Source organism: Catenulispora pinisilvae (assembly GCF_015356865.1).
In the GTDB taxonomy this organism is placed as follows: domain Bacteria; phylum Actinomycetota; class Actinomycetes; order Streptomycetales; family Catenulisporaceae; genus Catenulispora; species Catenulispora pinisilvae.
Genome location: NZ_JAAFZA010000037.1, coordinates 1 through 57,202 on the forward strand (window position 1 = coordinate 1; position 57,202 = coordinate 57,202).

A 57,202-nucleotide genomic window follows, 5' to 3' on the forward strand; every position below is an offset into this window, starting at 1 on the left:
CACCCACCCACATTGTGATCGCCTCGACTACCTCAGACGACCCGCCCCCCTCCTGACCCACACAACAGCGCCAGGCCCCGAAGACGCTGAACACCCACACCCGTATGCGACCTGAACCTAGGAAACACACCACATGGTCACCGAAAAATCCGAAACTCACGAACTCTGGCTCATCGGATACCCCTCCGCCACCCTGGAACCCGACAGCCTCGCCGTGGTGGAAAGCCAGGTACCGAGCCTCGGACCCGGAATGGCCCTGATCCAGAACACATTCCTCACACCCGATCCCGACCTCACCCTCCGCCGTATCCACACCTGGCCCCTACGCACCGCCCTCAAAGCCGGACCAGCCGTCGGCCTGGTCGCCGCCACACGAGACGCCACCCTGCCCAAAGGCGCACTCGTCCGACACGAAGGCGGCTGGGGCACCTACACAGCCCTGGGCCACGGCCAATACGACCTGTGCGCCACCAACGAACACATCCCACCCCAGGCCTACCTCGGCGTCCTCGGCCAGCCCGGACTCCTGGCATGCGCCGGCGTCTGGGAACTCGCCGACGTCAGAGCCGGAGAAACCGTACTCATCGCACCCGCCGCCGGCTCATTCGGCGCCGCCGCATCAGCACTGGCAAAACTACGCGGAGCCGCCAAAATCATCGGCTGCCACGACACCGGCGACCCCCGCCAACCCATCGGAAACTTCGACACCGTCATCGACCACCGATCCACGGACCTCACCGAACAACTACTCGCCGCCGCACCACGCGGCATACACGCCGCAATCCTCGGCGCCGCACCAGACCTATTCGTCGACATCCTCGGCGCCATGGCCGAACGCGGCCGAGTCGCCTGGACCGCAGACACCGGAGTACCCGCCCACGCCACAACCGACGGCCACATACCCACCGCCGGCCTCACAGCAGTCCTCCGACGCGGCATCCGCGTCATCGGCTACCGAGCCTCCCACTTCCAACACCTACGAGACCAAGTAGAAGCACTACTGACACCCGAACTCACAGCAGAACGACTCGCCGTAGAGCCCGCAGCCCCTCGCCGCTTCACCGACCTCCCCAAAGAACTAGCCGACACCGCCAACGGCTCACCCCACACAACCGACGCCTACCAGATCACCGACCCATGACGCGCACTCGGCAAGCTGTCGCTGTCATCGTGCGTCTCGCACGGCCGCCGAAACGCGGTACCGTTCGAAGATCGCGTCCGCGGCGGCGCGGTACGTTCGCTCCAAGCCGTGCTCGTCGCAGCATTCTGCCAGGCCGATCAGCGCCGCGGCCTCACCAAGCGCGTATCTGCTGTTATGGGCGAGGTTTCGTGCCGTGGTGTGACATTCGACAGCCGTGCGCGTCTCGCCCAGATGGCGGTAAACCCGGCCCAGCGTGTTGAGCGCATCGGTCCGTAGCGCCGGAGCAGACTTACCCTCGGCTACCGCGGTGCCGGCCTGTTCCGCGTACAGTGCGGCAGTCGCGGCCTGCCCGATCTCCATGTACGCCTCCGCGAGATTCGCCAGGACAAGAGCGGTTCGAGGCGTCACCTCGCGTTGCGTTCCTGTGAGGCCGCGGGCCTTGGCGAGTACGGACACGGCCTCTTTGGCACGACCGCAGCGCACGAGCGCTTTGCCGAGGTTCGCCAGCGCCATGATCTGAGGTTCGCTCTGCCGGTCGGCGACGCACAGTTCGGCGGCGCGCGTCGCCTGCGATATCGCCCCTTCGAAGGAGGCGAGAGCCAGGAGCGTGCTGCTCAGGCTGATGCGCGCCGCGATCTCTTCTCGAACCCGGCCGAGTTCGGCCGACAGAGCGATCGCACGGTGCAGATGAGCGGCCGCGGACTCGTTGTCGCCGAGGGTGTGCTGGAAGGCTCCGAGCCTGCCGAGGCATACCGCCTGGCCGAGCCGGTCGTCGCATTGCTCCGCGAGCGTGAGTGCCTCGGCCAGCAACACCGTTCCCTCCTCCGCCTGGCCGTTGTTCCACAGCGCTATGGCCAGGTTGACCAGTGCATTGCTCAACAGCGGCAGGCTTCCCAGCGCCCGGCAGGCTTCCTCGGCGAGCTTGGCCGATCTCAGGAGCAGGGTTCCATGGTCTCGAATGTGCAGGTAGTGCGCGAGGTTGCGGGAGATGTGCGCGACGTGCGCGTGCAGTCCACGTTCCGACGCGGTCCGCATAAGGGGGTGCGCATTTCTGTATTCGGTATCGAACCAGGCGATGGCCGCGGCTTGGTCGGCCGGAGCCGGCGCGGGACCGGTGTATACCGGGGCTCGTTCCTGGTAGCGGTTCCTGCCGGGAAAAGCGATATCGGACGCCTGGCCCGAGGCCACCGAGAAGTAGGACAGCAGCGACTCCGTGGCTTGGTCTATCTGTTCAGTGTCCGAGACTCCGTCCACGTCCATGTATTGGATGGCGTATGCGCGCACGAGGTCGTGGATGCCGAAGCGGCCGCCGGGAAGCACTTCGAGCAGATGGCGGTCGAGCAGGAGCTCCAGGACCGCCTCGGTCTCGACCTCGCTACGGCCGAGCAGTGCGCAGGCCGCGGGCACCCCGAGGCTTCCTCCGGGGTACAGACTGAGCAGACGCAGAGCCCTGCGATACTCGGGCTTCAGGGCTTGGTCGGAGCTGCGGATGCTCGCGGTGACGCTGCGCTCGCCGGTGCTCAGCGTGTCGAGCCTGCGGGTCTCGTCCGCGAGTCGCTGGGTCAGCCACGCGATCGAGCGGTGCTCCCGGTTCACCAGCCGGGCCGCGCTTATGCGCAGAGCCAGGGGCAGATTCCCGCATAATCGGGCGAGCTCCGCGGCCGCTGCCGGCTCCGCGGCGACCCGGTCGCGCCCGAGGACCCGTTCGAGCAACTCGATGCTCTCGGTGGGCTCGAACACGTCGAGCCGGATGCTGGAGGCGCCATCAAGTCCGGAGATCCGATCGCGGCTGGTGACGAGCACCAGGCTGCCCGGACAGTTGGGGATGAGAGCCGCCACGTCCTGGCTCAGAGCGGCGTTGTCGATCAGCACCAGCAACGGGGCGGACGAGGTGGCCGTGCGCCAGGCGGCCGTACGCGCGGCCTGACTGTCCGGAATGTTCTTCTCCGGGATTCCCAGGGCGCTCAGAGCCAGGCCCAGCGCGGTGTGCGCGTCGAGGGGATCGGCACCCGGGGTGTAGCTCTTGAAATCGATGTAGATCTCACCGCCCTGATAATTTCCACGGAGGCGGTGTGCGGCGTGAATCGCCAACGTGGACTTACCGCTGCCTCCCATTCCCTCGATCACCAACACCTGGACCAGGGGCTGAACCGTGTCGCCGGCGCCGGACATGGAATATATCTTCTGAAGAGCCTCGGTGCGTCCAGCGAAATCCGGTAACACGTAAGGCATTGTGTTGGGCGCCTGTGCGGCGAGCGCGGGCTGCATCGACGGCGGGACGGCGGAGTCGTGTCCGCCCGCGGACATCGTCGGTGTCTGGGCGGCCTGAGGATCATCGAGCAGGATGCGTTGGTAGAGAGAGGCGAGGCTGGGTCCCGGATCGACCCCGTAGGTTTCGCCGAGCAGTCGACGGATGCTGTGGTACTCGTCGAGTGCTTCAGCGCGGCTGCCGCTGAAGTAGAGGGCGAGCATCAACTGTTCTCGGAGCCGCTCACGCAGGGGGTAGTCCGCCACGCTGTTGCGCAGTTCACCGACCAGACTGTTCAGCCGCCCGAACCCGGCCCCGAGTTGCAGCTCGTAGTACTTTTCGAGGGCTGAGACCCGGAGTTCCTCAAGGGCCGTGCTCGCCGCCGCGATGACCAGCCCGCCGTCGCCGGCGAGCAGTGGCCCGCGCCACAGCCGGAGCGCCCGGTCGAGATGAAACAGGGCCGGGTCGCTCGAAGCGGGCTCGTCCGGCCGGCCGGCCGGCTCCCGGGCCTGCTGCAACTCCGCGTGGAACTCGACCAGGTCCAGCCGGGTAGAGCCGAGCGTCAGCCGGTAGCCGGGGCCGGCGGTGGTCAGCTTCGCGGCCAGCGCGGGGACGCGTCCGCGCAGGTCGGAGACCATCTTGCGGACTTGATGGTGCGCCGTGTCCGGGCCGCCGTCGTCCCAGATCGTCTCGACCAGCCGGGAGACCGGTACGACCCGCTCGTGGTTGAGCAGAAGGTATACGGCAAGCCGCTCCTGAAGCGGCCCCCGCAACGGTATGTCCGCCCCGCGGAACAGACACTCGAACGAGCCGAGAATGTTGAAGGCCAACTCTCCGGGGCCGTCACCTGCCGTCATCCTGCCCCTCGAGTTCAGCTGGCCTCGCCTCAGGGTGAGGCGGCATCGATTGTTTTCGGGAGTCAAATAAGCATGGGGAACGGGACATTGCTTGGAGAGGACTCTGAGTCGCCGTCTGCCGACGGCGAACAGCTGCGAAGCCGGACACGGCGAAAGGGGCCGTGACGACGGGCGTCGACTCACTTCACCGTCGAATCCCGCGGCCACGGCCCAAGGCGTCAGGTCCCTGAGTTACAACTGCCAGACCATGGGATCCCCACGGATCACGTTCGACTGGCGCAACTCATAACAAGGGGAGAACATCGACAGCGGAGTTCTTCGTCGGCTGCCAGGGGGCGCCAAGACGTGGCCTCGTTGGTGCCAATGACATCAGAAGCGGCGCAACCGAGGTAAACCGACCGGGGATCATGGCAAGACTATCGGTGTTTCTCCGGCGTGGCGACATCCCTAAAGGTAGGAATATTCGCTGCGAACTATGGTCGGTGCTGCTCAACCGCCTTGCGATGGCTCATCGTTGTTGAGCCCCGGCTCAGGAAACCGCAGCCGATCGATTGCCGTGGCCGAGGAGTCGGGCCGCGGAGCCTTCGTCAGCCCTCGAACACCGGCCGCCCGGTGATGCACAGGCGGGCCACCGGCAAGCGCTCTTCCCGTTGCATTCCCACCGGGCAACGAAGCGCGGGACCGGTACGGAGTCGGAATAGTAACCACCGTCGCCAAGCTGACCCTCATGATCTCGAAAACACACGTTCCGGAGCGGATCGAGCAGGTGACCCCGGCGGCGCCGATCAAGCTGGCGAACCCCGCTCCGTCGACACAACGCCGTGAAACGGATCCGGCCCAGCGCTACCTCGCGATTCTGAACGACCCGCTGTATTCCTGTCTGGTCGGCCTGCAGGATCTGGTGAGTTACGAGACGGCGCTGTTCTGGCGCGCGCGACAGGTCCGGACGCTGCATCTGCCCATCACCACCGGCTCGATCTCCTCTCCGATGGGGCTCGGTAGCGACTCGTTGCCCGTGAAGATCGACATGTTCGGGGTGCCCACCTATCTCGCCGACTCCATGCAGTTCATGCTGGAGTACGGATGCCGCTTGACCGGCGACGGTTGCTATTACGTCATGCCCAGCTTCCGGGGTGAGCAGGCTGACGCCACCCACCTGAGCCAGTTCTTCCACAGCGAGGCCGAGATCCCCGGCGGCCTCGACGAGGTGATCGCGGTGGCCGACGAATACATCCGCCACCTGGCCGCCGCCGTGCTGGAGCACCTGTCCGCCGAGGTCGCCGAGTCGGCCGGCGGCACGGATCACATCGAGCAGTTCCTCGCCTCCACCACCACGCGCATGACCTTCGCAGAGGCCTTGCACGCTCTCGACGGTGACCCGACGTGCTTCCAGACCCACGAGGGCTGGCGCACGATCACGCGGGCCGGCGAGCGACGCCTCATCGAGCTGTACGGTCCCGGCGTTTGGCTGACCCACCACGACCAGCTTTCGGTGCCCTTCTACCAGGGCCTGGACGCCACCGGCGAGCAGGCGCTCAATGCCGACCTGCTGCTCGGGCCCGGGGAGGTGATCGGTTGCGGCGAGCGGCACACGCTGGCCTCGGACGTGCGCACGGCGCTGCGCGCTCATTCGGTGCCCGAGTCCGACTACCAGTGGTACGTCGACATGAAGGACCACCGCCCGTTGCACACCAGCGGCTTCGGCATGGGCGTCGAGCGCTTCCTCATGTGGGTGTTGCGCCGCTCGGACATCAGGGACCTGCAACTGGTCGAGCGCTACAACGGCCAGATCACCGTCCCCTAAGCCGGAGCGGAGAGAAGAACCCGTGATCTACATGTCCGATCACTCACCTGTGTGCTCTCCACAGGTGCGCCACATCGAGAAGCCCTACAACGGGGATGACGAGGTGAAACCGGTGCCGGCGCACAGCGATGCCGCGCGCGCGGTGCTGTCAGGGCTCGATGACCTGGGACTCGAGCGGCTGCTCGCCCTGCCCGCGGTCCCGGTGCCCAACGCCAGGCGGATGCGCTACCCGGTGACCGTGCGGACCAGCGTGGACGACGGGAAATGGTACCTGCGCGCCTTCGGGACCGAATTCGACCTGGTCGACCCGTCCCGGCGAGCGTCGACGGGCGGCTGGTACTCGTTCGGGTGGGGGCTGTACAACGGCCGGGAGATCGCCGAACTGCTGCTCGTGCAGGTCCTGCGGGACGACGCCGACCTGATCGGGCTGCGTTCGGCCATCACCGGACTACTGCCTGCCGCGCCGACGGACAGCACCATCGCTTCGGGCCGGTACCGGCGGGAGTTGCGATTGTGCGCGGCCATCGACCCAGCGCCCGCGGGGGTGTGAGCGGTGACGACACTTCCTTACGTGCTGGACCTGCAGGCGGCCGGGTTCATCGCCCGTTCGCCGGAGATCAAGGGCATTCCGCTGTGGCGCAATGCGGGCATCCGCGCCGTGGATCTGCTGGTGGAAGAGTTCATGACCGCGGTCGCCGGTCACGGCAGGCCGGCGGTGTGGCAGCACGGCTTCCTGGCCGACGCCAAGGCCGCCGACCGGGTCTTCGGCAGCTACGACAACGTCTACAACGTGCTCGACCTGCCCGGTCATCCTGATGGCCAGTTCCGGTCGGACAACATCGTCACGACCGTTGCCCGCCTGCGTCGGGAGGGCCGGCGCGGCCCGGTGGTCTCGGTAGGCACGGTGATCAGGGACGCCCCCGGCAAGACGCCTCCGCTGTTCCGCGACCGCAGCATCTGGCCCGTCGTCGAGCTGAACCGCATCGTGGCGCCCGCTGACGCGTCGGCGCTCCTGGCGTCCTACGCGGCAGCGTGCGAACGGTTCCTGGCCGCCATCGGGATTCCGTCGCTCACCGTCCAGACCCCGGTGCTGTCCGACTACGGCAAGCTGACGTACCTGGTGGTGGCGGTGCTGCCGAACAAACGGCCGACCGTCCTGGCCACTGTCTACGTGCTCAGCGACAAGCTGCGGACCGCGCTGGGCAGCGACGGCGACGTGCTCGACGTCGGCTTCACCGGCAAGGTCCTGGCCACCGCCGCGATGCTGCACGCTGATGCGCGCGGACTGGCGCTGCCCAGCACGGTGGCGCCGATCCAGGTCGGTATCACCGCGGCCGCGGCCGACGACGTGACCGAGTGGGTGGCGCGGCTGCGGGCCGGCGGTCTGCGCTGCGATCTCGCGATCGCCGGCCGCCCGGCCCGCCGGATCAGCGCGGAGCGGACCTGGCATCGGCGCGGTGTGCCGCTCGTCATCGGCGTCGGGCCCGGCCGCGGCTCGGTGTCGGCCGGCACCCGCCTGCCGTTGCGGCGCGACGCCCGTCGTGAACTGCCCGAACCGGATGAGGTCCGCGCGCTGCTCGCACAGTCCGACGCCCGGCTGTTCGCCCGTGCCCGGCGGGTATTCGACGCGGGGATGGCTCAGGGCGCCCACCTGCGGTCCATGTGCGGCGACTGTGCCCGCGGCGAGGGTCTGGCCGTGTTCGGCGTGCTGGTGCCCAAGGCGGCTGTCACCTGTGAGTCCTGTGGCAGCACCGCCGGGGAGCGACTGTTCATCAGCGACGAGGGGCGGTTCTACTGAGATGGCCACATTCCTGTCGACGACTATTCCCTACGCCAACGCCGGACCGCATCTGGGACACGCCTTCGAGTTCGTGCAGGCGGACGCGTTCGCCCGCCACCTGTCCCGGCACGACGCCGTCTTCGTCTCCAGCGGTACCGACGAGAACGGGCTGAAGATCGTCCAGTCCGCCGCCGCCTCCGGGCAGACCTCGGCGGCGATGGCGCAGCGGAATTCGGCTGAGTTCGCCCGGCTGGCCCGGACGTTGCCCCTGACCGTGGACCGGTTCGTGCGGACCAGTACCGACCCGCGGCACCGGGCCGGTGCGCAGGAACTGTGGCGGCGGATGGCGGACCAGGGCGACATATATTCGCGCGACTACACGGGCGACTACTGCGTCGGCTGTGAGGCCTTCCTCGCGCCCGACGACCTGGTCCGCGGCCGCTGCCCCGTCCACAAGGTCAGGCCGACCGCGACCCGGGAGCGCAACTGGTTCTTTCGGCTCAGCAGATACGCCACGGATCTCGGGGCCGCGGTGGCCGACGACCGGATCCGGATCTGGCCGCCGTCGCGGCGCAACGAGATGCTCGGCCTGATCCGCGGCGGCCTGTCTGACATCAGCATCTCCAGGTCGACCGACCGGGTCCACGGCTGGGGCATTCCCGTACCCGGCGACGACAGTCAGGTCATGTACGTCTGGATCGACGCGCTGACCAACTACGTCAACGCGCTCGGCTGGGCCGATGGCGACCCGGAGTACGAGCGCTACTGGGTCCGCGCCCGCCGCCGCATCCATGTGCTCGGCAAGGACGTCAGCCGCTTCCACGCGGTGTACTGGCCGGCGATGCTGATGTCGGCCGGGCTGCCGCTGCCGACCGACCTCGTGGTGCACGGCCACGTGCTGCTGTCGGGGCAGAAACTCAGCAAAACGCTGGGCAACGTGATCGACCCGTTCGACCTGATCGGCCGCTACGGGGCCGAGGCCCTGCGCTACCTGATGCTGGCCGAGTTCTCCCCATGGGCGGACGCCGACTTCACCGAGCAGCGGCTCGTCGCCCGCTACAACACCGACCTGGCGGGCGGGCTCGGCAACCTGGTGGAACGGGTGACCGCGATGGTCCACCGCTACCGCGGCGGCGTGGTGCCCGGCCCCACCGCTGCGGCCGGCCCGCTGGAACACGCCCTGCTCGCGGACGCCAAGCGGTTGTCGGCCGCGTGCGAGCAGGCCCTTGACCGCTTCGACCACCGGGCCGCCGTCCGCCGGCTGCGAGAACTCGTGCGCGCCGTCAGCGCCTACCTCAGCCGGCGAGCCCCCTGGGCCGAGGCCGAGCCCGGCGCGCTCGACACCGCGCTGCACACGCTCATCGACGTGCTCCGCACGATCGGCGGGCAACTGGCGCCGATCCTGCCCGGCGCGTCCGACCGGATGACCGACGCGCTCGGACTGCGCGACCGCACGGATATCGCCGGCGCCCGCGTTCAGGCCCGACCGCATCTGTTCCCGAGGCTGGAGCTCACCTGGTGACCAGACAACTGCCATGCGCGCTCGAACCCGATGCCGCGATCGGCCTCTGGACGCCCGCGTCCCCCGGGCCCGCCCTGTTCCCCCGTCGCCACCGGCGCGCGCTGGCCGCCTTCGACCGGCCGGTGGTGACCACGGAGTCGACGGCGACGAACGACGGCATGGGCGCCGCCGACCCCGCCAAGGTCGCGGACGACCTGCACAAACTGCTCGTGGACGAGCGGGTCGGCGCCGTGCTCTGCACCACCGGCGGCTACACCTGCTCGGCTGTCCTGCGGCACATCGACTGGAACCTCGTCCGGGAGGCCGCCCGGCCGATCATCGGCTACAGCGACGCCACCTCGATGCTCTGGTCCACCCTCGCCCGCGCTGAGCTGGTGTCCTTCCACGGGCCGATGCTGATCTCCGAGTGGGGGGAGTGGGGCGGCCCCTGGCCGTACACCTTGGCGGGCCTGTCGCGGGCGCTGAGTCCGGCTCCGGGACCGCGGCCGCTTCCGGAGCCGGAAGCCTGGACGGACGAGACCCTGTGGTGGGACCGCGAGGACACCCGCCGACGTGTCACTCAGGACGGCGCCTGGCGCTGTCTGCGACCGGGCACCGCCGAAGGCTGGCTGTTGCCGGGCTGTGCCAACACCGCGGCCCACCTCTTCGGTACCCCCTACCTGCCCGAGGTCGACGGGGCGCTGCTCTGCCTGGAATTCAGCGGCACGGGACCGGACCAGGTGTGGGCGTACCTGACCCAGTGGGCTGACAGCGGTCTGCTGGACCGGATCGCCGGGCTCGTGATCGGCCGCTTCAGCGGGCCGCGGGCGGCCGCGGGCGGGTCGGCCGACTACGACCGGGTCCTGCAAACCGTGCTCGGCGACCGCGACCTTCCCGTGCTCGTCGACGTCGACTTCGGCCACACCGAGCCCATGCTCACACTTCCGGTCGGCACCCGTGCCCGGCTGGACGCCACCGACCGTCTTCTCACCCTGCTGGAACCGGCCACCATCCCTACCGCGAGGAATATTTCATGAGTGGTGCACAATTCGCCGACGACGACGGCACCATCGTCGTGCACACCGACCATCGCCTCTGCCGGCGCTGCGTTCTCCCGGAGAACTTTCCCGATGCCGACTTCGACGGCGCCGGTGTCTGCGCGTACTGCCGGGCCGAGACCGATCGGGTCGATCATTCCCGGGCGGAGGTCGAGGCCGTTCTCACCGGCAGCCGACCGCACGCCGCACCCGGCGACTACGACGTCGTGTTGCTCTACAGCGGGGGCAAGGACAGCTCCCTCGCCCTGATCCAACTGGTCAAGGAGCACGGCCTGCGGGTGCTCGCGCTCACTCTCGACAACGGGTTCCTGGCCCAGGTGACCGCGGCCAACATGCGCTCGGTGCTGGACAGCGTCGGCGCCGACCACATCATCGTGCGGCCGCGGCGGCGCGTCATGCACGGCGTCTACCGCTCGGCCCTGACCAGCGCGTTCGGGCCGGAGACCGTGAAGTATTCGACAGCGGCGTGTGGATCGTGCATCGGCATGGTGTTCGCCGCCGGCATGCGCACCGCCGCCTCCTACGGGGTCCCGCTGCTGGCCGGCGGGTGGACTCCGGGTCAGCTCACCAACGCCGCGTTCGTCTCCGCCGGGTTCCTGCGCGAGGTCATCGAGCGCAACATCGACCCGGTCCGGTCCACGGCGCCGGAATTGTCCGCCGACCTCGACACCTGGACCAGGGACTCCGGCGAGTTGCCGCGCGGCCTGGTCAACCCGCTCTACGCCATCGACTACACCGAGGCCGGAGCCCTCGCGGTACTGGAGAGCCACGGCTGGGTGGCTCCCAAGGACACCGACTCCTGCTCGACCAACTGCCGGCTCAACGGCCTGCTGATCATCGATCACATCCGCAAGTACGGCTACCACCCCTACGTCTACGAGATGGCCCACCACGTCCGCATCGGCGCCATGGCCCGCGACGAGGCCCTGCACAAGCTGAGCAACGTCAACCTCCGCAGCTCAGCGGTGGGCGCGGTCGCCGTCGAACTCGGCATCCGGTCCCCGCTCTCCGTTTCCTGACTCCGCCCCGACTCCTAGGAGCGTTTCATGCATGACGTCCTGTCGGCCCCGGCCGACGCGATCAGCCGGCTTTCCGCGGCCGAGATACAGACCTTGGACTTCTCCCGTGTCGTGGCTCTGACCAACGAGCCGAACATGCCCTCCGGCGGCGGCGCCACCGTCCGCCGCGTCCTCGAACTCGCCCCCGTCCGCCCGGGGCGTCCGGTGCTCGAGGTGGGCAGCAACACCGGATTCACCACCATCGAGATGGCGAGCTGGCTCGACGCCCCGGTGACCGGACTGGACGTCAACCCGGTGTCCAACGTCTTCGCCACGGCCAAGGCCGCCGCCTACGGAATCGACAACGCGACATTCGTGCTCGGCGACGGTCAGGGCATGCCCTTCCCGGACGACCACTTCGACCTGGTGTTCTGTAGCAATGTCACGTCGTTCATGGACGACCACGCCAAGGCGATCAACGAGTACTACCGGGTCCTGGCCCCGCTCGGAGTCCTGGCCTCGGTGCCGATCTACTACCTCCGTACGCCGCCGGAGTCGCTGCGCGTCCGGGTCGAGGAGGCCATCGGCGTCCCGCTCCCGGTGACGAGCCGGGACTACTGGGCGGACATGTTCTCCCGGCCCGGGGTGAGCCTGATCGCCGACGAGTCCTACGAGTACGTCAGGCAGAGCCCTGAGCGCATCGCCGACTACACGGCCGCCGTGATGAGCGGGCCGCACCTGCGCGACCTGCCCGCCGACAAGCTGGCGGCGCTGCGTAACCGGCTGGCCCACTTCTACGAGCTGTTCGACGAGAACCTGTCCTACTGCGGCTACTCGATCCTGCTGTTCCGTTCCGGCCACCCGAATCCGGAACCGGTGCTGCACACCACCCGCCCGGCCGCCCGGGGCGCCGCGTGACCACCCGGTTGATCTCGCCGCTGGAGCGGCTCGTCGACGACACCGTCACGCCCAACCGGCTGCGCGACATGACGTGGCTGGCTAGGTACCTGGACTCGGGGTCCTCCGCGGGCGAGCCGATCATGCTGAGCCTGGGGGAATCCTGGGGCCAGACGCCCACCGGGCTGCTCGCGGCCCTGCGCGAGGTGCCCGACTGGTCGCACGGCTATCAGATCTCGATGTACGGCCTGCCGGAGCTGCGCCAGACCCTGCGGGACTACGTGGCCGACACCCAGCGCCTTCCCCCCGACCAGTCCTGGGAACTGGCCGTGAGCTGGACCGGCACCCGCAGCGCGATGCGCGACTTCGGGGTCGGGCTGCGCCGCGGGACGATGCTGGCGGTCGCCCCCGCCTGGGACTACGCGGGCGTCTTCGAGCCGATGGGGTTCAGCCCGGCCTACGTCCCGTTCGACCCGGCCGAGCCCGCGGGGCCGAGCGTGGCCGAGGTCGAGGCGGCCGCGGCCGCGGTCGACGACCTCGCCCTCGTCGTGATCAACGCGCAGCACAACCCGACCGGCGCCAACTGGGCGCCGAGCCTGGTCACCGCGCTGATCGACGTCGCGATCGAGCGCGGTGCCGCGATCCTCGTCGACGATGCCTACTTCGGGATGTGCGCCCAGCCGGCGACGTCGGCACTGGAGATCCTGCTCCGCCGGCTCGGCGGCCGGCCGTCCCCGGTGCCATGGCTGGGCGTGCGGTCGTTCGGCAAACAGTTCCGCTGCAACGGCTGGGGGCTCGGCGCGGTGATAGCCGAACCGGACCCGCTGGACGATCTGGTCAACGAGGTGCGGCCGCAGCACACGTTCAACTACGCCATTCACCTTCAGTGGGCATTGGCGCGATGGCTGGCCGATCGCGCGGAAGTGGCCGCCTACCTCACCGAACAGCAGGCTGCGACGACGTTGAAGCGGTCGGCCGTCCTGAGCTGGCTGCCACCGTCGGTACGCCGGCGGACGATCGCCGGCCCGGCGGCACCGTACCTGCTCTGCCCGGCGCCGCCGGGCCTCACGGTCGAGGAGTACCTGCGGCGCGCGGCGGTCGAGTGCGGTGTCCTGCTGTCCGATGCGTGGCCGCTCGCCCGGGTCGGTGACGCCGGGTCCACCGGCTACGTCCGGCTCTACCTGGGGCCCGCGCTCGCCACGCTCGAGGACGCCAGAGATCGCCTGTCCGCAGCGGGGCTGTGGCCGGCATGAGCGTCGAGGCAAACATGAGCGTCGAGGCAAAGGGGCGGTCGGCCGGGTCGGGCCGGGGCGCCGGGCCGCCGGCGGTCTTTCCGGCTCGGCTGGGTGCCGCGGTCCTGGCCGACGGCATCGGGACCGGCATGTTCATGCCCTTCAGCGTCCTGTACTTCGTGCACGTCGTCGGCCTGCCGCTGTCCGACGTCGGAGGGTGCCTGACAGCGGCCAGCCTGCTGGCGCTGCCCGCGTCGATGCTGACCGGTTCGCTGGTCGACCGCAGAGGCTCCCTGCCGTTCGTGGTGGGGGGCGACCTGCTCGGCGCGGCCGCGTTCATCGCCTACCTGTGGGTCGGATCCGCCTGGGAACTGGTACTGGTCGCCTTCGTCGCCGCCCTCGGCCAGGCCACGGTGCGGACCGCCGGCACCGCGCTCATCGCCACCATGGCCGAGCCCGGGCAGCGGGCCGTTTGGCTCGCACGGCAATCGGCCGCCCGCAACGCGGGCTACGGCGTGGGGGTGCTCGCCGGGACCTCGCTTGTAGTCCTCGGCAGTCACACCGCCTACCTGCTGCTCGCGGGCGTCAACGCTGCCAGCTACCTGGCGGCGGCGGCGCTCCTGGGCCGGCTGCCCGGCGCCGGGACATCGGCGGGACCGCCGCCGGGCACCCCGTCGGCGGCGCAGGAGGAGCCCGGCTACGGCTCGGTGTTGCGCGACCGCCGCCTGCGGCTTCTGAGCCTGGCCGGACTCGGCCTGGTCGTGTGCATGAACGTGCTCCCGGTCCTGCTGACCACCTACCTGACCGCTGTCCTCGGACACTGGGTCTTTCTCGGCGGCGTGGCGATCGCGGGCAACACCGTGATCGTGGTCGCGGCCCAGGCCGCACTGACTCGCCGGGTCCAGAGGTTCCCCGAGGTACGCGTGGTCCAGGCGGCCGCGGCGGCCTGGAGCCTGGGCTTCCTGTGCCTGTGGATACTCAGCGTGGTGCCCTGGTGGGGAGCCGCCTTCGGTCTGCTTGGAGCGGTCGCCTCGCTGACGCTCGCGGAAATGCTGTACGGCCCGACCGTGGGCGCCCTGGCCGCACAGCTCGCCCCGGTCGGGGCGCGGGGCCGCCACCTCGGCGTGTTCTACCTCTCCTGGAGCCTGGGCAGCGCCATCGCCCCCGCGGTGCTGACCTGGCTGCTGTCCGAGGGCCGCCAGTGGCCGTGGATCGTCCTCATCGCCGCGTGTGCGGCCTCTGCGACGGCACTCGGCCGGATCCAGGAGCGGACCGCGCCCTTGACGACCTAGAAGTTCCCTCGGCTTACGACCGAGACCTGTAACCCCATCGGAAAGGCTGAAATTCATGACCATCGCATGGTTCGACTTCGAGAACCACGATCAGCTCACGCTGCTCGACTCGCGGGACGCACTGTCATCGGAATGCCGGGACGACGGCATCCCGGAGGCGATCACCGACATCCTGGCCGGAGCTGAGCAGGGCAGGACCGATGCGACCGAGGCGCTCAAGCAGCTCCAGGAACTGCTTGAGCAGATCCGGCACACGCCGGAGGGCGCGGCCCGGGTAGAGCGCATGAACGCCTTCGTCCGCACGCTGGGCCAGGCCGACAGACTCGCAGCCTTCCTGGAGCTGATGCGGGCCTCGCTCCGGTCTGCGCGGCCGTCGGATCACGAGATCACGGAGCGGTCCCGGGCCAGCCGCGCACACTGCATCTATGGCTGGTCCGGCCAGTCGCTGCTGCTGGCCTCGGAGATGGACCCGCTCCCGAGCACGTCGCCCGCGGGCGACGGCGTCGAGGAGATGATGGGCTCCGCGCTCGCGGAGTGGGTTGCCAGCATTCACGTCTGGCAGCCGAACCCGGAGGCGCGGGGTTTCGAGTCGGTCAAGCGGTTCGAGCCGAACGCGATCGTCGAACCGCCGCATTCGCACCCGTTCTCGTTCGTCTCCTACGTTTCCGTCGGGGAGATGCGGCAGTCGATCTACGAGGAAGCCGTGGCGCCGGCTCCGGCCGGGTCCGCCGATCGCTATCAGGACGTCGAACTTGAGCGCGTCGACGGAGTCTGGCCGCCTCATCAGGAGTATGTGCGCAGCCGCCTGCGGACGACCGAGGATCGCCTCTTGTTGAAGCAGGGGCAGAGCTACTTCATGCCGCCGGACATGATCCACGACGTCGAGGTGGACCGGGCCGCCGCCGTCGACCGTCCGGCGATCACCTTCTTCCTGCGCGCCGAGACGGTCCAGGTCCCGAAGTCCTACATGGTGCCGTCGATGGCGGATTTTCATCGCGGCAATCCCGAGCTCACCAGCCGGGCGAAGTCCCTGACCCTGCAGGAATGGGACGCCATGCTCGAAGCCATGGCCCGCTACCTGCGAGGAGACGCCGACCACCTGCGGCTGGGCGAGATCTTCGAGTGCGGCAGTTCCTACGCCTTCATGAACGTATAGCGGCCCCGGCAGGCCGGACGCCGGCATCCGCCCGGAATTCCACGAATGGAGCGACAAGTGACCGCAGTCAAAAACGAAGGGTCGGTCGTATTGTGCAAGTGGCAGCCAGAACTCGGCCGGGAGCTCCTTGAGCGGACCCGGGTGCATGTCGTCCTCGACGACTACGACATCGCGCATGCCGCGATCGACGATGTCCTGCTGGCCAAGGCCGCCACGGTGCAACGGGTGAGCACGTTCAACGCCCTCGAAGAGCTGGCAACCGTGGCGGTGTCGATTCTGATGCAGGACCCTGAGGTGTCCCGGGTCGTGAGCTTCGCCGAGTTCTCACAACTGGGCGCCGGCTATCTCGCGGACCTGCTCGGCGTCGGGCCACCGGTCCTCGCCTCGGTCGCCGGCCGTGACAAGAGGCTGATGAAGCGGCTGGTGGCCGCGGCCGGCGTGCCGACAGCGGACTTCTATTCGCTGCCGGATCCGAAGGACGAGATCGCTGTGGCGGCGCTGGCCGGCCGGCTCGACTTCCCCGTCGTGGTGAAGCCCGCCGCCGGATTCGGGACGATGAGCACGCTCCGGGTAGACGGCGCGGCGGAGTTCCGCGAACTGTGCCGGTCCTTCCCCTACGAACCCGTGCTGGCCTCGCGGCAGCTCACCGTCGAGTCCTTCGTGGACGGCGAGGAGCTGCACGTCGACGCCTACTGGGGTGCGGACGGGCCCCACTTCCTGTTCGTCTCCCGCTACTTCGCACCCCGCCTGGCGGTCCAGCGCGGTGAGTGCCCCCTGGACGGGGGAGAGCTGCTCTCCTCCACAGACCACGCCGAGTTGTACGCCGAGTTGGAGGCGCTCACCGCCCGGGTCATGGGCGCGCTCGGGGTGACCGGGACAATGATCCACCTGGAGGTGTTCCGGCAGGCGGACGGGCGGATCGTCTTCTCTGAGATCGCCACGCGGGTCGGCGGCGGCTGGGTTTCCGGCCTCATCAGCCAGGGACTGGGCAGAAGTATCTGGACGGTGCTCGCCGATCTGGCGATCGAGGGCAGAACCGGGCCGCCGCGACCGGTGGCGCCCTACATCGGCGTGGTCCATCTGCGGCCGGAAGTCCCCGGCCGCGTCGTTCGGATCCCCACCGTCGCGGACGTCATGGCCATTCCCGGGGTGTTCCAGGCCCAGGTCTGGCCCGCGCTCGGCGATGTCCTCGCCATGCGTCACCCGTCGGAGTGGGTGGTGTTCGCCTACATCGGTGCCGACAGCCCGACAGCGCTCGACGCCCTGGTCCGGGAGGTCGCACAGCGCCTCAGTGTGCGCACCGTCCCCGTGGAGTCGTGATGGGTCCTCCCACTCAGACAATGTGCTCCCACCCGCGTACGGCGTTGCTGCTCTCCGCCGAACTCGCCGGGGGCGTCGCCCGCCTCAGCGCGGCGCTGCGGCGGCGGGGTTGGCGGGTCGTCCTGGTCTCCGAGATGGATGACGACCCCAATGCCGTGCGGTGCGACGACCACGTCGTCGTCGACTGGAACGCCTCCGACGAGGACGTCACCGCGACAGTGGCGCAGGCCGGCATTCGGCCGGCCGCGATAGTCAACATGGTGGAGTCGCTGATCCTTCGTCGCGCCGCGCTCCTGGACCACTTCGGCCTGGCAGATCCCAGCAGCGGTCTGGCCTGGCTCATGGACAAGGCCGCCGTCCGCCGAGCCGCCGATGCCGCCCGCGTCTTCCCGCTGCGTTGGACCGACGGCTCGATCGCGGAACTCAGGGCTGCGCCCCCGTCGCGGTATCCGGTCGTGGTCAAGCCGGCTGTGGGCGGCGGCGCTTCGCGCGACGTCCACCTCGTGCGCTCCCGAGACGAGTTCGACCAGGTCATGGCGCGGTTGCGGGATGTGCGCGGCTCGGATCGGTTCCTCGTCGAGGAGTATCTGACAGGACGGGAGTTCTCCGTCGACGGATATGTGCGCGACGGCGAATTCGTCAGTGTCTTCGTCGCGGACAAGCCCGATCACGACTCGGACCGGTTGCACGACCGGGGGCTGCGGATATCCCCGCCGGCCGGTGTGCCGGCCGATTCCATCGCCCGATTCGTGGGGGAACTCCAGATCCTGGTGTCTCAGCTGAGCCTGGACGGGGTGTGGCTGCACATCGAAGGGCGGATGGCCGATCGGGAGCGGGCCGGGCTCATCGAGATCAATCCACGGCCCGGGGGCGGTCTCTACCCCGCCGCGATCCGGCACCGCACCGGCGTCGATCCGGTCGAGGCCGCTCTGGACCTGGCCATCGGGTCCGCGCCGGACACCGGGCATAGCCGGCTCGGTGCCCCCGTCGCCATCGTTCCCGTCGAGGCTGACGCGCCAGGCATCGTCCGCTGCCGGACGACCGTCGCAGACCTGCTGGCGGTCGACGGTGTTGTAGATGCCTACATCATCGACGGCTACCGCGTCACATCTGTCGCCAAGGAGAACTTCTTCGCCGCGGTCATGGTGACCGGACATGACGAGGAGGAGCTGCGAAAGCACGCCTCCGCCGCCCTTTCGGTGATGGACTACCAGATCCTGTGAGGTGACCAGCGGTTTCGTGCGGCCCTGACTCCGGCGGCGGATACATGAACAACACTCGAAGGAGGTCTGCTCATAATGAGTGCCAACCTAATGATGCGGTCGCAGGTGACTGCCGATACCGTCTCGCCTATGACCTGGCTGCGGGTCTTCGAACTCCCCTCTGAAGTAGTGAGCTGTCGGGAGGCCGCAGACGCCAAAGGATTCCCTCTTCGGCATGAGCTGAAATCACTCATTCTGAAGGTAGACGAAAGCTTTGCGATAGTTCACCTCTCGGGTAGCGAATTCCTTTCCCTACGCCGGGTGAAGCGTTTCCTGAAATCCGAACAGGCGCGACTCGCCACTCCCGGCGAGACTGCCTCCCTCGGGGCGCGGCCCGGCGCCGTCTCACCCTTCTTGCCGAACCTGTGGAGGCTTCCCCATCTCATAGACGCCGACCTGCTCACCCTGACCTGGGTGTCAACCAACAATGGCACGCTGAGCAGCTACATCGTGTTCGATCCCATTCTTCTGTGCCGAGCTGAAACGTCGTCCACCGGGCAATTTCGAAGAATCGAATGAGGCGCGGCGCGTTCCGGCGAAACCGCCGACGACGTCGACGAGGCGATCCGGGACACCGGTGGCGGCGGGACTCGGTGCGAGCGCAAGATTCTGCGGATCGTGCCCGCGCCGACCCGGTGTCCCAGTCGGCGTAACTGGGAACAGCCGCGGCTACCAGGCGAGCCCCAGTGCATTGATACACGACGAGCAGGGCTCGCGGGATGCCGCCCACATCGCAGGATGCTGCTAACCTCGATGAGGCGACCCACCCTGGCGCCGGTTGCCTTTCAGTCATTTTTTCAGTGATGTGAATCCAATCTGTGTTCGGCCAGAACGGAACTTGTCGGGCCGCACCGCCGCTGGATGATTGATTCCTGGGGGTACCGGCGAGAAACATCTGATCAGCGGCGCCTGGCCGCCCCGGCCGGCCACCCGAAGCCAACCAGGGCTGAGGGCGGCCGTCCGTGACGCGCGGTGTTTCGCTGCCGCGGCCAGCAGGGCCTTGTCCTAAGCCGTTTCGCAAGTTCACATGTCAGCTGCGGTCCCGTATTCCGGAACCCCCAGGAATCAATCATCTAGGAGTTCGCCAGCAGATACTCCTTCGAGGCCTCGCCTGCCCGCGCGAGACTTTCGTAGTCCAGCCCCACGAGATCGCCGCCCCATTTGGCGACCGCCCCGTTGACGAACACCGCGTCGACATTTGCGATTCCGGCAAAGTTCACCACCGAGCCGACCGCGGAGCCGGAGATGCGGGTGTTCACCCGGTCGAGCGAGAGGACAACGAGGTCGGCTTTCTTGCCGGCCGCCAGCGTGCCGATTTGATCGGAGAGCGCCGCGTTCAGCGCGCCGCCGACTGTCGCCGCCCTGAGCGCGTCCAAGGCCTCGTAGGGGGCTGGGGAGTCCGCCGCGCCGGAGTACATTTCGCCAAAGCTCAGACCCCGCTGCACCGTCTGCAACACGCGCATCTCGGTGAAAAGGTCGTGCGCGTAGCACATTTCGTTGTCCGAGCTGATGCCCTCTTGGACGCCCCGCCGATTCACTGCGAGGATCGGGATGAAGGCGCCGAGCCCGAGGTTCGAATCGGACCGGGGGACGACGTTCACCGCGGCGCCGCTGTCCGCGATCGCGGCCCAAGACTTGTCGGACAGCCCCGAGCAGTGGTTGAGGGTGTGTCCCGGGCGCAATAGGCCCGAGGTGAGGAGGGCTTCCGAATCGGTGATCCACCCGCCGATTTCCGACGACACGTCGATGTCGTGCTCGGCCGCGAATGCCCAACTCTCGAGCGTCGGCCAGCTGTCCATCAGCCGGATGGTGATGAGTCCGTCGGCGCAGGAATAGGTGTCGCGCAGCCTCAGGACATCGGCGGGGAGCTGATGCTGATGATCACCCTCCTGCGCCGGCCCCGCCGCGTACACGGCACGTATGCCGGATCCACGCAACGCCTCGATCGCCGCGTCGGAGTGTTCCGCACTGCGCGAGTTGTGGCTGTTGTCGACGATCGTCGTGGTCCCGGCGTTGAGGGCCTGTGCCGCGGTCAGGCGCTCGGCGATGGCCATGTCCTGTGGCCGGTAGGCCTTCCCGACCTTGCCGTGGGTCAGGGCCATGTAGTCCGCGAACGTCGCATCAGGGGCCATGCCGCGTAGCTGGCCCTGCCAAGCGTGAATATGGGAGTCCACGAGTCCGGGGATGACGACCGATCCGGCGACGTCGACAACGATGGCATTGCCGTCCACCCGCGCCGCGAGACCTGGACCGAGCGCCTCGATTCGGTCTCCGGCGATGAGGACGTCTCCAACGAACTCGCCCTGCGCGTCCATCGTGATGACGTGTGCCCCGGATAGCAGGATCCTGCGGTTATTGTCGCCGGTCGTGGCGTTGATCTTGTCTAGTTGTTCCTGTTGGCGCGACGTTGGCACGTGTGCGGTTCCTATCTGCTGGGGATTACCGGTAGGTGTAGTACTCGTTGCCTATCGACCGGCCCGTCGTGGAACATGGACTGCAACGGGAACGGCACCCGCTCGCCGTCACGATCGAACTTCTCCACCGCCACGAACAGATCGGCCTCGTCCGTCTCGCTGTCCACCCAGAGCCGCAAGGACATGTTGCCGGTGAGTTCGGTGTCCTCGTCGAACGTGACCGCGAACTCGGCGAAATCCTGGGTGTCCTCGGAGTCGTAGGTGACGCTGGCCGCCGCCGGAACGTGCTGGAGAAGCGCGCCGGATGCCGCGTCGAGGAACAGGGGCGTGAACACGGTGCCGTCGAGCGGCCAGGTGATCTCATCCCGTACCTGGCCCACGAAGTGGGACTCGCGCACCTCGATGTTCAGCCGCGGCCTGTCGAGAGTGGCGCCGGGGGCCTCCTTCAGGAACGTGGTGAAGAACTCCAGCTGGCGGTCCAGGCTTCCTCGGGTGTGGATGCCGTGGTCTCCCCAGTCCACGACGGCGTACACCGGTACCTCGCGCAGAACGACGCCGGCTCGCATCGGGACGGGCACATCGCGTTCCACGGCGCTCATCGTTGGGCATGAATGGCCTCTCACCTCGCAGTTCCTCCGATCACGGTACGGTCGAGGTTTTCGGTCGTCACCCACACTTCTCACCCATCGATAATCGGCTCGCCGCCGAGGACGACTGCGGGGCCGGGTGATCCGGGCTAGGCTCCCGATGTGACTGATGAAGGCCGCGCCGGTGAAGGCCACACCGACGGACGCGAGTCTGTACTGGACCGAGCAGTACAGATACTGGGTGCCTTCGGGGCGGCGTCGCCGGTGCTCTCCGCGGCGCAGATCGCTCGCCGGACAGGGATGCCCGCGCCGACGGTGTACCGGATGGTTGGAGAGTTGTTGCGGCTCGGCATCCTGGAACGCGAGGCCGACAAGCGGCTCAGAATCGGGATCCGGCTCTGGGAGCTCGCCTCCCGATCGTCGCCGGCGATGGGCCTGCGGACCGCGGCTCTCCCCTTCATGGAGGACCTCCAAGCCGTGGTCCGTCAGCACACCATCCTTGGGATCATCCTCGACCGCGAGGTCATCTATCTGGAGACCCTGTCAGCGCCGGGGGCGGCGTCGAGCCCCGCCAAGATCGCGGGCCGACTCCCGTTGCACGCCGGTTCCAACGGTTTGGTGCTTCTCGCGTTCGCGGCGCCGGAGCTTCAAGAGCAGGTGCTGGCCGAACCGCTGGTCGCGGTGACACCTCGCACCGTGACCGATCCGAAGCAATTGCGGCGCATCCTGTCGCGCATCCGGCGTGACGGCCACTTCGTCGCCGAGCGCATGATCCGCGAGGACGGTGCCGGGGTCGCCGTCCCGATACGCGGCGCCGACGGCTCCGTCGTGGCGGCGCTCTCGGTCGCGGTGGCCAACAACAAGCAGGTGACCGCGCGGATGATACCCGCGCTGAAGGCGGCCTCGAACGGCATTACCCGTACGCTGGTCGTCGCACAATCGGCCCCGGCCGGGCAGTGGCCGATGCGCCCCGGCGGGGTCTGGAGCGGTCGATCGCCGGTTCTCGCTCAGTGATAACCGGGGGACGTTTCGAGGCGGCGTTCCTCTAGCCTCAGTAGGTCGCATTCCGCAGGCGCGAGTGGCGCGCAGCGGCGGGACGGCGGCAGCATCAAGGAGGAAGAACCATGTCGACGAGCGTCAGCAGCATCAGCGTGCCGCAGCAGGAGCTTTTCATCGGAGGCAGTTGGACGGCCGCTGACGACGGTGCGGTCTATGAGTCGTTGGATCCGTTCACGGGTGAGCCCGCATGCCGGGCGGCCGCCGCCTCGGCGGCGGACGTCGATCGGGCCGTGAATTCCGCGAAGAAGGCCTTCCCCGAGTGGGCGAGCCGTTCGCCCGCGGAGCGGTCTCGGATCCTGCTCACGTGCGCCGACGCGCTCGAAGCGCGCTCGGCGGAGATCTCCGAGGCCGTGACCGCGGAGATGGGCGGACCTTCGGGGTGGGGTCACTTCAACATCAAGATCTTGGTCGACAAGGTTCGTTACGCCGCGATGTCCGCTTACGAGGGTCTTACCGGCGAGGTCATTCCGTCGGACAACCCGCGGCGGACGGCGCTGGCCATTCGCAAGCCGGTCGGTGTCGTGGCGAGCATCGTGCCCTGGAACGCTCCGGTCCTGCTCGTGGGGGCGTCCGTTCCGGCGGCTCTCGTGCTCGGCAACACCGTTGTGATGAAGGCGTCGGAACAGACGCCTCGCACCCACGGATTGGTCGTGCGTTGCTTCGCCGAAGCAGGCCTGCCCGACGGCGTGCTCAACCTGATCACCAACGCGCCCCGGGACGCCGCCGAGGTCGTCGACGCGCTCGTCTCCCACGAGGACGTGCGGCGTGTGCACTTCACCGGGTCGACGCGCATCGGGCGCATCATCGCTGAGAAGGCCGCCAAGACGCTCACCCCGGTCGTGCTGGAGTTGGGCGGCAACGCGCCCTTCATCGTGCTGGCGGACGCCGACTTGGACGTCGCGGTCAGCGCCGCGGCCTTCGGCTCGTTCGCCAACACCGGACAGGGGTGCCTGTCCACCGGCCGTATCGTCGTGGATCGCGTCATCGCCGAGGAGTTCAGCCGGCGTCTGGCCGCCGTGGCGGGCACGATCGTCTACGGCGATCCGCGGCGCGCGCAGACGATGCTCGGCCCGCTGATCAACCCGAATTCCGTGAATCACGTCCAAGAACTCGTCGAAGACGCGGTCAAGGGCGGCGCCGACCTGCTCGCCGGCGGCCGCGCGGACGGGCCGTGCTACGCGCCGACCGTACTCGCGGGAGTCACCCCGGCCATGCGCGCCTATCGCGAGGAGTCCTTCGGCCCGATGGTCACCATCATCCCCGTGGACGGTCCCGAGGAAGCCCTCGCGGTGGCGAACGACAACGAATACGGCCTCACCTCGGCGATCTTCAGCCGGAACGTGACCCTGGCACTGGACCTGGCCAAGCGCCTGGAGGTCGGCATGTGCCACATCAACGGCGCGACCCTGGACGACGAGGCGCAGATGCCCTTCGGCGGCGTGAAGAACAGCGGCTACGGAAAGTCCGGTGGCCGCGCCGGTCTCGCCGAGTTCACCGAGGTTGAGTGGATCACCATCGAGGGGCCCGGCACGCCGCACTACCCGATCTCGGAGTGAGCGGAGTAATCGGAGTAGCGGGGCGGGGCGCGGCGAAGCGCCGAAGTCATGACCTCGCCTGGAGGCGCTGGACCGCACCACTGTGGCAGTCCAGCGCCAGGCATCCGGGCGGATCGACGAGAGCGTGGCTGTGGGGCCCGTGAGTACGGCGCGAGCCCGACGGCCATCAATGAGTTTGCCGGTGTGGACTACTTGAGCCGCAGGATGCGCTCGGCGTTCTCGTGCGCGACTTTGGCCTTGTCCGCCGGGGCGAGGGGCGCTGTGCGCAGGAACTCGACCGCCGCCTCGGTGCGCTCGAAGGGGTAGTCGATGGAGAACATCACATTGTCGATGCCGATCGCGTGGATCGCGGCGACCAGCGCTTCGTGCGAGAACACGCCGCTCGTGGTGATCGCGATGTTCGCGCCGAAGTACTCCGAGGGCAGCTTCTTGAGCTGCGACTGCTTAAGTGGCAAGTGGCAGGTGGCGAGTGGCGGTTGACGGTCTCAGGGTGAGGCCGCTGCTCGGGCGTCGTCGTCGGCGTCGTAGCTTGCGCGCGCCTTGTTCACATCCTCGAGATGGTCGCTCGCCCATTGGGCCAGGGCCTGCCGCGGTGCTTCGAAGCTCCGGCCGAGTGCGGTCATCCGGTATTCGACCGCGAAGTGGCGGGTGTCCAGCACGATGCGTTCGACGATCCCGTTGCGCTCAAGGCGCTTGAGCGTCTGGGCCAGCGATTTCTGGGTGATCTCCGGGACTTCGCGGCGCAGCTCGTTGAACCGGTGCGGGCCGCGGAGCAGCACGGCCAGTATGGAGAGCGACCATTTGTCGAGGACCTGGTCGATGAGGTCTCGCTGGTCCCCGAGCAGGCATGCGTCCGGCATCGCGGTCACCTCCATGACACCTGGTTCCGTTGAAGTATCCTACAGGTACTAAGTATGTTTTCGATACCAGCTACCGGAGGTATCGGATGTACACCACCATCAAGGTCCGCAAGGACGAAGGCATAGCTCACCTCGTCATCGACAACCCGCCGCTGAACCTCCTCGACGCCGCGCTTCTGCGCGACCTCGACGCGTTCCTGACTGAGGTCGCCCAGGACGCGGCCGTCCGCGTCATCGTCTTCGAAAGCGCCGACACGGAGTTCTTCGTCGCCCACGGCGACATGGACTTCATCGAGGACCCGCAGGCCGTCATCGGAATCGAGATCGCCGGCGATCAGAGCCTGAACCCCATGCTCCGCCTGCACGAACGGCTGCGGCAGTTGCCGCAGGTGACGATCGGCAAGCTCGCCGGGCTGGCGCGCGGCGGCGGCAGCGAACTGCTGCTTGCCATGGACCTGCGTTTCGCCGCCGCCGAGACCGCCGGGCTGGCGCAGAACGAGACCTCGATCGGGATCATCCCCGGCGGCGGAGGGTCGGTCTACCTGCCGCAGTTGGTCGGTCGGGCGCGAGCACTGGAGATCATCCTCGGCGGGCGGCTGTTCGACGCCGCCACCGCCGAGAGGTACGGCTGGATCAACCGCGCACTGCCCGCCGCCGAGCTCGACGAATTCGTCCAGCGCCTCGCACAACGGATCGCCACCCTCGCGCCGGGCGTCGCGCGCGCCGCCATCGAGACCGTCGACATGGCACTGACCTCGCACCAGGATGGCCTCAAGGCGGAGGAGCAGGCTCTGTTCGGGCTATTCGCGCAGCCCGCCGCCCTCGCGCTGACCCGCGCCGCCCGCGCGGCCGGAGCCCAGACCAGAGCTGGCGAGCGCGACCTCGAGTCGACCACCGCCGGTATCACCGCCGCCTGAACCACGCGCCGAGACCGGCCGCTGGACGCCATACGCCTACGAGCACTCCCGGCCAGGAGTGGAGTCCAGCCTGCAGGCGACCGTGACTGGTCTCCTGCGGCGTACCGGCGTGGTCAGCGCGTCGTCATTCCCCCGGTGCCGACTGCACCAGGCGCCGGGACATGACGTGGTACCCGACTCGCGCGAACGCCGCCGCCATCGGTGCGTTGACCAGGTCGGTGTCGGCGGCGACCCGCGAGGCACCGGTGTCCAGCGCCAGGAATCGGGTGACCTCGCCGAGGATGTCGTCGGCGTAGCCGTGGCCGCGGTGCTCCGGCAGGACGCCGAGGCGAGTGAACCGCACCGGGACCGCGCCACTGTCCTTCTCGCGGCCGGAGCCGTCAGGGCGGACCTGGCCAGCCAGTCGAACCCTGATCCGCCCAGCGCGTAAATCGACCGTAAATCGAGCCCGGCTACTGTCCGGATCAAGCTCGAATCCCGTCTATCCCCGCGGGTGCAAAGCGGCCGGTCGGTTTCGGGTGGGGCTGTCGACAGCGGCTCTCCGCGGCCGTGGCGAGGTGCGCTCGTAGAGTCTTCGCGCCCGTCGGCCATTCCCTCATCCTTTTCCTTGCTTGAAGGAGCAGTTCAGTGTTTCAACGTTCCCTGGCGGTGCTCGGCGCGGTGGCCGGAGTCTGCGGGCTCGCCACCGCCTGTGGTAGTCGCAGCCAGTCCGCTCACACGGCTTCGGGCTCCGGCGGCGGTGCCACGGTCGTCAAGATCGGCCTGGACGCGCCGCTGACCGGGGGGTTGCAGGCGCTGGGCCTGGGCATGCAGTACTCGGCCCAGTTGGCTGTGGACCTGGCGAACAAGCAGCAGGCGGTTCCGGGTGTCACCTTCCAGTTGGTGGCGAAGGACGACCAGGCCTCGGCCAGTATCGGAGAGCAGAACGCGGCGGCCTACGTGGCCGATCCGGGGGTGGCCGGGGTGGTCGGGCCGCTCAACTCGGCGGTGGCCCAGTCCATGCAGTCGGTGTTCAACCAGGCCAACCTGGTCGACGTCTCCTCGGCCAGCACCAACCCGTCGCTGACGCAGGGCCCGAACTGGAAGACGGCGAAGACCCGGGCCTATCCCTCCTTCTTCCGGGACATCACCACGGACGCGGTCCAGGGCCCGTTCGCCGCGGACTACGTCTTCAAGACCCTGGGCATCCACAGCGTCGCCACCGTGGACGATGGCCAGACCTACGGTGTCGGGCTGGTGGAGACCTTCAGCGCCGAGTTCAAGAAGCTCGGCGGCCAGATCGCCCTGGCGCAGACCGCGACGGCCAACACCACCGACTACAGCTCGGTGATCAGCGCGGTCAAGAGTTCCGGGGCGAAGTTGGTCTATTACGGCGGCGAGTACCCGGCCGGGGCGCCGCTGTCCAAGGAGCTCAAGGCCGCCGGCCTGAACATCCCGGAGATGGGCGGCGACGGCAACCAGGACCCGACCTACATCAAGACCGCGGGTCCGGCCTCTAACGGCGACTTCGCGACGGTGCCCGGAGCGCCGCTGGCCGCGCTGCCCTCGGCCAAGGACTTCATCGCGCAGTATCAGGCCGCGCACTTCCCGGCCCCGTACGCGATCTACGGCGGCACCTCCTACGACGCGGCCGAGTCGATCATCTTGTCGGTCAAGGCGGCGCTGGCGCAGGACGGCGGCAAGATGCCGGCCGGCGACGCCTTCCGCTCGCAGGTGGAGAAGGCCGAGCAGGCGGTGTCCTTCGACGGCGCCACCGGCCCGGTCGCCTTCGACCAGTACGGGGACGTCGGGTCCAAGGTGATCACCATGTACAAGATCGAGAACGGCGCCTGGGACCAGGGCGTCTACTCGGGTGCCTTCGCCGGCTGAGACCGCTGGCGGGTGCGGCGGGCCGGGTGAGAGCGGCCCGCCGTGTCCGGCGTCTCAACATCCGTATATCAGGAAGCAAGGATAGCCCCGCGTGTCTGTCACAGTACTGCTTCAGCTGGTGGAGAACGGCCTGGTGCTCGGTGCGATGTACGGCCTGATCGCCGTCGGCTACACCATGGTCTACGGCACCATCCAGCTGATCAACTTCGCCCACGGCGAGATCTTCATGCTCGGCGGGTTCGGCGCGCTGACGGTGTACGCCTGGATCCCGGGCGTGGCCCATCTGCCGCTGTTCGCCGCCCTGCCGCTGATGCTCCTCGGCGGCGTCGTGGTCGCCGTGGCCGCCGCGGTGGGCGCCGAACGCCTCGCCTACCGGCCCCTGCGCACCGCTCCCCGGCTCGCCCCGCTGATCACCGCCATCGGCCTGTCGCTGGCGCTGCAACAGGTCGTCTCACTGTGGTACCGGCTGCCCGGAGGCGGGAACGCGAAGGCCCCGGTCGCCTTCCCGTCCTTCGGCGGCAAGGCGTTCGACCTCGGCGGCGTGCTCGTGCAGCGCGCCGATCTGTTCACGGTGATCGCGGCGGCGGTGTGCATGGCCGGCCTGGCCTGGTTCGTCGCCCGCACCAGGTCCGGCCGGGCCATGCAGGCCACCGCGCAGGACCCGGACACCGCCCGGCTCATGGGCATCGACCCCGACCGGATGATCGTCGTCGCGTTCGCGGTCGGGGCCGCGCTGGCCGCGGTCGCCGCCCTCACCCAGGGCCTGCGGTACGGCCAGATCTCCTTCGACATGGGCTTCGTCGCCGGGCTCAAGGCCTTCACCGCGGCGGTGCTCGGCGGGATCGGCAACGTCCGCGGCGCGATGCTCGGCGGGATCGTCCTCGGCCTGGCCGAGGAGCTCTCCAGCGGCATCCTGGCGCACTTCCGGGACACCGCGCAGTACGGCCAGGCCTGGGCCGACGTCTGGGCCTTCGTCCTGCTGATCCTGGTGCTGCTGCTCCGACCGCAGGGCCTGCTCGGCGAACGCGTCGCGGATCGGGCGTGAGGCGGCGATGACCACTTCCTCCTCGACCGGCCTGACCGCCCCCGGCCGGGCCACGCGCCGCCGCCTCGGACGAGGCGCCGATCCGCTGGTGGGCAAGTGCCTGATCGCGCTGGGCTCGGCCGCCGCGCTGGGTTCCACCTTCCTGTCCTGGACCTGGACCACCGCCTTTCCCGGCGACCTGACCGTGACCGGATATCCGGGCGGCAACCAGCTCATCACCCTGTTCCTCAGCATCCTGACACTGCTGGCGCTCGGTCCGGCTCTGCTCCCGGGCGGAGTGCCCGGCACGCGCTGGATCGCGCCGCGCGGCAGTGTCCGGCTGCTGCGGAGCCTGTCGCTGGCCAACGCGGCGTCGACCGGGTACGTCGTGGTCGCCATCGCGTGGGAGCTCGGGGGAGTGGCGAACTACGTCGCGGGGACGTGGATCGCCGGCGCCTCGGTGCTGCTTCCCGTTCTGGGCGCGTGGTTGCTGCCCGAGGACGACCACGAGCCCGCGCCCGCGCGGCCGACCCCGCGCTGGGCCCAGATCGTCGTGGTGTTCGTCGTGGTCATGCTGGGACTGCTGGTCACGGACTTCGGGGTCACCACCGGGTTCTCGGAGGAGTTCATCGGGTTCTGTCTCGGCGCCGGCTTCGCCGGCCGGGGCCTGGCCGCCTCCGGCCTGTTCGACCGCTTCTCGGCCCTGACCGCGGCCAACCGGGTCGCCACCGGCTGGGCGGTGTTCGCCGCGGCGGTGTCGTTCGTGTTCCTGCAATCCAGCGACGCCTACACCAGCGTGGCCGACAACATCCTGATCTTCGCCACGGTCGCCCTCGGCCTGAACATCGTGGTGGGCCTGGCCGGGCTGCTGGACCTGGGATACGTGGCCTTCCTCGGGGTCGGCGCGTACACGGCCGCCCTCGTCTCGGGCACGGCGGCCTCCCGGTACGCCCACGTGGTGCTGCCGTTCTGGGCCCAGGCGCTGATCGGGGTCGCGGTGTCGGTCCTGGCCGGACTCCTCATCGGCGCCCCGACGCTGCGGCTGCGCGGCGACTACCTGGCCATCGTCACGCTCGGCTTCGGCGAGATCTTCCGCATCACCATGAACAACCTCGACGGGCAGTCCGGTCCGCAGGTGACGAACGGTGCCGAGGGCGAGTACGGGATCCCGGACCTGCGGCTGTTCGGCTACGACTTCGGCCGGCCGCACACCGTCCTGGGCCACACGCTCGGCCGGTTCGGCAACTACTATCTGCTGCTGGTCCTGGTCATCGCCCTGGTGATCTTCATCTTCGCGCGGGTGAACGACTCCCGGATCGGCCGCGCCTGGGCGGCGATCCGAGAGGACGAGACCGCGGCCGAGGCGATGGGTGTGCACGGCTACCGGTTCAAGCTGCTCGCCTTCGGACTCGGCGCGGGCCTGGCCGGGCTGGCCGGCACCATCCAGGGCCACCTGACCTCGACCGTGACCCCGGACCAGTACACCTTCAGCTCCTCGGCCCCGCCCAACTCCGCCTTCCTGCTGGCGGCGGTCGTCCTGGGCGGCATGGGCACGATCAGCGGCCCGCTGCTCGGCGCGTCCCTGCTGTTCCTGATCCCCGACAAGCTCCAGTTCTTCCACAACAAGCAGCTGCTGCTGTTCGGTATCGCGCTGATCGTGATGATGCGGTTGCGGCCGGAGGGGCTGGTTCCCGACAAGCGGCGGCGTCTGGAGTTCCACGAGCGGGAGACGGCCGCCGAGGAAGCGTACGAGGAACTGGTCGTGGACGAGTTGGACAGGTCGGACGGGTTGGACGAGTTGGAAGCCGAGGCCCGAGCGTGAGCACCCAGCCAGCGAACCCGCCCGGGCCGGTATCCGGGACGGCACCGGGCTCCGAGCCGATCCTGCAAGCCCGGGGCGTGACCATGCGCTTCGGCGGGCTGACCGCCGTCGACGGCGTGGACCTGGACGTCGCCGGCGGTGAGATCGTCGGCCTGATCGGCCCGAACGGCGCCGGGAAGACGACCTTCTTCAACTGTCTGACCGGCCTGTACCCGCCGACCGCCGGTTCGATCACCTTCCGCGGGCAGCGGCTCGCGCCGAAGCCCTATCGAGTGGCCGAGGCCGGCATCTCCCGCACGTTCCAGAACATCAGGCTGTTCCCGAACATGACCGCGCTGGAGAACGTCATGGTCGGCCGGCACTGCCGGACCAGGGAAGGTCTGCTCTCGGCGATCGGACGGGGACCCCGGTACCGGGCCGCCGAGCGCGAGGCCCGCCAGACCGCCCGCGAGCTGCTGTCGTTCCTGGACCTGGACCGGCACGCCTCGGCCATCGCGCGCAGCCTGCCCTACGGCGACCAGCGCAAGCTGGAGATCGCGCGGGCGATGGCCAGCGATCCGGGCCTGCTGCTGCTCGACGAGCCGGCGGCCGGCATGAACCCGCGCGAGACCCTGGCGCTGCGCGAGACCATCTTCAAGATCCGGCAGCGCGGCTTGTCGGTCGTCGTCATCGAGCACGACATGCGGTTCATCTTCAACCTCTGCGACCGGCTGGTGGTGCTGGCGCGCGGCCGGAAGCTGACCGAAGGACGGCCTGACGAGGTCCGAGCCGACGAACGAGTCATCGCCACCTATCTCGGGACGGCTCCCGCGGCCGCTCCCGGGACGGCGGAGCAGGAAGCGAGTGATGCCCGGTGACCGCGCTGCTGAATGACGAGGCGCTGCTGAGTGTCGAGGCGCTGTTGAGCGTCGAAGCGCTGCACGTCGCCTACGGACGGGTCGAGGCGGTGAAGGGCATCTCGATGCGGGTCCTGCCCGGCCAGACGGTGGCGCTGCTCGGCGCCAACGGCGCGGGCAAGACGACGACGCTGCGTACGCTGTCCGGACTGTTGCGCCCCACCGCCGGGACGATCCGCTTCGCCGGCCAGTCCTTGGAGCGCGTCCCCGCGCACCACATCGTCAGAGCCGGCCTCGCGCACTGTCCCGAGGCCCGGCGGATCTTCCCGCGCATGACCATCGAGGAGAACCTGCGGCTCGGCGCGTTCATCCGGGGCAACGAGGACTTGGGACCGGACCTGCGACAGGCCTACGAACGGTTTCCGATCCTCGGCGAGCGGCACGACCAGATGGCCGGCCTGCTCTCCGGCGGGGAACAGCAGATGCTGGCCATAGCCAGGGCCCTGATGTGCCGGCCCAGGCTGCTGATGCTGGACGAGCCGTCCATGGGGCTCTCGCCGATCATGATGCAGCAGATCCTGCGGACGGTCGCCGAGCTCAAGGACGCGGGCACCACGATCCTGCTGGTGGAACAGAACGCGCAGGCAGCTCTGGCGCTGGCCGACTACGCGTACGTCCTGGAGACCGGCCGGATCGTGGTGGAGGGCACGGGAGCCGAACTGCTCGCGGACGAACGGGTGCGCGTGGCCTACCTCGGGGAGGGTTGAGCCGGCGTGGGCGTGGGACGGCTGAACGGCAGACCCGACGTTCGCCAGGGCGCCGAGTTCACCGAGTTCACCGAGCCGGGTACGGCGACGCGCTCGGGTTCGGCGCTGAGGTGCTTCAGCGCGGATCCGAGCCGTTGCCCGGGGCGGGAAGCAAGGCCGGCGGCGAGCTCACGGATGGCCGGCGGGTGCCCCGCGCAGCGGGAGGCCAGGGCCCGGGCCGCGTCCGGTTCTTCGCGGACCCGGGCCGTGCCGATCAGTGCCTCCAGGAGCGCGAAGGCCTCGCCGGAGTTGAGCCGAGGCACCTCGTGGTGGACCGCACCGCCCAGGTCGGGCAGGGTATCGCGGCCGGTGACGAGGAAGGCCGACCCCGGCGGGGCGGCCAAGGCGTCCTGGATCTGCCGGACCGAGTCGACGTCGTCGAGGATCACGAGCATGCGGTGGGTCGCGAGCAGTCCCCGCAAGGCCCAGGCCCGGACGACGGGGTTGGGCGGAACTTCGCCGACGGGTAGCCCGGTGGCGCGCAGGAGAGCGGTGAGGACCGTGGCTCCGGACATCGGGCTGCCGTCGGGCTCGGTCAGGCTCACGTAGATCTGGCCATCGGGGAACGCGGGGGCGAGGAGATGGGCGGCACGCAGAGCGAGGGAGGTTTTACCGATGCCCGGCCCGCCGCGCAGGGCGACGACGCGGGGCCCGTTCGGCTCGCAGAGCTCTCGGCGGATGACCGCGAGCAGATCTGCCCGGCCGGTGAAGTCCGTCGGGTTCGCGGGGAGGGGGCCGACTGCGAGTGCTGATATGAGAGGTTGGCGCGGTCCTGGGTCCGGTCTGCCTGCTTGTCCAGGTGACTGCATGGGTTGCCGCTGTGCGGGGATCGGCGCGAAGATCGGTGCCGAGACCGGTGCGGTGCTCGCCACCGGGTTCGCCACGGGGCTTGTCACCGGGCTCACGTCCCGGACGAGGATTCGGCGCTGCATGGCCCGCAGCCCGGGCCCGGGCCCGATCCCGAGTTCGTCGCGCAGTGTCACCCGCGCGCGGGTGTAGGCGTCGAGGGCGTCGCCGGGCCGGCCGGCTTTGTGCAGTGCCAGCATCAGCAGTTCGTGCAAGCTCTCGCGGAGCGGGTATTCGTCGATCAGACTTCTGATACGGGCGATCGCGCAGGCGGCCTGGTCGCCCATGGTCACCTGGGCCGTGAGCGCGGTCTGCGTCGCCTCGATGTAGAGCTCCGTCGTCCTGGCGCGTACGCCCTCGGCGAAGGGGCCCGCGATGCCGGCCAACGGCGATCCGCGCCAGAGCAGCAGGGCCTTGCGGCACAAGGCCCGCGCCTGTGCGGGGTCCTCGGCCAGGAGCGCCGTCGCCTGGTGGACGCCGCTCTCGAACCGGTCCAGGTCGAGATCGACGTCGAGGCTGGAGTCGGCGCCGGAGTCGGAAGCGGAGCCGGAGAGCACGTAACCGTTGCCGGCGAAAACGATCGCGAAACCACGACCGGCTTCCCCGGCGCCGACCGGCTTTCGCAGTCCGGAGATGTACTTTCGAATTATTCCCACAGCCGACTTCGGCGGCGATTCGCCCCACAAGCCGTCAATCATGGAGTCGATGGAGACCTGGCTGCCGTGGGCGAGCAAGAGCATGACGAGAACGGCCTGTTGTTGCGGAGGCCCCAGGCGTAGCGACTCGCCATTCTGTTCGGCCTGTACGGGACCGAGTATCCGGATCTTGGACTCGCTCACGTGCTCCAGCTCCTGCGGCGGGCGGCCGGTTTCATGGTGAGGGCATGACAAAAACCTGCCATAGGGCATGCAAGATGCCCTCAATCGTCATCAGCCTCATATGTGATTGATCGAGCGCCGCCGAGTCTACGGCCGTGATGTCGCCTCGGCTGACATGATGTTGAGGTGGCTTCACGCTCCGTGTGCGTTGGGCGTATCGAAGTGGCCGGGACCTGATGAGATCTCGTTGAGCCGGGAAGAGTGCGATCCGGTAGCTGAGCGGGAGAGCGCTAATGGTTGGGTCGTGAACAGTCCTCCAGCACCGCGAGCGCCGTCGTGAAGGCCGTGTCCCGTCCGGCGGCGAGCTCGTTCGGCGGGAACACCGGGATCCGGATCTGCGGTGGGATGCCGGTGATGTCGAAGCTGGGGCCGTTGCGGCTCGTCGGGTACTCCTCGTTCGGCAGCTCGAATTCCCAGCCGTTCGGCAGAGTGCGGTTCAGCGTGTCGGAGAACGAGCCCTGGGTGTTCTCGCCGATGCGGACCGGGGCGGGGGTGCGGCCCATCAGGGCCTGTGCGAAGGTTTCGCCCGCGCTCACCGTGGAGCCTCCGGCCAACAGCGCGATGGGGCCACGGTAGATCGGGTTGTCGGAGGGTGTCACGCGGATCGGCTCGGGCCGGCTGAAGACGGACGGGTCGTTCGGGTCGTCGCGGTGCTTCTTCCAGTACGCGGTGTAGGGCTTCGACGTCAGGCGGGAGACGACGTCCAGCGCCAGGACGTCGGAGCCGCCACCGTTGACGCGGTCGTCGATGATGAGGCCGCGCAGGGCGTTCGGACCTTGGGTGCGCTGCGGCGTGAAGATCGCGTCCAGGGCCCTGTCCAGCTCGGCCTTGTCGGAGGCGAAGCCGGCGCTGTCGTCGGGGCTGGTGTAGCCGGCGAAGGAGGACAGGCGCAGGTAGCCGATGCCGCCGGGGAGGTCGGCGTAGGCGATGTGGCCGCGACCCCACTCCTGGAGCGGGGTGGTGAGGTCGTGTGCCTGGATGAAGGCCTCGATGCCGGCGTCGTAGGCGCGGCTCGGGCTGACGGTGCCCGGGCGTGAGGGGGAGACGGTCGTGGTGCCGTCACTCAGCGCGGTGTGCGAGTCGTTCAGCGGGGCGAAGGCGTCGGTGAGGATCTGGAAGAGCTGGGCGTCGGTGGTCTTCGGCGTGATCTCGGCCCGCAGCCGGGCGCCGGTGGCCTGCCAGTCGATGCCGCGCGCGGCGAAGAACGGATAGTTCTCCTGGTAGGTCTGCCAGAAGATGTCGAACACGGTACGCGGATCCGTGGGAGTCGGCTGCGTACACCTGGCGGGGAGGGCGGCGAGACGAGCGAGGTGCCGAAGCCCGACCGACTCCTGGATCGTCATCGACAGGGCCCGCGCCCGCTGTTCCGGGCGCAGCGTGAACAGCGTCGTCCCCACCGCGAAGGTGGTGTCGCCGCCGGGCCCGGCGGTTCCGGTCCTGGTGCCGGTGAACTCGGGCAGGCAGCTGATGGCGGTGGTCTCGTAGGCCGTGACCGTGGCGCCTTCGACGTCGAGGACGAGGCCGTAGCCGGCCATCTGCCACGCGCCGTCCAGCCCGGCCGGCGTCCCGGTCCGAATCCCCGTCCCGGTCCCGGTCTTCGCTTCGGCTCCGGTCGCGGCTCCGGCCGCCACCAGCGCCGCAGCGGCGGTGACGGCACCGATCCGGCACAGCGTCCTGCCTCGCGGCGCGCTTCGCGCACTGGTTCGCTTCATGGTGTCAGCCTGCTGCGATGCGGCGCACCGGGGCATCGGCCATCGGTCCTCCACATGCCTCATCCTTCGGTATGACCGACACGAGACCTAGGTAGAGGGATGCGTAGTGGAGGAGTTGGTAGAAGGTCGCGCGCAGAATACCGCGAGGCTACTGGCGGTCCCAGACCCATCCATTGCCCGCAGTCAGATGGACGAGGTAGTTGTCGCCGCGCGGCGAGAGCCCGACGCCAGAGTGATCGGACGGCTGGATGAAGCCGTTCGCGTCGGGGTTGGTACCGACCCTCCACAACTGCTGCTGGGAGTTGCCGTCGCAGGCGTAGACCAGGACGTTGGGGTACTGCTGGCCGTCATCGAGGCAGTAGTCACCGCTGAGATATGCGTTGTGAATGCGGTAGAAACCGTTGCCGGCATTCTCAAAGCACCACTGTTCGTCCATCTGTCCGTCGTAGCCCAGCGTCTGTGCGAGCCCCGTGCCCCTCGCGTCGAGGTACTGGCCATCGAACGTGTGCAGGAAGAACCAGGCAGTACAGGAGCCTGACGAGGTCGTCGTGTGCGGTGACACGGTGGCCGCACTCGCCGTGGATGCCTCCAACGACACGACCAGTGCGCACCCAGTGGCTATCGCCGCCCAACGGCGCTTTGAGATCATGAGACCCTCCCGGTGTCAGGCGCTCCGGGCGTCAACCTAATGCGGCGGCATCACGTATACAAGAGCCCTGTTATAGTCGGCCATCGTTTCTGAACGTCGCTGCCGGCCTGCTCCGGGCGCTCAGGGGCGCACCCGGATGACGGTCTTGCCCTTGCGCCGCTCGGTCGGGTTCAGCGCGGGGATGGCGTCGTCGAGGGTTGCGACGGTTCCGATGTGGGTGCGAAGGCGCCCGTCCCGCCGGGTCGGATGATGCTCGCCGAGCGCGTTTGGACGTCGCCGCCGATGACGTCGAAGACCAGGTCGACGCCGCCGATGTCGTTGAGATCGTCGCGGTCGAGGTCGAGGAACTCGTTCGCGCCGAAGTCGAGTGCCGCTTGGCGGTCGGCCGCCCGGCCGGTTCCGATGACGTAGGCGCCGAACTCCCGGGCGAGCTGCGTCACCACGGACCCGACCGCGCCGGCGGCGCCGTGGGCCAGGACGCTCTGGCCGGCTTGGAGGCGACCGTGCTGGAACAAGCCCTGCCATGCGGTCAGGCCGGAGATCGGCAGGCTCGCGCCGACCGTGAAGTCGACGTCTCCGGGCAGCGGCGCGAGGTTGCGTGCCTCCACGGCGGTCCCGGTACCGATCGTGTCCCGTCCGCGCGACCGAGGCCGGACAGGTCCTGCTCGACACCGAAGCCGCGATCAGCATGTCGATGAGCCGCGCCGCCACCGAGCTCGCGGCGCTCGCCGAGGGCACCGTCGGCGAGGTGCGGCTCGGCGCGTTCATCTCTGCGGCGGCCTCCATCGTCCCTCCCGCGCTCGCACGCCTGCGTGCTTCCTGTCCGGGAGTTCACATCGCACTGCGTGAACTCGAACAGCGCGAAACGCATGCGCTGCTGTTCCGGGGAGAGATCGACCTGGCCATCACCTTCGACTACGAACACGCTCCGGTGCCAGTGCCCGCCGGGCTGCGACAAGCGCACCTCATGGACGATCCGATCATGGTCGTCCTTCCCGTCGGCCACCCCCTGGCGGGAGCTGACAGCGTCACCCCAACCGACCTGCCGTCGGACGCGTGGATCAACACCCCGGTCGACGTCCGCGACTTGGCAGCAGCACCCGTCATCGGCGACCGGGGGAGCGGACAACGCCTGGACTTCGACGGCATCGACTTCCGCACCGCACTCAATCTCGTCGCGGCCGGCCTCGGCGTCGCGCTACTGCCGCGGTTGCTGCTGCTGGACGCTCCCACCAGCGTGGTGGCTCTCCTGATGCAGCGGCCGACACTCGCCCGTCGCCTCTACACCTGCCGACTCGATACCAAAGGCGTGACCGCGCCGATCAGACGGCTTGAGGCGTACCTGCGGGAAGTCGCGACAGAACTCTGAGACAATGCTAGTCGCCGGCTATTTCCGCGGCAGCGATGTGGTTGTATGAGCGTCGGCTACCGTCGGATTTGGTGCCGACCTGACCACATAGATGTGGCCAAAGCAACCAGACAGACGGCGAAGCCCAATTGGAGGGCGTGTCGTATCCAGTCGACACCGCCGGTGTGGCGGACGCCGATCCAGCCGGCGACCGCGTTCCCCAGCCAGGCGCCGACGACACCGACGATCATGGTCAGCCAGATGGGAATGTCCTGCTTGCCGGAGAGTAGGAGCCGGGCGACGGCGCCGAGGATGAGGCCCAGAATGAGGATCCACAAGAGCTGAAACATGGCTACTCCGCTGTGATCTGTCGGTCCCGATTTGTTCCGCCGAAACCCACTATCAGCCTCCCTCGCTTCAGCATGCAGCCAATGGTGGCCAAGTGAGTGATTAGCCCAAAGGGAGTACGAGTGGATGCGACGCCGATATCCCCGGCCTTGACTGTGACGCGGGGAATGTGGGATCCGCGACGAAGCCGCGGAACCGTCGCAAGTTGGAGGTCGACGTCATGACGGGCAGAGATCAGTACCTCGGAAAGCAGATGGTGGGGCGCGATGGGCAGGAGATCGGCGCCATCGACCGCATATTCGTCAACGACACCACGGGCGAACCAGACTGGGCCACGGTGCGCATGGGCGTACTCCGCCGTGAACATGTGGTGCCGCTGGAGGGCGCTCAGCTGAGCGGCGACGCGATTCGGGTTCCGCATCTCGAGGCCACGATCAAGAACTCCCCGAAGCTGGACTTCGACGACCACCTCGGCCCCGAGGAGGTCGCGGCACTGTCCAAGCACTATGGCACCACAGGTGAGTCCTCCAAGATGAGCATGGATAACGGTTCGCCTCAGCGGACGGACGACCAGATGCGGACCAGGGCGGCGGCACAGACGGGTGGCCAGGCCCAGGCCCAGGCCCGACAGGACATGCAGGCCCGACAGGACATGCAGACCCGACAGGACATGCAGAGCGGCATGGGCCAGAGCAGTATGGGCCAGAGCGGCATGAGCGGGGAACGGAACGCTGAGAACATCAAGGTCCCGCAGGACCTCCACCGCGAAGCGACCCTCGACGCGACGCGCTACGGCGAGCGCCTCCACGTGGCCAAGGAGAACAGGGAGGCCGGCCGGGTCCGGCTGCGCAAGTACACGGAGCAGGCCCCCGTGGAGCAACGCGTCGAGCTGCACCACGAGACCTATGAAGTGGTGCGTGTCGCGATCGACGACCCGGCCCAGGGCTCGGGGACGCACACAGACTGGTCTGAGCAGGTCGAGGAACTCGTGCTGTTCGACGAGCAGGTCCACGCCACCAAGGAGGTCGTGCCGCTGGAGCGGGTCGTCCTCAGAAAAAAGGTGGTCACCGAGGAGCAGGTCATCCGCGACAACGTCCGCACCGAGCAGTTCGAGATCATCGAACCGGACGGTGCTCGGGCCAAGGCCGGTGCGATGAGCACTGACAAGCGGACGATGGCAGACGAGCAGCCGAAGCGACGCTGAGGTCTCGGATCTATGTAGCCACAGGGGCCCGCTGCGCGAAAGCGCAGGGGCCCTTCGCGCGTGGTGGCGGCAACGAGTTCGCCATGGCGCTCGACATGCGTTTCGCGGCGATCGGCAAATCCGGGCAGGCGCAGCCGGAGACGCTGATGGGCATCTACCCGGGCGGCGGCGGCACGCAATACGTGACCTCCCTCATCGGCCGTGCCCGCGCGCTCGAACTGATCCTCGGCGGCGAACTGGCCGACGCCGAACTCGCCGAGCGCTACGGGCTCGTCAACCGCGCCCTGCCGCCGGACGAGCTCGACGGATTCGTCACGAACCTGGCCCGGCGCATCGATCCAGACCCGGTTCCTCACCGCGGCGATCAAGGCCACTGCGGCGGCATGAGACTGAGCCGGTCTCCCAGACAGGCCTTCCGGCCTGCCTGCTGATGGTCAGCCGGCTACCGGCCATGGAGTGTGCTCGACCACCAGGCTCCGCAGCCGACGGACTTCGCGTGGGCTGTTCCAGGCCAGGACGCCCACGACGCGGTCCTGGTGGCCGTATGCCGCGGTGAACGGGCCCTGGTCCGGGTCGCCGCTCAGGACGGTCATCTCGGCGTCCGCCGGGAAGATGCCGTGTGCCTGGACGCGTACGTCGTATTGGTCGGTCCACAGGTAGGGGACGGGGGCGAACGGGCGGTTGCCGCCGAGGAGGTTCCCGGCTGCGGCCATGGCCTGTTCGGTGGCGTTCATTCGGTGCTCCAGTCGCATGCGGATGCCGAAGTGTGGGTTGTGCCAGGAGGCGACGTCGCCGGCTGCGTAGATGCCGGGCGCGGCGCGGCAGGTGGCGTCGCAGGTGATGCCGTCGGCCAGTGGTAGTCCGGAGTCGGTCAGCCAGCTGATCGCGGGGGTGGAGCCGACTGCGACCACGACGGCGTCGGCCTTCAGTACGCTGCCGTCGGTCAGTTCGGCTCCGGCGATCCGTCGTTCTCCTCTTGTGGTGGGCAGCAGGCGGCGGACCCTGGTGCCGCTGTGCAGTTTCGTGCCGTGGTCGGTGTGCAGGCGGGCGAGGCGTTGCCCGACGCGCACTCCGAAGGGGCGGCTGAGGGGGAGCGGCGAGGGATCGATCAGGGTCACCTTCAGGCCCATCGTTCGCGCCACGGCGGCCACCTCGGCGCCGAGGAATCCGGCGCCGACGACCGCGAGCCGCGGCTCGGTGAGCAATTCGGCGCGCAGTGCGAGGGCGTCGTCGAGGCTGCGCAGCAGGTGGACGCCGGGCAGGTCGCAGCCGGGGATCCGGCGCGGGGTGACGCCGGTGGCGATGATCAGGCCGTCGTAGCCGAGCAGCCGGCCGTCGTCCAGGTGGACCTCGCGGGCGCGCGGGTTCAGACCGGTGGCGCAGTGGCCGAGCAGTAGCTCGGCGTCGAGCTTCGCGAAGGCTTCGGGGGAGCGTAGGGCGACGCGCTGTGTCGGCCAGGCGCCGGCGAGGATCTGCTTGGACAGCGGCGGCCGGTCGTAGGGGGCGTGCGGCTCGTCGCCGACCAGGGTGAGCGTGCCGGAGTAGCCGCGGCTGCGCAGGGCTTCGGCGGCGGTCAGGCCCGCGGCCGAAGCGCCCACGATGACAACGTTGTTCAGCATGCTGGCGCCTCAAAATATGTAGGGAAACTATATAGAGAGTCAATGTGTCACGGCCCGAGCGCAGAGCCCGGCTATGCTCGCACCGTGAGCACAACCGTCGGTCCCCGAGACGCGACGCCCGCAGTGCACGCCGCCGGAGGTGCCGCCGCCGCGGTCTACGACCTGCTGGCCTCGTTCGTCCGGCTCAGCCCCCGGGACATGAGCCTGACCTCGATCGCGACCCTGTCGACCCTCGAACGCACGGGGCCGCGCCGCATCACCGAACTGGCCGCCTCCGAGGGCGTCACCCAGCCGTCGGTCACCTCGCTGGTCGCCGCGCTGGTTCGCATCGGCTACGTCGAGCGCCGCGGCGACCCGACCGACAAGCGCGCGGTCGTGGTCGCCATCACCGAAGCGGGCTCGGCCTACCTGCGCGCGCGCCGTGCCATCACCGCGGGGATCTTCGCTGACGCCGTCGACGAGCTGTCGGCCGAGGAGGCGGCGACGTTGGCCGCCGCGGTCCCCGTCATCGAACGCTTGCGTGACCTGGTTGAGCGGCAGCGGGGAGCCGCCGCCCAGGACCGGAAATAGGCGCCGGCCCTTCGACCAGGCCAACCAGTTCGGGCACGTCCTCGCCCGCGGGTTCACCCCCGGAGGGCGAGGACGTGTCGGCGTGTCAGGGGCCTGTGAGGAGTCTGGCAGGGGTCTGTCAGAGGCCTACTATTCTTCCAGCGCGATCGCCAGCGCCGGGCACAGCGCGGCGGCCTCGCGCAGCGATTCGGCCGCGTCCTGCGGCGGGTTCTCGGCGAGCAGGACGACGATGCCGTCCTCCTCCCGTTGGTCGAACACCTCCGGCGCGGCCAGTACGCACTGGCCGGAGGCGACGCACTTGTCTTGGTCGATGATCACCTTCATGGTTCCTCCTGTCCGCTCACCAGGTAACCGGCAGCTCGTAGACGCCGTATACGAGTCCGTCGTGCTTGAACGGGATCTGCTCGATGTCCGCGGCGAGCCGCAGCCCCGGTATGCGGCGGTAGAGCGTGCTGTAGACGACCTGTAGTTCGACGCGGGCCAGCGGCTGGCCGAGGCACTGGTGCACGCCGAACCCGAACGCGACGTGCCGGCGCGGGTTGCGGCCCACGTCGAGCCGGTCGGGCTCGGCGAAGACCTCGGGGTCGCGGTTGCCGCTGTCGTTGGCCAGCACCAGGCCCTCGCCGGCGCGCACCGTCACCCCGCCGACCTCGATGTCCTCCAGGGCCACCCGGCGCCGTCCGCTGTGCACGATGTTGAGGTAGCGCAGCAGTTCCTCGACCGCCGAGGCGATCAGCTTCGGGTCCTGACTCTCCCGCACCCGGGCGAGTTGGTCCGGGTGCTCGATCAGGGCCAGCGTGCCGAGCGCGATCATGTTCGCGGTGGTCTCGTGCCCGGCCACCAGCAGCAGCTGAGCCATGCTCGCCGCCTCACGCCGGGTCAGCGCCCCCGCGCGGACCTGCTCGGCGACCAGGGAGAGCAGGTCCTCGGCCGGGTGTGCCAGTTTCTCGCCGACCAGGTCGTCGAGATAGGCGATCAGCTCCCTGACGGCCGCGACCGACTCCTCCGGCGTGGCGGTGCTCTTGATCAGAGCCCTGCTGCGGACCTGGAAGAACTCATGGTCCTGATAGGGGACTCCGAGCAGTTCGCAGATCACCAGGGAGGGGACCGGCAGCGCGAAGGCCTGGACCAGATCGACCGGCTTCGGGCCGGCCAGCAGCTCGTCGATCAGCTCCTCGACGATCCGCTGGATCGCCGGCCGCATCGCCTCCACCCGCTTGATGGAGAAGGCCGCGGTGACCATCCGCCGCTGCCGGGCGTGCTCGGGATCGTCCTGGTTGATGAAGGTGGAGGCCTCGGCCCGCCGGGCCTTGAGCCCGGCGGACTGGTGCGGATAGCCCGAGCGTGTGACGTCCGCGCTGACCCGCGGATCGCCGAGCAGCGCCCGCTGGTCGGCGTAGCCGGTGACCAGCCACGGGGTGCTGCCGTCCCAGAGCCGGACTCGGCTGACCGGGGCGTGGGCGCGCAGCTCGCTGAGTTCGGGCGGTGGATCGAAGGGGCAGCCGGTGGCGCGGGACATGGGATAGTCGGGGATTTCGGTCGTCAGCGCGTGATGGGTGGGTGCTGAGACGGGGTTCATGGTGCCTCGCCCTTTCCGAAGGTTTCTCGTCGTCGAGGGGCGACCTGATCACTACGCACAGTATCAACTATCTATATAGAGTGTCTATACTCTGCGTCGCAGAACCCTTGTTCGGTCGGACGGATGCGGGATCTCCTGTAGTGGAGGCGACGTGCGGTGGCTTGGTGCCGTCGCCGCCATATCGGCCATCGGCCATCGGCCATCGGCTAAGCCTGCGCCGCCATCTCCAGTCCGGCAACGATGGCCCGGGCCACCGGGGCGGAATCCGAGCCGTCGATGGCGAAGCCGTCGCGCACGTGCACGGCCGGTTGCGCGATCATTCGAGGCGCGGTGCCGGTGTGCGGCCAGGTGGCGGTGTGCACGATGAACGGGTGGCACAGGAAGACATCGCCAGCCTGGCCGGTGGCGTGCACCACCGGTCGGCACAACACGGACGGCCGCCAATAGCAGCCGTCTGAGACTGTCCCGTCCTCGCCGTAGGGCGCGAGGAATTCGGGAACGTACAGGTGGGAGCCGGATACCAGCCGGGTCGGTGCGTCCTGCGGGCCGACGTCGCCGAACAGCAGCAGTGCCAGCAGCCCGCGTCCGCGCGAGCGGACGTTGCAGCGGTAGGGGCCGCCCGCTGCGCCGTAGCTGCCCTCGATGTGGTAGCCCGAGTTTGCCCGCTCCGGCGAGGGGAAGCGCACCGATACCGCTCGGCCGGCGTCGATGCCCCGGGTCCAGCGGCCCGCGCCGATCAGCTCGTCATAGGCCGTGGTCAGCGCGGGAGCTCCGGCGGCAGCGGTGAACGGCTCGCCATCCAATGAGTCGATGTGCGCATGCGCGGGCCAGGCGGTCGGCTGATCCTCGCCGATCCCGCGCCCGCGCAGTTCCGCCCAGATCAGCTCTCGACAGTGCGCGGCCGTGGCCTGATCGAACGCGCCGCGCACGACCACGTACCCGTCCTTGATGAAGCCTTCGACGTCGACGCCCACTTGGCCATTGTGCCCGGCCTCCGGTGCGGCGGCAGATCATGTCAGGGTACGCATATACGTGCACTGAACATTGAAGCTGATCATCGGTGGACCTCACAGACACAAGATAGGTATGAAACTTTCAGGGAACTGAAAGCGTGATCATGACGTCGGCATGGGTCGATCCGGGTCGGATCGGTCGTGACGTCGACGCCAACCCCCTGGTCGATCAATGAGCGTCCAGCATTGCGATCGGTGAGGAGCGAGCGGCGGGCGCGAGTGGCCGATAAGAGTACGAAACATACCGTTGACCTCTCATGCCAAGAGTCTTACGATCCCCCTCGGATCGGCCGGGTGAACCGGTTCGACCCAATCATCCGCCGCGGAGAGCGCAGAACCCGCCCGGCTCCGACCGGATCGCCGTCCACGGCCGGGGAAGACGGTGCAGCCGCTCTGGCGAGTCGCCCTGGACGGTCAAGGAGAGTGAGGCAATGCAGAAAGGCAAAGCCGTTTTCGGGCCGGTCGCGCTCATGGCGCTGCTGGTCGCCTTGGTGAGCGCGCTGACGGTGTACGGAGGCCTCGGCAGTGCATCGGCGTCGCCGGTGGCTGCCGCCGCGGCCTCCAGCGGTTGCGGTAAGGCGCCGACGCTGGCCAGCGGTACGCACACGATCCAGAGCAGCGGCCAGACGCGCAGCTACATCGTCGAAGTCCCCGCGGGCTACGACGACACTCGTCCCTACCGGTTGGTCTTCGGGTTCCACTGGGTCGGGGGGACGGCGGCCGACGTCGATTCCGGTGGGACCGATGGATACAACTGGTCCTTCTACGGGCTGCGGAAGCTGGCTGACGCCGACGGGAACGGCACCATCTTCGTCGCGCCGCAGGGCATCAACAACGGCTGGGCGAACACCGGCGGCCAGGATGTGACGTTCGTCGACGACATGCTGAACCAGTTCGAATCAGGGCTTTGCGTCGACACCACTCAGATCTTCTCCTCAGGCTTCAGCTACGGCGGCTCGATGACCTACGCCTTGGCGTGCGCGCGGCCGACCGTCTTCCGTGCGGTCGCCGTCTACTCCGGCGCGAACCTCAGCGGCTGCGCCGGCGGAACGCAGCCGGAGGCATATATCGGCCTGCACGGCATCCGGGACAACGTCCTGCCCATCGCGGACGGCCGGGCGCTGCGGGACACCTTCGTCCGGAACAACCAGTGCACCCCGCAGAATCCACCCGAACCGGCCTACGGCAGCTTGACGCACATCGTCACCGCCTACTCCGGTTGCCTGCCCGGCAAGCCGGTCGTCTGGGCCGCGTTCGACGGAGCCGGTCACGATCCCGGCCCCATCGACGGCAGCACCGGCGACGGCTGGCACACCTGGACCTCGGGAGTGGTGTGGAACTTCTTCACCCAGTTCCAGTCCGGCCCACCGCCGACCAGCCCCAGCGGCCCGACCTCGCCCAGCACCACCCCGAGCACCACGCCGCCGGGCAACGGCACGGGGGCGCTGCACGCGGTGGGCGCGGGCAAGTGCCTGGACGATCCGAACTCGACCACCACGCCGGGCACTCAGCAGCAGATCTACGACTGCAACGGGCAGGCCAACCAGACCTGGACGCACAACTCCTCGAACGAGCTGTCGGTGACGGTCGGCGGCAGCACCCTGTGTCTGGACGCCAACGACAAGGGCACCGCCAACGGCACCAAGGCGATCCTGTGGTCCTGCAACGGCCAGAGCAACCAACAGTGGGCCCTCAACTCCAACGGCACCGTCACCGGATCGCAGTCAGGGCTCTGCCTGGACGTGACCGGAGCCTCCACCGCCGACGGTGCGCTGGCCGAACTGTGGACCTGCAACGGACAAAGCAATCAGCAGTGGACGCTGAGCTGAACACGGCGCCCATCCGACTAGTCCGACAAGGGCGGCTGCCGAACGCGTAGCCGCCGCGCCTGAAGCGTTCTGTGACCGGCAAGACGTCGGTCACAGAACGCTTTCAATCCGATGGTCGCAGGTTCGAATCAGGAGGCAGCGTGACTCTGATCGGTTCGTCACGGCGGGTGCTCGCGCTCGGCGTCACCGCTGTGCCAGTGGCAGAAGACCGCTCTGGCGAGGGCTTCGATGCGCCCTGATCCGCCGCTGTTCATCCTCGACGAGCCGGTACGCGGACCTGTACGGGATCCAGGCCGACGCCTACGTGGCGATGAGGAGCTGAGCGAGGGCCGTGGCTTAGGCGAAGAACCGGTACACGGCCTGCGCCGCGCACGCGGGCTTGTCCTGCCCCTCGATCTCGACGCTCAGGTCGACCACCACCTCGGCGCCGCCCTTGACCTCGGTGACCGAGGCGATGGTGCCGTGGGCGCGGATGCGGGAGCCGACGTGGACCGGGGCGGGGAAGCGGACCTTGTTCAGGCCGTAGTTGACCGCCATCGCGACGTCCGTGACGGTCAGCAACTCGCTCCACAGCGGGATCAGGAGCGACAGGGTGAGGTAGCCGTGGGCGATGGCGCCTCCGAACGGCCCGGCGGCGGCACGTTCGGGGTCGATGTGGATCCATTGGTGGTCGTCGGTCGCGTCGGCGAAGGTGTTCACCCGTTCCTGCTCGATGGCGAGCCAGGAGCTGTGGCCGAGGTCGACGGCGCTGGGGTTGACGGTGTCGGGGCCGACGGCGCCGAGGTCGAGGAGTCCGGCGACGCCGGTCACGGTGCGGGGCATGGTTGGTCGCAGACCTTTCACAGAGGATTGATATTGGTTCACAGAGGATTGATGTCAGTACCGTGAGGGTCGACGCCAGTGCCGTGGGCCGCGCGCAGCGGACCCTTGAGCAGCTTCCCGGCGCCGCTGCGGGGCAGCGTGTCGGTGAAGACCACGGACTTGGGGATCTTGTAGCGGGCCAGCCGGCCGTCGAGGTGGGCCAGCAGTGCGGCGCCGTCGGGTGCGCGGCCGGCTTTGAGCACGACCACGGCCCGGCCGACCTCGCCCCACTTCTCGTCGGGCACGCCGAACACCGCGCACTCGGCGACGTCGGGGTGGTCCAGCAGGGCGTCCTCGACCTCGGCCGGGTAGACGTTCTCCCCGCCGGAGATGATCATGTCCTTCACCCGGTCGACGAGCCGGACGTACCCCTGGGCGTCGGCCTGGGCGATGTCGCCGGAGCGGAACCAGGTCCCGTCGTGGAACGCCTCGTCGGTCTCCCGCGGCCGCTGCCAGTAGCCGGGGGTCACGTTCGGGCCGCTGACCAGCAATTCGCCGGGCTCCTCGACGCCGACCGGCGCGCCGTCGGCGCCGACCAGGCGCACATCGGTGAAGAACTGCGGCACCCCGGCCGATCCGGCGTGCTCGGCCGCGTCGCGGCCCGCAAGCAGCAGCACGCCCGGTGCCGCCTCGGTCATGCCGTAGCCCTGCACGAAGGCCAGGCCCCGGTCCAGATAGCGCCGGATCGTGCGGCCCGGAACCGGTGCGCCGCCGCACATCAGGTTTCGCAGGCTGGACAGGTCCGCCCGCTCCCAGCCCGGTGCGGCGGCGAGCATCTCGTACATCGCCGGGACGCCGAACAGGCAGGTGATCCGGAGGCGTTCGATCAGCTCCAGGGTGCGGGCCGGGTCGAAGGCCGGCTCCAGGACCGCCGTGCCGCCCTTGAGCAGGGTGGGCAGGCAGGTCATGCCGAGCGCGGCGATGTGGAACAGCGGGGCGCTGACCAGGGTGACCTCGTCGGCTGCCAAGTCCCCGTCGATCAGCACATTGAGACAGTTCCAGGTCATGTTCCCGTGGGTCAGCATCGCGCCTTTGGGCCGGCCGGTGGTCCCCGACGTGTACATGATCAGGCACAGGTCGTCCAGGCCGACGGGCTCGTCCCGATACTGCGGCGCCGCCGCGGCCAGTGCCGCCTCGTAGCCGGTGCCCTCGGCGGGGAGCACCTCGATCTGCGAGCCGGAGAGGTCGCGGTGCGGGCTGCCGGCCGTCACCAGCAGGGCGCTGCCGGAGTCGTCGATCTGGTGCCGCAGTTCGGGCCCGGTGAGGCGGGTGTTGAGCGGTACGAACACCGCACCGATCGCCCCGGCGGCGAACAGGGCCTCCAGGTACGCCGGGTGGTTGGGACCCAGGTAGGCGACGCGGTCGCCGCGGCTTATCCCACGCTCGCGCAATACGTGGGCCAGCCGGTTCACCCGGTCGTCGAGTTCTGCGTACGTGATGGCGCGGTCCTCGTGGACCAGGGCGGTGCGATGGGGTGTCTTGCGCGCCCGGCGTGCGGGCCAGGATCCGATGCCTTGGTTGTGCATCGCGATGCGCTCCCTGTCTCAGTCGGCGGCCAGGCCGAGCAGCCGGGCCGCGTTCTCCTTGAGGATCTTGGGACGGACCTCGTCCTTGATCGGCAGCTTCGCGAAGTCGGCCAGCCAGCGGTCCGGGGTCAGCAGCGGGTAGTCCGAGCCGAACAGCACCTTGTCCTTCAGCAGCGTGTTGGCGTACTGCACCAGTTGCGGCGGGAAGTACTTCGGCGACCAGCCGGACAGGTCGATGTGGACCTGCCTCTTGTGGGTCGCCACCGCGAGCGCCTCGTCCTGCCAGGGGAACGAGGGGTGGGCCAGGATGATCGGCAGGTCGGGGAAGTCCACCGCGACGTCGTCGACCAGCATCGGGTTGCTGTATTTGAGCCGGATGCCGCCGCCGGCCCGCGCGCCGGCGCCGATGCCGGTCTGGCCGGTGTGGAAGACGGCGATGGCGCCCTCGGCCTCGATGGCCTCGTACAGCGGGTACGCCAGCCGGTCGTTCGGGGCGAATCCCTGGACGTTGGGGTGGAACTTGAAGCCCCGGACGCCGAACTCGCGCACCAGCCGCCTGACCTGGTTGACGCCGAGCCGCCCCTTGTACGGGTCGATACTGGCGAACGGGATGATGACGTCCGGGTTCGCGGCGGCGGCTTCGGCGACTTCCTCGTTGGGCACGGCGGGGGTCCCGGTCGCGCTTTCGGCGTCGACGGTGAACACGACGCAGGCCATCTTCCGCTCGCGGTAGTACGCGGCGATCTCCGGCAGGGTCGGGCGGCGGTGCTCGGCTTTGAAGTATTGGCCCGCCGCCGAGTCCAGTTCCTCCGACAGCGAGCCGTGTCCCTTGGCCGACACCTCGGCGTGGGTGTGGACGTCGATCGCGGTGAGTTCGTCGATGTTCATCACGGCGTTCGTCGCAGCGTTCGTCACAGCGCCCCTAGATCGGCGGGAGCGGGGATGCCGACGGTCTCCGGGGTCCGGCCGACGCTGACCGGCCACGCGGCGGCGATGGCCTCGGCGCTCCATCCGCCGTCGGCGTAGGCCACGGAGATCTCCTGCGGATGCGACCACAGCGCCAGCTTGTCACCGCCGATGCCGATGCACTGCCCGGTGATGCCGGCGGCGGCGTCGGAGGCCAGGAAGACGACGAGCGGGGCGGCGTCCTGCGGCGTGCCGAAGCCTTCGCCCTTGCGCAGCGCGTCCGGCAGCGGCGTGCCGTGGTGTTCGAGGGCTTCGACGTGCGGGGCGAAGGCCGGGATGGTCTTGGTCATGGCGGTGGCCGCGACCGGGATGACGGCGTTGGCGGTGATGGCCGCCCTGGCCAGCTCCATGGACCAGGTGCGGACCATCGCCGCGATGCCCGCCTTGGCCGCGGCGTAGTTGGTCTGCCCGAAGTTGCCGCGCTGGCCGGCCGGGGAGCCGGCGACGATGACGCGGCCGCCCTCGCCCTGCTCGCGCATGCGCTCGACGGCGGCGCGGGCACAGGTGAAGGTGCCGCGCAGATGGACCCGCACGACGGTGTCGAAGTCGTCGTCGGACATCTTCCACAGGACCTTGTCACGCAGCACGCCGGCGTTGGTGACCATCACGTCCAGGCGCCCGAAGCTGTCGACCGCGCGCCGCACGAGGGCCTCGGCGGCGTCCGCGGTGCCGACCGCGGCGACCTCGGCGACCGCCCGGCCGCCGGCCGCCTCGATCTCCTTGACCGCGGCCCGCGCCGCGTCCGCGTCGACGTCGTTGACGACCACCGCCGCGCCGGCGGCGGCCAGGGCCTTGGCGTAGGCCAGGCCGAGGCCCCGCCCGCTTCCGGTGACGACGGCCACCTTGTTGGGGAGGATCATGCGGCTCAACTTAGGCATTGTTGTGACTGCCGTCAACAGTTTGCCGAATATTGGCGATGCCCTACCCTGACCTGGTGAGCAGTGCCGAGCCTTCGCCGCGACCGCAGTCGCTGATGCTGACGTTCTTCGGCATCCACGTCCTGGGACGCGATCTCGCGGTCTCCTCCGGCTCGGTCATCGACGCCCTGAGCCGGGTGGACGTCACCGAGGAGGCGGTGCGCTCGACGCTGACCCGCATGGTCGGCAGAGGCCTGCTGGAGCGCCACCGCCAAGGACGCAAGATGTACTTCGCGCTCACTCCGCGCGCGGTGTCGGTGCTGCAAGACGGCTACGACCGGATCTGGCAGCGCGGCGCGGCCAACCTCGACTGGGACGGCCAGTGGACGCTGGTCGGGTTCTCGCTGCCCGAGGCGTGGCGCCGGGAACGGCACGATCTGCGCTCCCGGCTCACCTGGGGCGGGTTCGGGCCGCTACAGAACGGACTGTGGGTGGCGCCTTCGGACGTGGACGCCGCCGCCCTGCTCGGCGACCTGGGCCTGGACGCGCACCTGCGGGTGTTCCGCGGCACCGTCCTGAAGCCGACCGAGGTCGCGGCCGTGCTGGAGACGGCCTTCGACATCGGCGCGATCGCCGCCGACTACCAGGCGTTCCTCCAGCGCTGGTCGCAGCCCGGACCCGGGGTGCCGGACCCGCTGGGAAGCCAGTTGCTGCTGCACACCGATTGGTTGGACCTGGTGCGGCGCGACCCGCACCTGCCGGCCGGACATCTGCCGGCCGACTGGCCCGCCATCGAGGCCGAGGAACTGTTCCACGCGCTCGCGCGGGAGCGGGAGGCGGCGGCGCGCGCCGAGGCCGAGCGGACGCTGGACACCCTTCGGCTCAGCTAGTCGACCGCAATGCCCTGATCACCGGGTACGGCCCGGAGTGGTCCGCCGCGGCCAAATATTCGGCATGCCATTGACTGCCGCCAAAAAACTGCCCTACATTTCGTCGCGTCCTCGTCACGCTCCCTTCGCAACCTTTCCGAAAAGGAGCACCGTTCATGAGCACGCGTACACGCACGCGCCGACGCCTCGCTGTCGGCCTCACGGTCCTGACAACCTTCTCAGCCTTCGTGGTCATGCCCTCGACCGCGACCGCCGCACCGGCCCCGTCGCCCGGGCACCACACCGGCACGCTCGCCGACGGCGCGACCTGGATCGCCGACGTCCCGGCCGACTGGAACGGCACGCTGCTGCTGTTCAGCCACGGGTACGGGCCCACGGTGGCGCAGGACGCGCCGACCCCGGAGTCCCAGTCCGCCTTGCTGGCCGCCGGATACGCGCTGGCCGGCTCCTCGTACGACCCGAACGGTTCGTGGTGGGCTCTGGGCAGCGCCGAGCGCGACCAGTTCCAGACGCTGGACGCGGTCAAGGCCGTTCTCGGCCGGCCGGCTCGCACCGTCTCGGTCGGGGAGTCGATGGGCGGCCTGGTCAACGCCCAGATCGTCCGCGACGCGCACGGCCGGGTCGCCGGCTCGCTCGGGCTGTGCGGCCTGGTCGCCGGCGGGCTGGACCTGAACGATTACCAGCTCGCCGGCGAAGTGGTCCTGGCGACGCTGCTGGCGCCGGCCGCCCATGTCCACTTGACCGGCTACTCCGGATCCGACGATGCCGCGGCCGTGGCGACGACCCTGACCGACGCCGTCGCGGCCGCGCAGCAGACGCCCGCCGGACGGGCCCGGATCGCCCTGGCGGCGGCGTTCCTGAACCTGCCGACCTGGGCGCCCGGCCAGAACCCGCCGGCGCCGGGGGACGCGGTGGGCCAGGAGAGCCAGCAGGCGGCGTGGATCGCGGCCGGCCAGCTGGCGTTCATCATCGGGTCGCGGCCCGCGATCGAGCAGGCGGCCGGCGGCGACAGCGGTTCCACCGCCGGACTCCAGTGGCGGGCACTGCTCGCCTCCTCGTCGCACCGGGACGAGGTCCGAGCTCTGTATCAGGCGGCCGGCCTGGACCTGAACGCCGATCTGGACGCCCTGTCCGCGGCCCCGGCCTACCACGCCGATCCCGCCGCCACCGCGTGGATGGCGCGGACCTCGACCGCGGGGCAGGGGCTCGCCGTGCCGCTGCTCGACCTGCACACCACTGCGGACCAGCTGGTCCCGGTCGAGCAGGAGAACGCCTTCGCCGCGCGGGTCCGGGACGCCGGCGACGGAGGGTTGCTGCGGCAGGCGTACGTCGCGCGGCAGGGGCACTGCGCCTTCACCACGAACGAGGTGCTCGCCGGGCTGCACGCGGTCGAGGACCGGATCGACACCGGGCACTGGGGTGACACCTCGGCCGCCGCGCTCGGCGCCGACCAGCCCACCGGGACCACGGCCTTCGTGGACTTCCGGCCCGCGCGGCTCGTCGACGCCAGGCCTGTGCGGTAGCGACACCAGGCCTGTGCGGTAGCGACGCCATGCCTGTGCGGTAGCCACGCCAGGCCTGTGCGGTAGTCACCCGGTGCAGTCGAGACGCAAAGACTGTGCGGCAGCGATGCCAAGACTGCGCGGTGGCCACGTGGTGCAGTCGAGACGCCAAGACTGTGCGATAGGAAGGAGAAATGACCGAACCCGGCGCCAGGACGGCCGCCGACCGGCTCCTGGCCGTGCTGGCGGCGTTCGACCACGCGCATCCGGCGCTGACGCTGACCGACGTCAGCCGCCGCGCCGGGCTCACGCTGCCCACCGCGCACCGCCTCGTCGGGATGCTCACCGCCTGGGGTGCGCTTGAGCGCGACGAGTCCGGGGTCTACCGCGTCGGGCTGCGGCTGCTGGAGCTCGCCGCGCTCGCCCCGCGCGGCCTGGCGCTGCGTGAGGCCGCCATGCCGTTCCTGGAGGACCTGTTCGAGGCCACCCACGAGAACGTCCAGCTCGCGGTGCGGGACGTCGCGGAGGTGGTCTACGTCGAGCGCCTCGCCGGACGTTCGGCGGTCGGTGTGCGGACGCAGGTCGGGGCGCGCTGGCCGCTGCACGCCACCGGCGTCGGCCTGGTGCTGCTCGCGCACAGCCCGGCCGGTTTCCAGGACGGATACCTGGCCGGGCCGCTGGAATCCTTCACCGGCCACACCGTCACCGATCCGCGGCGGCTGCGACGCATGCTCGCCGAGGTCCGGCAGTGCGGGTGCGCTGTCAGCGAGCGCCAGATCACGGACGACGCGCTGTCCGTGGCCGCGCCGGTTCGGGGACCGCACGGCGATGTCGTCGCGTCTGTCTCCGTGGTCGTCCATGCCGTGGGTGCGCGGCCGAACGCGCTGATCCCGGCGGTGCGCGTGGCCGGTGCGGGCATTTCGCGGGCCCTGGGCTGGCAGCCGCCGACGGGAGCTTCCGCCTGACGGAAGTCGTGTTGTCGCCGGATGCGGGCGTTGCGACGCTCAACGCGACAGCGCACTTCTCTCCTCTGGAGTCCTCCCGTGGCCACAGCATTCGCACGCAACCAGTGGTACGTCGCCGCCTACGGCAGCGAAGTCGGCCGATCCTTGCTGGCGCGGACCGTCCTCGGCGAACCGATCGTGTTCTACCGGACCGCACGGGACGGCCGCGCCGTCGCGCTCGCAGACCGCTGCGTCCATCGCCGCTATCCGCTGTCCGAGAGCCGCCTGGACGGGGACACGGTCGTCTGCGGCTACCACGGCTTCACCTACGACACGTCCGGGACCTGTGTCTTCGTCCCGGGGCAGCAGCGCATCCCGCGAACGGCGCGCGTCGCCTCCTATCCGGTCGCGGAGCTGGACTCGTTCGTGTGGGTGTGGATCGGCGATCCCGGCCTGGCCGACGAGAAGCTGATTCCGCGGGCCCGGCACCTGACCGACCCGGAGTTCGTCACGGTCTCGGGGATGGAGCCCATCGACTGCGACTACGGCCTGCTGGTCGACAACCTCCTCGACCTCTCCCACGAGACCTACCTGCACGGCGGCTACATCGGCACCCCCGAGGTCGCCGACACGCCGATCACCACCGAGGCCGACGAGCAGGCCGGGGTCGTCCGCGTGGCCCGGCACATGACGGACGCGGCGTGCCCGCCCTTCTACGCGAAGTCGACCGGCATCGGCGGCCGCATCACGCGCCTTCAGGACATCGAGTACTTCGCGCCCTGCCTGTACCTGCTGCACAGCCGCATCACGCCGGTCGGCGAGCAGAGCCCGTCGTTCCGCACCGAGATCACCTACGCGATCACCCCCTCGGCGCCCGGCGCGGTCTACGACTTCTGGGCCGTCTCGCGGAACTTCGCCACCGAGGACTCCGAGGTCACCGAGTTCCTCCGCGATTTCAACCACCAGGTGGTGATGCAGGACGTCGACGCGCTGAACATCCTGCACAAGGCCCTCGACGCCGAGCCGGCCGGCTACCAGGAGCTCAGCATCGGCATCGACGCCGGCGGCCTGGCGGCGCGCCGGATTCTCGCGCGGCTGGCCGGGCAGTGAGCGTGAGCCAGGGACCCGAGCCGGCGCACACCCTCATCGTCACCGAGCGCCGCGCCGAGGCCGAGGGCGTCGTCAGCCTGACGCTGCGGCGCGCGGACGGCTCCGCGCTGCCGCCCTGGCAGCCCGGTGCGCATGTGGATCTGGTGCTCGGCAACGGTTTGGAGCGCCAGTATTCGCTGTGCGGAGACCCCTCAGACGCCGGATCCTGGCGCATCGCGGTGTTGCTGGAGCCGGACGGGCGCGGGGGATCAGAGTACGTCCACCGGCAGCTGCCGGTCGGGACCCGGGTCGGAGCCCGCGGGCCGCGCAATCACTTCGAGTTGCTTCCCGCCGAACGCTACTGGTTCATCGCCGGCGGCATCGGCATCACCCCGGTCCTTCCGATGGTCGCCGCGGCCGAGGCCGCCGGCGCGCGGTGGTCGCTCTTGTACGGCGGCCGGAGCCGATCCTCGATGGCGTTCGTCGACGAACTGGCCCGCTACGACGACCGGGTCGTCCTGCGCCCTCAGGACCGGCACGGCCTGCTCGATCTCGCCGCCCACTTAGGGGCACCCACGCCGGGGACCAGGATCTACTGCTGCGGACCGGGCGGCCTGCTCGACGCGGTCGAAGCGTATTGCCAGGACGCCGGGTGGCCCGAACCGCACGTTGAACGCTTCGAGCCCAAGGCGGACGGCGGCGTCGGTGGCGGTGGTGGCGTCGTCGTCGGCGGCGGCGGCGACCGGCGGTTCGAGATCGAGCTGTCCCGCACCGGTCGCACCCTCGACGTCCCCGCCGACGCCTCGATCCTCGACGCCGTGCGCGCCGCCGGCGTACCGGTCCTCTACTCCTGCACCGAGGGCACCTGCGGTACGTGCGAGACCGACGTCCTGGACGGCGTTCCCGACCACCGCGACTCCGTTCTCACCGCTGCGCAGCGCGCGGCGGGCGACACGATGATGATCTGCGTGTCGCGGGCGAGGACCGACAGACTGGTTCTGGATCTGTGACCAGGCGGGCGTTTCACTTGACGAACTGCCACTGCTGGTCAGTCGTCAGATCCGACGGACTCCGCGAGCTCGTCGAGCACCTCGTCGACCAACTGGGGCAGCTCCCGGTCCGGGTGCTCACCCCAGTACTCGAACGCGACCTGGAACGCGGCGAGCATCGCCTGCGCGGTCACGCGCGCGGCGCGTTCGGCGGCTCCGCGGTCGCTGAGCACGGTCGCGACCGTCTCCGCGACCGAGGCGAACATGATCAGTTCGCGCTCGCGGAGTTCGGGGGTGGCCCGGATCAGGCTTCGGCGAGCCTGGGCTTCGTCGCGGCGCATCTGGAGGGCGGCGGCGGCGATGGTGAGACCCGAGGCGGTGGCCTTGACCATGGGCCAGGCGGCCGGTGCGGCCGCGATGGTGTTCGCGACCCGTTCTTTGAGTTCGTCCATGCCGACGAACAGCACATCGCGCTTGTCGAGGAAGTGGCGGAAGAAGGTGCGCGTGGTCAGGCCCGCGTGCTTGGCGATCTGCGCCACGGTGGTCTGGTCGAACCCCTGCTCCAGGTAGAGCTCGATGGCCGCCCGTTCCAAGCGGCCGCGGGTGTCCGGCTCCCATCTGCCCATCTGCGGATCCTCACTTCCGTCGGCGCTCGCCACCCCAGTTCGTGGCAACGCTTGCGCGCGAATCTATGACACGCCCTGCCATAAGGGTAGACGGAGCTGCTTCGTTCGACTAATGGCCAGCTCAGTGCCATTAAGATGAGAACGATACCGCGATCTCAAGGCGAGGGTTTCCCGCCAGTGATGACATCGAGCGTCATCACGGCTATGGTGATGACATCAGATGTCATCGGCACCGGATCGCCAGTGCCGGCGACTGTTTACGAACTCGCCGGGGACATGCCCGGCCAGTCGGTCGCAAGGAAGTTGTCTCATGCGTGTTTTCGTGACGGGCGCGACCGGATTCATCGGTACGCCGCTCGTGAAGGAATTGTTGGACAACGGGCACGAGGTGCTCGGTATGGCCCGTACCGATGACGGCGCCGCCAAACTGACCGCGGCAGGCGCCGCGGTACATCGGGGCAACCTGGCGGACCTGGAGAGCCTGCGGAAGGGGGCGGCCCAGGCGGACGGTGTGATCCACCTGGCCTACTTGCACAGCATGGGGCACATGTCGCTCGGCACCAGGCTCGGGGTCTTGCTGGGCGGCAGCCCGCGGGGGATCGTCGGGCGGTTCGCGGCGGCGGGCGCCGGCGCGGACCGCCGGGCGATCGACAAGTTCGGGTCCGTACTCGCGGCCGCCGGCGGGCCGCTCGTCGTGGCGTTCCCCACGATGACGCTCGCGTCCGGCCACCTGGTGACCGAGCGGGAGGCGCCGGATCCGACCTCGCCCGGCGCGGTGCGAATCGGGTCGGAAGCGGCGGCCCTGGCGCTCGCCGCGCGCGGGGTCCGCGCGTCGATCGTGCGGATCCCGCCCACAGTGCACGGCGACGGGGACAAGGCCATGGTTCCGCGGCTGATCGCCGCGGCGCGCAAGAAGGGCGTGGCCGGATATGTCGGCCCGGGCTCCAACACCTGGCCCGCGGCGCACAAGGGGGACGTCGCGCGCCTGTTCCGGCTGGCTCTGGAGGCCGGTTCGGCGGGGTCGCGCTACCACGCCGTGGCAGACGAGGGGGTGCCGATGC

General features: G+C 69.2%; 51 protein-coding genes and 2 pseudogenes (1 of these 53 cut by a window edge). 33 read left to right on the forward strand and 20 right to left on the reverse strand.

What is annotated here, in order from left to right; genetic code table 11:
• Window positions 1–133: 133 nt before the first annotated feature.
• On the forward strand, window positions 134–1,141 hold the full coding sequence (locus tag IZR01_RS12880; protein ID WP_194923937.1) for an MDR/zinc-dependent alcohol dehydrogenase-like family protein: 1,008 nt from the start codon (window positions 134–136) through the stop codon (window positions 1,139–1,141).
• A 24-nt stretch (window positions 1,142–1,165) separates the two neighbouring features.
• On the opposite strand, the gene IZR01_RS12885 is transcribed toward IZR01_RS12880, so the two are convergent.
• On the reverse strand, window positions 1,166–4,453 hold the full coding sequence (locus tag IZR01_RS12885; protein ID WP_194923938.1) for an AfsR/SARP family transcriptional regulator: 3,288 nt from the start codon (window positions 4,451–4,453) through the stop codon (window positions 1,166–1,168).
• Window positions 4,454–4,973: 520 nt separating this feature from the next.
• Here IZR01_RS12885 and IZR01_RS12890 point away from each other — a divergent pair.
• The 13 genes from IZR01_RS12890 (at window position 4,974) to IZR01_RS12950 (ending at window position 19,065) form a co-directional block, all read left to right on the forward strand.
• Window positions 4,974–6,050 carry an amino acid--tRNA ligase-related protein gene (locus IZR01_RS12890; RefSeq protein WP_194923939.1) on the forward strand — a complete coding sequence of 359 codons (1,077 nt, stop codon included), beginning with the start codon at window positions 4,974–4,976 and terminating at the stop codon, window positions 6,048–6,050.
• Between the two features lie 64 nt (window positions 6,051–6,114).
• Window positions 6,115–6,600 carry a hypothetical protein gene (locus IZR01_RS12895; RefSeq protein ID WP_194923940.1) on the forward strand — a complete coding sequence of 162 codons (486 nt, stop codon included), beginning with the start codon at window positions 6,115–6,117 and terminating at the stop codon, window positions 6,598–6,600.
• A 3-nt stretch (window positions 6,601–6,603) separates the two neighbouring features.
• Window positions 6,604–7,848: a hypothetical protein gene (locus IZR01_RS12900; protein ID WP_194923941.1), complete on the forward strand. Its 1,245-nt coding sequence runs from the start codon at window positions 6,604–6,606 to the stop codon at window positions 7,846–7,848.
• A gap of 1 nt (window position 7,849) precedes the next feature.
• On the forward strand, window positions 7,850–9,352 hold the full coding sequence (locus IZR01_RS12905) for a methionine--tRNA ligase (protein WP_194923942.1): 1,503 nt from the start codon (window positions 7,850–7,852) through the stop codon (window positions 9,350–9,352).
• On the forward strand, window positions 9,349–10,368 hold the full coding sequence (locus IZR01_RS12910) for a S66 peptidase family protein (RefSeq protein WP_194923943.1): 1,020 nt from the start codon (window positions 9,349–9,351) through the stop codon (window positions 10,366–10,368). Before IZR01_RS12905 ends, IZR01_RS12910 begins: the two co-directional genes overlap by 4 nt.
• The gene (locus IZR01_RS12915) at window positions 10,365–11,408 is read left to right on the forward strand and encodes an adenine nucleotide alpha hydrolase family protein (protein WP_194923944.1); all 1,044 of its coding nucleotides are present in this window, start codon (window positions 10,365–10,367) and stop codon (window positions 11,406–11,408) included. Before IZR01_RS12910 ends, IZR01_RS12915 begins: the two co-directional genes overlap by 4 nt.
• A 27-nt stretch (window positions 11,409–11,435) precedes the next feature.
• On the forward strand, window positions 11,436–12,305 hold the full coding sequence (locus IZR01_RS12920) for a class I SAM-dependent methyltransferase (RefSeq protein WP_194923945.1): 870 nt from the start codon (window positions 11,436–11,438) through the stop codon (window positions 12,303–12,305).
• Entirely contained in the window at window positions 12,302–13,537 is a 1,236-nt protein-coding gene (locus IZR01_RS12925; RefSeq protein WP_194923946.1) for a pyridoxal phosphate-dependent aminotransferase, read from the forward strand. The genes IZR01_RS12920 and IZR01_RS12925 overlap by 4 nt, the downstream gene beginning before the upstream one ends.
• Window positions 13,534–14,808, forward strand: coding sequence for an MFS transporter (locus IZR01_RS12930; protein ID WP_194891567.1), 1,275 nt, complete (start codon window positions 13,534–13,536; stop codon window positions 14,806–14,808). The genes IZR01_RS12925 and IZR01_RS12930 overlap by 4 nt, the downstream gene beginning before the upstream one ends.
• A 55-nt stretch (window positions 14,809–14,863) precedes the next feature.
• On the forward strand, window positions 14,864–15,964 hold the full coding sequence (locus IZR01_RS12935; RefSeq protein ID WP_194923947.1) for a cupin domain-containing protein: 1,101 nt from the start codon (window positions 14,864–14,866) through the stop codon (window positions 15,962–15,964).
• 57 nt (window positions 15,965–16,021) lie between these two features.
• Window positions 16,022–17,284, forward strand: coding sequence for an ATP-grasp domain-containing protein (locus IZR01_RS12940; protein WP_194923948.1), 1,263 nt, complete (start codon window positions 16,022–16,024; stop codon window positions 17,282–17,284).
• Window positions 17,284–18,507 (forward strand): ATP-grasp domain-containing protein, encoded by a 1,224-nt coding sequence (locus tag IZR01_RS12945; protein ID WP_194923949.1) that lies wholly within the window; start codon window positions 17,284–17,286, stop codon window positions 18,505–18,507. Before IZR01_RS12940 ends, IZR01_RS12945 begins: the two co-directional genes overlap by 1 nt.
• A 129-nt stretch (window positions 18,508–18,636) precedes the next feature.
• The gene (locus IZR01_RS12950) at window positions 18,637–19,065 is read left to right on the forward strand and encodes an aminoacyl-tRNA deacylase (RefSeq protein WP_194891563.1); all 429 of its coding nucleotides are present in this window, start codon (window positions 18,637–18,639) and stop codon (window positions 19,063–19,065) included.
• A gap of 554 nt (window positions 19,066–19,619) precedes the next feature.
• On the opposite strand, the gene IZR01_RS12955 is transcribed toward IZR01_RS12950, so the two are convergent.
• Both IZR01_RS12955 and IZR01_RS12960 read right to left on the reverse strand, forming a co-directional pair.
• Window positions 19,620–20,960 (reverse strand): amidohydrolase family protein, encoded by a 1,341-nt coding sequence (locus IZR01_RS12955; protein ID WP_194923950.1) that lies wholly within the window; start codon window positions 20,958–20,960, stop codon window positions 19,620–19,622.
• 11 nt (window positions 20,961–20,971) lie between these two features.
• Entirely contained in the window at window positions 20,972–21,550 is a 579-nt protein-coding gene (locus tag IZR01_RS12960) for a CocE/NonD family hydrolase C-terminal non-catalytic domain-containing protein (RefSeq protein ID WP_194923951.1), read from the reverse strand.
• Window positions 21,551–21,709: 159 nt separating this feature from the next.
• Between IZR01_RS12960 and IZR01_RS12965 the strand changes: the two genes are divergently transcribed.
• Both IZR01_RS12965 and IZR01_RS12970 read left to right on the forward strand, forming a co-directional pair.
• On the forward strand, window positions 21,710–22,561 hold the full coding sequence (locus IZR01_RS12965) for an IclR family transcriptional regulator (protein ID WP_194923952.1): 852 nt from the start codon (window positions 21,710–21,712) through the stop codon (window positions 22,559–22,561).
• 110 nt (window positions 22,562–22,671) lie between these two features.
• Window positions 22,672–24,162, forward strand: coding sequence for an aldehyde dehydrogenase (locus IZR01_RS12970; RefSeq protein ID WP_194923953.1), 1,491 nt, complete (start codon window positions 22,672–22,674; stop codon window positions 24,160–24,162).
• A gap of 188 nt (window positions 24,163–24,350) precedes the next feature.
• On the opposite strand, the gene IZR01_RS12975 is transcribed toward IZR01_RS12970, so the two are convergent.
• Window positions 24,351–24,617: an amidohydrolase family protein gene (locus IZR01_RS12975; RefSeq protein ID WP_228559328.1), complete on the reverse strand. Its 267-nt coding sequence runs from the start codon at window positions 24,615–24,617 to the stop codon at window positions 24,351–24,353.
• Window positions 24,618–24,647: 30 nt separating this feature from the next.
• Window positions 24,648–25,037 (reverse strand): winged helix-turn-helix transcriptional regulator, encoded by a 390-nt coding sequence (locus IZR01_RS12980; protein WP_194891557.1) that lies wholly within the window; start codon window positions 25,035–25,037, stop codon window positions 24,648–24,650.
• Window positions 25,038–25,108: 71 nt separating this feature from the next.
• Between IZR01_RS12980 and IZR01_RS12985 the strand changes: the two genes are divergently transcribed.
• Complete coding sequence (locus IZR01_RS12985) at window positions 25,109–25,939, forward strand: enoyl-CoA hydratase/isomerase family protein (RefSeq protein ID WP_194923954.1); 831 nt, start codon at window positions 25,109–25,111, stop codon at window positions 25,937–25,939.
• 124 nt (window positions 25,940–26,063) lie between these two features.
• Here the strand turns inward: IZR01_RS12985 and IZR01_RS12990 are convergent, their stop codons facing one another.
• Window positions 26,064–26,282: a GNAT family N-acetyltransferase gene (locus tag IZR01_RS12990; protein WP_228553812.1), complete on the reverse strand. Its 219-nt coding sequence runs from the start codon at window positions 26,280–26,282 to the stop codon at window positions 26,064–26,066.
• Between the two features lie 284 nt (window positions 26,283–26,566).
• Here IZR01_RS12990 and IZR01_RS12995 point away from each other — a divergent pair, with 284 nt between their 5' ends.
• The 5 genes from IZR01_RS12995 (at window position 26,567) to IZR01_RS13015 (ending at window position 32,257) form a co-directional block, all read left to right on the forward strand.
• Window positions 26,567–27,808, forward strand: a complete 1,242-nt coding sequence (locus IZR01_RS12995) for a branched-chain amino acid ABC transporter substrate-binding protein (protein WP_194891555.1) — start codon at window positions 26,567–26,569, stop codon at window positions 27,806–27,808.
• Between the two features lie 91 nt (window positions 27,809–27,899).
• Window positions 27,900–28,853: a branched-chain amino acid ABC transporter permease gene (locus tag IZR01_RS13000; RefSeq protein WP_194891554.1), complete on the forward strand. Its 954-nt coding sequence runs from the start codon at window positions 27,900–27,902 to the stop codon at window positions 28,851–28,853.
• Window positions 28,854–28,860: 7 nt separating this feature from the next.
• The gene (locus tag IZR01_RS13005) at window positions 28,861–30,654 is read left to right on the forward strand and encodes a branched-chain amino acid ABC transporter permease (RefSeq protein ID WP_194923955.1); all 1,794 of its coding nucleotides are present in this window, start codon (window positions 28,861–28,863) and stop codon (window positions 30,652–30,654) included.
• Window positions 30,655–30,737: 83 nt separating this feature from the next.
• Window positions 30,738–31,511 (forward strand): ABC transporter ATP-binding protein, encoded by a 774-nt coding sequence (locus tag IZR01_RS13010; protein WP_194891586.1) that lies wholly within the window; start codon window positions 30,738–30,740, stop codon window positions 31,509–31,511.
• A 26-nt stretch (window positions 31,512–31,537) separates the two neighbouring features.
• Window positions 31,538–32,257, forward strand: coding sequence for an ABC transporter ATP-binding protein (locus IZR01_RS13015; protein WP_369125342.1), 720 nt, complete (start codon window positions 31,538–31,540; stop codon window positions 32,255–32,257).
• Here the strand turns inward: IZR01_RS13015 and IZR01_RS13020 are convergent.
• The 4 genes and pseudogenes from IZR01_RS13020 to IZR01_RS13035 form a co-directional block, all read right to left on the reverse strand.
• Complete coding sequence (locus IZR01_RS13020; protein ID WP_194923956.1) at window positions 32,239–33,981, reverse strand: AfsR/SARP family transcriptional regulator; 1,743 nt, start codon at window positions 33,979–33,981, stop codon at window positions 32,239–32,241. The two genes, IZR01_RS13015 and IZR01_RS13020, sit on opposite strands and share 19 nt — an antisense overlap.
• Window positions 33,982–34,250: 269 nt before the next feature.
• Window positions 34,251–35,732, reverse strand: coding sequence for a S41 family peptidase (locus tag IZR01_RS13025; protein ID WP_228559330.1), 1,482 nt, complete (start codon window positions 35,730–35,732; stop codon window positions 34,251–34,253).
• A gap of 148 nt (window positions 35,733–35,880) precedes the next feature.
• Window positions 35,881–36,381 (reverse strand): RICIN domain-containing protein, encoded by a 501-nt coding sequence (locus tag IZR01_RS13030; protein WP_194891551.1) that lies wholly within the window; start codon window positions 36,379–36,381, stop codon window positions 35,881–35,883.
• A 120-nt stretch (window positions 36,382–36,501) separates the two neighbouring features.
• Window positions 36,502–37,010, reverse strand: a pseudogene (locus IZR01_RS13035) (zinc-binding dehydrogenase); the annotation flags it as partial.
• A 65-nt stretch (window positions 37,011–37,075) separates the two neighbouring features.
• On the opposite strand from IZR01_RS13035, the gene IZR01_RS13040 reads away from it, so the two are divergent.
• Window positions 37,076–37,750: a LysR substrate-binding domain-containing protein gene (locus tag IZR01_RS13040; RefSeq protein ID WP_194923957.1), complete on the forward strand. Its 675-nt coding sequence runs from the start codon at window positions 37,076–37,078 to the stop codon at window positions 37,748–37,750.
• 56 nt (window positions 37,751–37,806) lie between these two features.
• Here IZR01_RS13040 and IZR01_RS13045 read toward each other — a convergent pair whose 3' ends face one another.
• Window positions 37,807–38,079 carry a GlsB/YeaQ/YmgE family stress response membrane protein gene (locus tag IZR01_RS13045; protein ID WP_194891548.1) on the reverse strand — a complete coding sequence of 91 codons (273 nt, stop codon included), beginning with the start codon at window positions 38,077–38,079 and terminating at the stop codon, window positions 37,807–37,809.
• Window positions 38,080–38,297: 218 nt separating this feature from the next.
• On the opposite strand from IZR01_RS13045, the gene IZR01_RS13050 reads away from it, so the two are divergent.
• On the forward strand, window positions 38,298–39,281 hold the full coding sequence (locus tag IZR01_RS13050) for a YsnF/AvaK domain-containing protein (RefSeq protein WP_194923958.1): 984 nt from the start codon (window positions 38,298–38,300) through the stop codon (window positions 39,279–39,281).
• A gap of 35 nt (window positions 39,282–39,316) precedes the next feature.
• A pseudogene (locus IZR01_RS13055) lies at window positions 39,317–39,616 on the forward strand (enoyl-CoA hydratase/isomerase family protein); the annotation flags it as partial.
• Between the two features lie 99 nt (window positions 39,617–39,715).
• On the opposite strand, the gene IZR01_RS13060 reads toward IZR01_RS13055, so the two are convergent.
• Window positions 39,716–40,900: an NAD(P)/FAD-dependent oxidoreductase gene (locus tag IZR01_RS13060; protein ID WP_194923959.1), complete on the reverse strand. Its 1,185-nt coding sequence runs from the start codon at window positions 40,898–40,900 to the stop codon at window positions 39,716–39,718.
• Between the two features lie 84 nt (window positions 40,901–40,984).
• Here IZR01_RS13060 and IZR01_RS13065 point away from each other — a divergent pair, with 84 nt between their 5' ends.
• Window positions 40,985–41,470 (forward strand): MarR family winged helix-turn-helix transcriptional regulator, encoded by a 486-nt coding sequence (locus tag IZR01_RS13065; RefSeq protein WP_323746080.1) that lies wholly within the window; start codon window positions 40,985–40,987, stop codon window positions 41,468–41,470.
• A 129-nt stretch (window positions 41,471–41,599) separates the two neighbouring features.
• Here IZR01_RS13065 and IZR01_RS13070 read toward each other — a convergent pair whose 3' ends face one another.
• The 3 genes from IZR01_RS13070 to IZR01_RS13080 form a co-directional block, all read right to left on the reverse strand.
• A complete protein-coding gene (locus IZR01_RS13070; RefSeq protein ID WP_194891545.1) occupies window positions 41,600–41,794 on the reverse strand; it encodes a ferredoxin in 195 nt (64 codons plus the stop codon).
• Window positions 41,795–41,810: 16 nt separating this feature from the next.
• Entirely contained in the window at window positions 41,811–43,049 is a 1,239-nt protein-coding gene (locus IZR01_RS13075) for a cytochrome P450 (protein ID WP_194891544.1), read from the reverse strand.
• Window positions 43,050–43,255: 206 nt separating this feature from the next.
• The gene (locus tag IZR01_RS13080; RefSeq protein WP_194923960.1) at window positions 43,256–44,023 is read right to left on the reverse strand and encodes a phytanoyl-CoA dioxygenase family protein; all 768 of its coding nucleotides are present in this window, start codon (window positions 44,021–44,023) and stop codon (window positions 43,256–43,258) included.
• Between the two features lie 470 nt (window positions 44,024–44,493).
• Here IZR01_RS13080 and IZR01_RS13085 point away from each other — a divergent pair, with 470 nt between their 5' ends.
• Window positions 44,494–45,891, forward strand: a complete 1,398-nt coding sequence (locus tag IZR01_RS13085; RefSeq protein WP_194923961.1) for a ricin-type beta-trefoil lectin domain protein — start codon at window positions 44,494–44,496, stop codon at window positions 45,889–45,891.
• A gap of 336 nt (window positions 45,892–46,227) precedes the next feature.
• On the opposite strand, the gene IZR01_RS13090 is transcribed toward IZR01_RS13085, so the two are convergent.
• The 4 genes from IZR01_RS13090 to IZR01_RS13105 are packed head-to-tail and all read right to left on the reverse strand — an operon-like array spanning window position 46,228 to window position 50,104.
• Window positions 46,228–46,713: a MaoC family dehydratase gene (locus tag IZR01_RS13090; RefSeq protein ID WP_194923962.1), complete on the reverse strand. Its 486-nt coding sequence runs from the start codon at window positions 46,711–46,713 to the stop codon at window positions 46,228–46,230.
• Window positions 46,714–46,751: 38 nt separating this feature from the next.
• On the reverse strand, window positions 46,752–48,278 hold the full coding sequence (locus tag IZR01_RS13095) for an acyl-CoA synthetase (protein WP_194923963.1): 1,527 nt from the start codon (window positions 48,276–48,278) through the stop codon (window positions 46,752–46,754).
• An 18-nt stretch (window positions 48,279–48,296) separates the two neighbouring features.
• Window positions 48,297–49,166 (reverse strand): amidohydrolase family protein, encoded by an 870-nt coding sequence (locus tag IZR01_RS13100; RefSeq protein WP_194891582.1) that lies wholly within the window; start codon window positions 49,164–49,166, stop codon window positions 48,297–48,299.
• A 23-nt stretch (window positions 49,167–49,189) separates the two neighbouring features.
• Complete coding sequence (locus tag IZR01_RS13105; RefSeq protein ID WP_194891538.1) at window positions 49,190–50,104, reverse strand: SDR family NAD(P)-dependent oxidoreductase; 915 nt, start codon at window positions 50,102–50,104, stop codon at window positions 49,190–49,192.
• A gap of 56 nt (window positions 50,105–50,160) precedes the next feature.
• Between IZR01_RS13105 and IZR01_RS13110 the strand changes: the two genes are divergently transcribed.
• The 5 genes from IZR01_RS13110 (at window position 50,161) to IZR01_RS53195 (ending at window position 55,536) form a co-directional block, all read left to right on the forward strand.
• Complete coding sequence (locus IZR01_RS13110) at window positions 50,161–50,991, forward strand: PaaX family transcriptional regulator (RefSeq protein WP_194923964.1); 831 nt, start codon at window positions 50,161–50,163, stop codon at window positions 50,989–50,991.
• Between the two features lie 155 nt (window positions 50,992–51,146).
• Window positions 51,147–52,514 (forward strand): alpha/beta hydrolase, encoded by a 1,368-nt coding sequence (locus IZR01_RS13115; protein WP_194923965.1) that lies wholly within the window; start codon window positions 51,147–51,149, stop codon window positions 52,512–52,514.
• 173 nt (window positions 52,515–52,687) lie between these two features.
• The gene (locus IZR01_RS13120) at window positions 52,688–53,458 is read left to right on the forward strand and encodes an IclR family transcriptional regulator (RefSeq protein ID WP_194891535.1); all 771 of its coding nucleotides are present in this window, start codon (window positions 52,688–52,690) and stop codon (window positions 53,456–53,458) included.
• 21 nt (window positions 53,459–53,479) lie between these two features.
• Window positions 53,480–54,547 (forward strand): Rieske 2Fe-2S domain-containing protein, encoded by a 1,068-nt coding sequence (locus IZR01_RS13125; RefSeq protein ID WP_228559332.1) that lies wholly within the window; start codon window positions 53,480–53,482, stop codon window positions 54,545–54,547.
• Between the two features lie 2 nt (window positions 54,548–54,549).
• Window positions 54,550–55,536, forward strand: a complete 987-nt coding sequence (locus IZR01_RS53195; protein ID WP_323746994.1) for a PDR/VanB family oxidoreductase — start codon at window positions 54,550–54,552, stop codon at window positions 55,534–55,536.
• A gap of 38 nt (window positions 55,537–55,574) precedes the next feature.
• Here IZR01_RS53195 and IZR01_RS13135 read toward each other — a convergent pair whose 3' ends face one another.
• A complete protein-coding gene (locus IZR01_RS13135; RefSeq protein ID WP_194891532.1) occupies window positions 55,575–56,141 on the reverse strand; it encodes a TetR family transcriptional regulator in 567 nt (188 codons plus the stop codon).
• A gap of 310 nt (window positions 56,142–56,451) precedes the next feature.
• On the opposite strand from IZR01_RS13135, the gene IZR01_RS13140 reads away from it, so the two are divergent.
• A protein-coding gene (locus IZR01_RS13140) for an SDR family oxidoreductase (RefSeq protein ID WP_194923968.1) crosses the window boundary here: on the forward strand, window positions 56,452–57,202 show its 5' portion. It continues 233 nt past the right edge of the window; the window shows 751 of its 984 coding nt (coding positions 1–751); the start codon lies at window positions 56,452–56,454; the stop codon falls past the right edge of the window.

Bases quoted from the DNA above. Each gene is read 5' to 3' on its own strand.
- IZR01_RS13040 (WP_194923957.1), top strand. From the start codon at position 37,076: ATGAGCCGCGCCGCCACCGAGCTCGCGGCGCTCGCCGAGGGCACCGTC.
- IZR01_RS13045 (WP_194891548.1), bottom strand. From the start codon at position 38,079: ATGTTTCAGCTCTTGTGGATCCTCATTCTGGGCCTCATCCTCGGCGCC.
- IZR01_RS12915 (WP_194923944.1), top strand. From the start codon at position 10,365: ATGAGTGGTGCACAATTCGCCGACGACGACGGCACCATCGTCGTGCAC.
- IZR01_RS12945 (WP_194923949.1), top strand. From the start codon at position 17,284: ATGGGTCCTCCCACTCAGACAATGTGCTCCCACCCGCGTACGGCGTTG.
- IZR01_RS13005 (WP_194923955.1), top strand. From the start codon at position 28,861: ATGACCACTTCCTCCTCGACCGGCCTGACCGCCCCCGGCCGGGCCACG.
- IZR01_RS12970 (WP_194923953.1), top strand. From the start codon at position 22,672: ATGTCGACGAGCGTCAGCAGCATCAGCGTGCCGCAGCAGGAGCTTTTC.
- IZR01_RS13075 (WP_194891544.1), bottom strand. From the start codon at position 43,049: ATGAACCCCGTCTCAGCACCCACCCATCACGCGCTGACGACCGAAATC.
- IZR01_RS13010 (WP_194891586.1), top strand. From the start codon at position 30,738: ATGCGCTTCGGCGGGCTGACCGCCGTCGACGGCGTGGACCTGGACGTC.
- IZR01_RS12950 (WP_194891563.1), top strand. From the start codon at position 18,637: ATGACCTGGCTGCGGGTCTTCGAACTCCCCTCTGAAGTAGTGAGCTGT.
- IZR01_RS12930 (WP_194891567.1), top strand. From the start codon at position 13,534: ATGAGCGTCGAGGCAAACATGAGCGTCGAGGCAAAGGGGCGGTCGGCC.
- IZR01_RS13125 (WP_228559332.1), top strand. From the start codon at position 53,480: ATGCGGGCGTTGCGACGCTCAACGCGACAGCGCACTTCTCTCCTCTGG.
- IZR01_RS12985 (WP_194923954.1), top strand. From the start codon at position 25,109: ATGTACACCACCATCAAGGTCCGCAAGGACGAAGGCATAGCTCACCTC.
- IZR01_RS13135 (WP_194891532.1), bottom strand. From the start codon at position 56,141: ATGGGCAGATGGGAGCCGGACACCCGCGGCCGCTTGGAACGGGCGGCC.
- IZR01_RS12920 (WP_194923945.1), top strand. From the start codon at position 11,436: ATGCATGACGTCCTGTCGGCCCCGGCCGACGCGATCAGCCGGCTTTCC.
- IZR01_RS13095 (WP_194923963.1), bottom strand. From the start codon at position 48,278: ATGCACAACCAAGGCATCGGATCCTGGCCCGCACGCCGGGCGCGCAAG.
- IZR01_RS13030 (WP_194891551.1), bottom strand. From the start codon at position 36,381: ATGATCTCAAAGCGCCGTTGGGCGGCGATAGCCACTGGGTGCGCACTG.
- IZR01_RS12905 (WP_194923942.1), top strand. From the start codon at position 7,850: ATGGCCACATTCCTGTCGACGACTATTCCCTACGCCAACGCCGGACCG.
- IZR01_RS13100 (WP_194891582.1), bottom strand. From the start codon at position 49,166: ATGAACATCGACGAACTCACCGCGATCGACGTCCACACCCACGCCGAG.
- IZR01_RS13070 (WP_194891545.1), bottom strand. From the start codon at position 41,794: ATGAAGGTGATCATCGACCAAGACAAGTGCGTCGCCTCCGGCCAGTGC.
- IZR01_RS13025 (WP_228559330.1), bottom strand. From the start codon at position 35,732: ATGAAGCGAACCAGTGCGCGAAGCGCGCCGCGAGGCAGGACGCTGTGC.
- IZR01_RS13105 (WP_194891538.1), bottom strand. From the start codon at position 50,104: ATGATCCTCCCCAACAAGGTGGCCGTCGTCACCGGAAGCGGGCGGGGC.
- IZR01_RS12890 (WP_194923939.1), top strand. From the start codon at position 4,974: ATGATCTCGAAAACACACGTTCCGGAGCGGATCGAGCAGGTGACCCCG.
- IZR01_RS13120 (WP_194891535.1), top strand. From the start codon at position 52,688: ATGACCGAACCCGGCGCCAGGACGGCCGCCGACCGGCTCCTGGCCGTG.
- IZR01_RS12980 (WP_194891557.1), bottom strand. From the start codon at position 25,037: ATGGAGGTGACCGCGATGCCGGACGCATGCCTGCTCGGGGACCAGCGA.
- IZR01_RS13115 (WP_194923965.1), top strand. From the start codon at position 51,147: ATGAGCACGCGTACACGCACGCGCCGACGCCTCGCTGTCGGCCTCACG.
- IZR01_RS12880 (WP_194923937.1), top strand. From the start codon at position 134: ATGGTCACCGAAAAATCCGAAACTCACGAACTCTGGCTCATCGGATAC.
- IZR01_RS13090 (WP_194923962.1), bottom strand. From the start codon at position 46,713: ATGCCCCGCACCGTGACCGGCGTCGCCGGACTCCTCGACCTCGGCGCC.
- IZR01_RS13085 (WP_194923961.1), top strand. From the start codon at position 44,494: ATGCAGAAAGGCAAAGCCGTTTTCGGGCCGGTCGCGCTCATGGCGCTG.
- IZR01_RS13050 (WP_194923958.1), top strand. From the start codon at position 38,298: ATGACGGGCAGAGATCAGTACCTCGGAAAGCAGATGGTGGGGCGCGAT.
- IZR01_RS13110 (WP_194923964.1), top strand. From the start codon at position 50,161: ATGCCCTACCCTGACCTGGTGAGCAGTGCCGAGCCTTCGCCGCGACCG.
- IZR01_RS12935 (WP_194923947.1), top strand. From the start codon at position 14,864: ATGACCATCGCATGGTTCGACTTCGAGAACCACGATCAGCTCACGCTG.
- IZR01_RS13060 (WP_194923959.1), bottom strand. From the start codon at position 40,900: ATGCTGAACAACGTTGTCATCGTGGGCGCTTCGGCCGCGGGCCTGACC.